The sequence below is a fragment of the Halomonas caseinilytica genome (assembly GCF_001662285.1).
GTDB classification, from domain to species: Bacteria; Pseudomonadota; Gammaproteobacteria; order Pseudomonadales; family Halomonadaceae; genus Halomonas; species Halomonas caseinilytica.
In genome coordinates this window covers 110,583-168,253 of record NZ_BDEO01000008.1, presented here as the reverse complement: position 1 = coordinate 168,253, position 57,671 = coordinate 110,583, and the positions used below count along the sequence as shown (strand labels likewise).

Sequence of the window (57,671 nt, the reverse complement as noted above, 5' to 3'; positions counted from 1 at the left end):
CGTGTTCACCAACATCAGCTTCATGGAATCAGTGCATGCACGTTCCTACAGCTCGATCTTCTCGACGCTGTGCGCGACCCGCGATGTCGACGACGCCTATCGCTGGAGCGAGGAAAACCCGCACCTGCAGAACAAGGCGGAACTGATCCTGGAACGTTATCGCACCGACGATCCGCTGATGCGCAAGGTCGCCAGCGTGTTCCTCGAGTCCTTCCTGTTCTACTCGGGGTTCTACCTGCCGATGTACTGGTCGAGCCGCGGCAAGCTGACCAATACCGCCGACCTGATTCGCCTGATCATCCGCGATGAAGCGGTGCATGGCTATTACATCGGCTACAAGTTCCAGCTCGCCCTGGAGAAGGAATCCGCCGAGCGCCAGCGCCAGATCAAGGACACCACCTACGATCTGCTGCTCGACCTCTACGACAACGAGGTTCAGTACACCGAGTCTCTCTACGACGACGTCGGCCTGACCGAGGACGTCAAGGCATTCTTGCACTACAACGCCAACAAGGCGTTGATGAACCTGGGATATGAAGCGCTGTTCCCGAACGCCACCGAGGCCGTCGACCCGGCCATCCTGGCCGCACTCTCGCCGGGTGCCGAAGAGAATCACGACTTCTTCTCGGGCTCCGGTTCCTCCTATGTGATCGGCCGTACCGAGCGGACAGAGGACGAAGACTGGGCCTTTTAACCCTCACGGTGACGGAAGGCTCTTCACCAAAATAGTAACGCCGGGGCTTCTACCCCGGCGTTCTTGCATGAGGAACCCCCAATGCCGCGTTGGCCATGCGACCAGGCTCGGCCTACTCCACCGTGACGGACTTGGCCAAGTTACGGGGCTGATCCACGTCAGTGCCCTTGAGCACCGCGACATGGTAGGACAACAGCTGCAGCGGCAGGGTGTAGAGAATCGGCGCCAGCGCATCTTCGATGGGTGGCAGGTGCAGCACCCGGATACCATCATCGTTGGCCAGGCCAACGCCTTCGTCGGCAAAGACGAAGAGTTCGCCACCACGTGCCCTGACCTCCTGGAGATTCGACTTCAGCTTATCGAGCAACTCGTCATTGGGCGCCACCGAGATTACCGGCATGTCGCTGTCGACCAGCGCCAGGGGGCCATGCTTGAGCTCTCCCGCCGGGTAGGCCTCGGCGTGGATATAGGAAATTTCCTTGAGCTTGAGCGCCCCTTCCAGCGCCACCGGGAAGTGGGCACCACGGCCGAGGAAGAGAGCATGGTGCTTCTCGGCGAAGGCCGTGGATAAGTCTTCGATCTCCGCATCCAGCGCCAGGACCCGCTCGACCCGCGCAGGAAGACCGCGCAAGGCCTCGACCAGGCTCGCCTGTTCCTCGGCATCCTGGCCATGAACGCGGCCGAGGGCCAGGGTCAGCAACATCAAGGCAGTCAACTGGGTAGTGAAAGCCTTGGTCGAGGCCACACCGATCTCCGGTCCGGCCCGGGTCATCAGTGTCAGGTCGGACTCCCGTGCCAGGGAGCTGCCCGGCACGTTGCAGATCGCCAGGCTGCCCAGGTAATTCCTTGCCTTGGCAAAACGCAGTGCCGCCAGGGTATCGGCAGTCTCGCCGGATTGGGAAAGCGTCACGAACAGCGTGTTCTCGGGCACCACCACGCGGCGATAGCGATACTCGGAGGCGACCTCCACCTGTACCGGTATGCCGGCATAACGCTCGAGCCAGTAGCGGGCCACGAGACCGGCATGATAGCTGGTTCCGCAGGCCACCAGATGGATCTGGGCAACCTGTGCCAACAACGCCTCGGCATCGGGTCCGAAACTTTCCACCAGCACCGAGCGATCGCCGAGCCGCCCCTCTAGAGTCTCGGCAATGACCGCCGGCTGCTCGTGGATTTCCTTGAGCATGAAATGGCGATACTCGCCCTTGCTGGCGCTGCCATCACCATGCTCGAAGGTCCGGACCTCGCGCTCGACGGCCTGTCCCGAGGCATCGAAGATCTCGATACCACCGCCAGCAGAGAGCCGTACCGCATCGCCCTCCTCAAGGTAGATGAAGCGATCGGTGACCTGCAGCAGAGCCAACGGATCCGAGGCCAGGAAGGCTTCCTCGATCCCGACCCCGACCACCAGGGGACTGCCCTGGCGCGCACCGATCACCACGTCCGGCTCGTCGGCATGGATCACCCCCAGGGCATAGGCGCCATCGAGTCGCGCGATCACGCGCTGTACCGCCGTCAGCAGATCCCTCGAACGGGCTTCGCGCTCGATCAGATGCGCAATGACCTCGGTATCGGTCTGGGAGGTGAAGTCGTAACCGGCACTCTCCAGCTCGGCACGCAGGGACTCATGGTTCTCGATGATGCCATTGTGCACCACCGCCAGACGCTCACCCGACTGGTGGGGATGGGCATTTTCTTCGCTGGGACGCCCATGGGTCGCCCAGCGGGTATGCGCGATGCCGCTGTAACCACTGAGCGGTGACGCCTCCAGCTTTTCCTCGAGCGCCGCGACCTTGCCCAGGGCACGGCGTCGCTGCAGGCGCCCGTCGGGGCCCCGCACGACCATGCCTGCCGAATCATAACCGCGATACTCCAGGCGCTTGAGCCCCTCTCGCAGGATGCCTTGCACATTGCGTTGCGCCACGGCGCCGACGATGCCGCACATAACTTCTCCTCAATCATCCCTGCGCTTGTCGGGACGTTTCCAGTCAGCCTTGCTGATCACCCTCGACCGCTCGACCGCCAGGGTATTGTCAGAAACATCGCGATCAATGGTGGAACCGGCCCCCACGGTGGCTCCCTTGCCCACGCTGACGGGAGCCACGAGGGCGGTGTTGGAACCGATGAAGGCATCATCATCGATCTCGGTGCGGTGCTTGTTGGCGCCGTCGTAATTGCAGGTGATGGTCCCCGCTCCCACGTTGACACCCCGCCCGAGGCGAGCGTCGCCGACATAGCTCAAGTGGTTGATCTTGGAGCCTTCGCCGACCTCGGCATTCTTGGTCTCGACGAAATTGCCGATCCTGGCGCCGACCGCCAGGCGAGTCCCCGGACGCAGGCGAGCAAAGGGCCCGAGCCGATTGTGGCCAGCCACCACGGCCCCCTCGACGACACTATGGGATTCGATGATCGTCTCGGCACCAATATGGCTGTCGCGAATCACGCAGTGTGGGCCGACGCGCACCCCTTCTCCCAGTTCGACGTCTCCCTCGAAGATACAGCCGACATCGATCTCGACATCATGGCCGCACTTGAGGCTACCCCGGACATCCAGACGCGACGGGTCGCGCAGGGCCACGCCCTGTGCCATCAACGACTCGGCAATGTCGCTCTGCAGGACGCGCTCCAGCCGGGCCATCTGGCTGCGGTCGTTGACCCCTTCCACCTCGACCGGTCGCGATGGCTGGGCAGTGGTCACCTTCACACCCTCGGCAGCAGCCATGGCGATGACATCGGTGAGATAGTATTCGCCCTGAGCGTTCTCGGCCGACAGACGAGGCAACCAGCGGTGCAGCTGGGCGGCGGTCATGGCCATGATGCCGGTATTGCACTCACGTACCGCACGTTGCTGTTCATCGGCATCCTTCTGTTCGACGATGGCCACTGCCTCGCCGGCCTCGTCACGCAGGATCCGCCCATAACCCGTAGGATCCTCCAGGGTCACCGTCAATAGCCCCATGTGCTGTTCATCGACAGGCGCCAGCAGAGCACGCAGCGTATCGCGCCGGATCAAGGGAACATCACCATAGAGCACCAGCACCTTGCCATCACCGAGTCCATCGAGTGCCTGGGCGACGGCATGGCCGGTACCCTTCTGCTCGGCCTGCATGACGAAATGTACCGGACACTCGGCCAACGCCTCGCGCAACCGTTCGGCGCCATGTCCGACCACCACGTGGGTCCGTTCGGCCTCGAGTCCCGAGGTGGTATCGAGTATATGGCGCACCATCGGCTTGCCGGCCAGCGGGTGCAGTACCTTGGGCAGTGAAGAGCGCATGCGCGTCCCCTTGCCCGCCGCGAGTATCACCACATCGAGGGTCATCGTGACTCCTTGTCCACTCATCAGATCCGGTTCATTCTAGGCGTCGGCCATGTCACTGGCCATCTGGTTCTTTCCTTTGCCTTCATCAGCGGCCATGCTTGCGTTGTCGGAGGCCTTCACCACCTCGATTCCCAGCCTGTCGACCAGGTCTTGGCCGAAGTATGCCGCAAAGGCGGGGCTTGCCAGACTCTGCCAGCCATCTCCCTGACGCACCAGCATCAACACCGCCAGGTCGTGTCGCTGGGCCAAGGTCATGCCCTCACGCTCGCCGAGCACCGTCATGGCCGTGGCCCAGGCATCGGCCCGGGCATTGGAAGGATCAATGATCGTCACCGAGGCAAGACGATGCTGGATCGGTCGGCCGGTACGCGGATCGATGGTATGCGAGTAGCGGCGTCCATCCGCCTCGAAGTAATTGCGATAGTCGCCCGAGGTGGCCACCGAGGTGTCCTCCAGGGGCAAAACGTGCTCCGCCTGGGGGCGGCCATTGCGCGGTACTTCGACACCGATGCGCCAAGGCTCGTCCGCTCCATCGCGATGGCCATCCACCTTGACCTCGCCTCCCAGATTGACCAGGTAGTTCTCCACCCCTTGATCGGCCAGATAGGCCGCGACACGGTCAGTGGCATACCCCTTGGCCACGCCGGAAAGATCGACGAAGACATCCTTCAAACGCCGTGCACGATTCGAGGCCACATCGAGCTCCAGCGTCTCCATGCCGACCTCGGCAAGACGCTGCTCGATGAGGGCATCGGAGGGCACTTCCTCGGGACGTGCCTCGGGACCGAAACTCCACAGGTTGACCAGCCCACCCACGGTGACATCGAAGGCACCGCCACTGGCTTCGCCCACTGACCGGGCGATATCCATCACGTGGATCAGCGGTGCAGAAAGCGTCTGCCACTCATCCACCGGCGACTTGTTGAAAGCCACCAGTTCGGCGTCATCGCGATAGGTCGACATCGAGGCGTCCACCGCCTCCAGTTCGTCGAGAATGCCCTGCTCCAGTGCATCACGACGCTCGGCAGTGATCGGATCGGCAATGGTCACCTGATAGAAGGTACCGAAGATATCGCCCTGCAAGGTGACGGGCGCTTCCAGCTTCCGTTCCGAGCAACCGGCCAGCAAGATGGCCAGCAGCATTATCAGGAAAGCCAGGTAACGTTTGGAAAGTGACATGACAAAACTCCAGAAGGAACCTAACCAGCGAACAGGATGAGCGCCGGGGACAAGGCAGAGCGAGGGTCATCCGCCAGGGAGTGGCGGATGTAGCGCCCAGGGATGGGTTTACAGCGCCCTCGCGAAGACTTGTCGCCGAACAGCTCATCCTATCTCCGGCTCGATGAAGTACTGACTCATCCAAACAGCCAGATCAGGGCAAACCCCAGAATGAGACGATAGATCACGAAGGGCTGCATCCCGATTCGCTTGATGAAGGCCAGGAAGAAGTGGATACACAGGTAGGCACTGATCCCCGACAGCACTGCCCCCACCAGCATGGCTATCCAGTCTACCGGCAACGGTGAACGGATCAGCTCCAGCGCTTCGAGCCCCCCGGCCAGCACGATCACCGGAATCGACAACAGGAAGGAAAAGCGTGCCGCGGCTTCCCGGGTCAACCCCAGCATCAGTGCGGCAGTCATGGTGATACCGGAACGCGAGGTGCCGGGAATCAACGCCAGGGCCTGCGCCAGTCCGATCCACAATGCATCGCGCCAGCCCATCCGATACTCGTTGCGCCGGCCACGATGACGCCAGTCGACGTAGCCGAGCACCACACCGAAGACGATCAGGCCGCCGGCCAACACCAACGGAGAACGCATCGCGTCCTCGATGACATCCTTGAATGCCAGGCCAACCACACAGACCGGAATCGTCGCCAGCACCACCCACCAGGCCAGGCGAGCGTCCTCATCGGTGCCGCGACCGGCCAGACTGCCGCACCAGCTTTTCGTCATGGCCGTGAGCTCGTCGCGAAAATACAGCACCACTGCCGTCAAGCTGCCGAGATGCAGTGCCACATCAAACGCCAATCCCTGGTCCGGCCAGTCGGTCAACACCGGAACCAGGATCAGGTGAGCGGAACTGGAAACCGGCAGGAACTCGGTCAGTCCCTGGACAATGGAAAGCAGAACGATCTGTAGCCAATCCATGAGGCACTCTATCTCAGGGTGGGAAGCGTCGCCCGCGGGCAATCGGGGCTTGAGGATACACATCCCACCTCCCACTGTCCGCCCTATCAGCCACCAGAAAGGATCAAGGTGGCAAAACTGAAGTAGATCAACACGCCGGACGCATCGATCAAGGTGGTTACCAAGGGCGCCGAGGCAGTTGCCGGATCCCAGCCGAACCGATCGAGCACGAAAGGCAGGCACATGCCGAGCAGACTGCCGAACAGCACGATCGAGATCATGCTCACCGCCACCACCAGCGCCACCGCTTCACCGCCGCGCATCACGCCGATCGGCGCCACCGCCAGGGCCATGGTCAGCCCCAGCGACCCCGCGACCAGCAGCTCGCGTCCCAGCAGCTTGCCCCAGTCACGAACCCCGACATCCCCGGTAGCCATGCCCCGCACCATCAGGGTCGCGGCCTGAGCGCCGGCGTTGCCGCCACTGCCGATCAACAGCGGCAGGAAGAACACCAGGGCGACCTGAGCGGCGATGGTCTCCTCAAAGTGCGCGATGCCGGCTCCCGACAGCAGATTGCCGAATACCAGCAGCACCAGCCATGTCACTCGCTTGCGATAGAGGCTGAGCAAAGGGACTCGACTGACACCGTCTTCAAGCTGGCCGATGGACATCCCCTTGTGGATATCTTCGGTGGCCTCGGACTCGACCACGTCCAGAGCATCATCGTGAGTGACAATACCGACCAGCCGATGTTCCTCGTCGACCACCGGCACCGCCAGCATGTCGTAACGCGCCACGAGCCGGGCCACCTCTTCCTGGGGCGTATCCACGGTGGCGTGAATGACATCACGGATCATCAACTCATCGACCCGAGCCCCGGGGCGGGCCACCATCAACTGGCGCAACGACATGGTGCCGGCCGGGCGACCCTCGGCATCCAGCACATAGAGCTGATAGACCGTCTCCGCGTCAGGTGCGGTCTGACGGACACGCATCATCGCCCGCGAGACGGTCATGCCCATGGGAATCGCCACATAGTCGGACGTCATCAAGGCCCCGGCAGTTCCCTCCTCGTAACTGGCCAGGCGCATGAGTTCTTCCCGTTCCCGGTGTGCCATGCGGCGCAGGAGAACCTCGCGGCGATCCTCGCCGAGTACCTTGAACAGGTCGGCTCGCTCGTCGGCCCCCATCTCCTCGAGCACTGCCTGCAACTTGTCATCGCGCATGGCAGCCGTGAAGGTGAGCTGTTCCTCGCCATGCAAATGGCCAAGCACGCTGGCCTGGCGTTCCAGAGGCAGGCTATCCAGCAAGGCTCGGCCGCGCAGCTCATCATCCTGATCGAGCAGTTCCTGCAGAATCTCGGCGATATCCGCCGAACGCAGTTCGGGCAACTGGGCGTTCAGCTGCCCCTGATCGTCCATTTCCAGAGCATGGAGCAGTTCTTCCTTGTGTTGCTCGAGGGACTCGCTGAGTGGCATGGATAGTGTCTCCGTCGGCACGACACGATACGAACACGAAAACGCCTCCCGAAATGAATCCGGGAGGCGCCCTCGTCAATCACGCTCGGCGTGGCGCTGGCGTCAGCCGCGACCCGCCTTGCGACGCAGCTGCTGGATGGTACGCAACTGGGCCATGGCTTCGGCCAACTCGGCCGCGGCGCGAGTATAGTCCAGCTCCGCGGTCTTGTCGTTCATGGCCTGAAGCGCCTCCTGGCGGGCCTTCTCGGCGGCGGCCTCGTCAAGATCATCGGCACGCACGGCGGTATCGGCCAGCACGGTGACCACATCGGGCTGCACCTCGAGGAAGCCCCCCGAGACGTAGAAGTGATCCTCCTCACCCCCGCCTCGGACGATACGTACCGGCCCGGGCGCCAACTCGGTCAGCAGCGGCGTGTGGCCACCGAGGATACCGAGATCCCCCATGCAGCCGGCCGCCACGACCTGCTCGGCTTCGCCGGAGTAGATCGACGCCTCGGCGCTGACGACCTCGCATCTGATGCTTTTCGTCATGATGACGTCTCCCAGGTGGAGGGATTACTTCATCTGGTTGGCTTTCTCGACGGCCTCGTCGATGGTGCCGACCATGTAGAAGGCCTGCTCCGGCAGCTCGTCGTACTCGCCGTCGAGGATACCCTGGAACCCGCGGATAGTCTCCTTGAGAGAGACATACTTGCCGGGAGAACCGGTGAACACCTCGGCAACGAAGAACGGCTGCGACAGGAAGCGCTGGATCTTGCGCGCCCGAGCCACGGAAAGCTTGTCCTCGTCGGACAGCTCGTCCATGCCCAGGATGGCAATGATGTCCTTGAGCTCCTTGTAGCGCTGCAGCACGCCCTGTACACCACGAGCGACCTTGTAGTGCTCCTCGCCGATGACCAGCGGATCCAGCTGACGAGAGGTGGAATCCAGCGGGTCGATGGCCGGGTAGATACCCAGCTCGGCGATGGAACGCGCCAGTACCACGGTGGCGTCAAGGTGCGAGAAGGTGGTCGCCGGCGACGGGTCGGTCAGGTCGTCCGCGGGAACGTAGACCGCCTGCACGGACGTGATGGAGCCCGTCTTGGTGGAGGTGATGCGCTCCTGCAGGACACCCATCTCCTCGGCCAGAGTCGGCTGATAGCCCACCGCGGACGGCATGCGGCCCAGCAGTGCGGACACCTCGGTACCGGCCAGGGTGTAACGGTAGATGTTGTCGACGAACAGCAGCACGTCGCGGCCTTCATCGCGGAACTTCTCGGCGATGGTCAGACCGGTCAGCGCCACGCGCAGGCGGTTGCCCGGCGGCTCGTTCATCTGGCCGTAGACCAGGGAGACCTTGTCGAGAACGTTGGACTCCTGCATCTCGTGATAGAAGTCGTTGCCCTCACGGGTCCGCTCACCGACACCGGCAAAGACGGAGTAACCGCTGTGCTCGGTGGCGATGTTGCGGATCAGCTCCATCATGTTGACGGTCTTGCCGACGCCGGCGCCGCCGAACAGGCCAACCTTGCCGCCCTTGGCGAAGGGACAGACCAGGTCGATGACCTTGATGCCGGTCTCCAGCAGCTCTTCGGTGGCCGCCTGATCCGCGTAGCCGGGCGCCTTGCGGTGGATCGGCATGCGCTCTTGCTCACCGATCTCGCCAGCCTCGTCGATCGGCTCGCCCAGCACGTTCATGATGCGGCCCAGTGTCTCCTTGCCTACCGGCACGGAAATGGCGGCACCGGTGTTGTCGATCTCGAGACCGCGTTTGAGCCCCTCGGTGGAGCCCATGGCGATGGTGCGCACCACGCCGTCGCCCAGCTGCTGCTGGACCTCAAGGATGGTCTCGCTGTTCGAGACCGTCAGCGCGTCGTAGACCTTGGGCACTTCGTCCCGCGGAAACTCTACGTCAATCACCGCGCCGATGATTTGTACGATACGTCCGCTCATCTTGGTTCCTCTCAAAGTACCTGCAAATGAAACCTGTATGCCTGGCGCTATACGGCGGCGGCGCCACCGACGATCTCGGAAATTTCCTGGGTAATGGCCGCTTGACGGGCCTTGTTGTACACCAGTTCCAGGTCGTCGATCAGGTTGCCGGCGTTGTCGGTGGCACTCTTCATCGCGATCATGCGTGCGGCCTGCTCGCAGGCCACGTTCTCGACCACCGCCTGATAGACCTGCGCCTCGACGAAGCGCACGAGCAGGCTATCCAGCAGCGCCTTGGCATCCGGCTCATACAGGTAGTCCCAGCTACTGGGACGCTCGAATTCCTCGTCGTCCTGCGCCTCGGTACCCATGTCGGTAGACAGCGGCAACAGCTGACGGACCACCGGTTTCTGGGTCATGGTGTTGACGAATTCGTTGAACACCACATAAAGGCGGTCCAGCTTGCCCTCGTCGTAGGCATCCAGCATCACCTTGACGCTGCCGATCAGATCCTCGGCCCGGGGCGCCTCGCCCAGCCCGCTCTTGGCCGCCACGAGGTTTCCGCCGTACTTGCGGAAGAACGTGCTCGCCTTGCTGCCAAGCGTGCAGAAATCAAGCTCTGCCCCCTGGTCATGCCAGGCCTTGGCTTCCTTGACGACGGACTTGAACAGGTTGACGTTCAAGCCACCGCACAGTCCGCGGTCGCTGGACACCACGATGAAACCGACACGCTTGACCTCGCGCTCTTCCATCCACGGATGCTTGTATTCCGGGTTGGCATCGGCGAGATGGCCCACGACCTTGCGGATCTGCTTGGCGTAGGGCTGGCTGGCCCGCATGCGGTCCTGCGCCTTGCGCATCTTCGACGCAGCGACCATTTCCATGGCGCTGGTGATCTTCTGCGTGTTCTTGATACTCCCGATCTGGGAGCGAATCTCTTTTGCGGCTGCCATAGCGATCTACCCTTGTTCGTGGACTCAGAAAGCTCCATGGCCCGCTCCGAAGAGCGGGCCGGCGGATTACCAGCTCTGAGTCGCCTTGAACTTGTCGAGACCTTCCTTCAAGCCGCTCTTGATCTCGTCGCTGTAGTCGCCACTCTGGTTGATCTTGTCGAGCAGTTCGGCGTACTCGGACTTCATGAAGTCCTGCAAGGCACGCTCGAAATCAAGTACCTTCTTGACCTCGACATCTTCCAGATAGCCTTCGTTGGCGGCATACAGGGAAACGGCCATTTCGGCCACGGACATCGGCGCGTACTGATGCTGCTTCATCAGCTCGGTGACCCGCTGGCCGTGCTCCAGCTGCTTGCGGGTGGCCTCATCCAGATCGGAAGCGAACTGGGCGAAGGCCGCCAGCTCACGATACTGGGCCAGGGCCAGACGCACGCTGCCGCCGAGCTTCTTGATGATCTTGGTCTGCGCCGAGCCACCCACGCGGGATACCGACAGGCCGGCGTTGATCGCCGGACGGACGCCCGAGTTGAACAGATCGGTTTCCAGGAATATCTGACCGTCGGTGATGGAGATCACGTTGGTCGGTACGAACGCGGAGACGTCGCCGCCCTGGGTCTCGATGATCGGCAGCGCGGTCAATGAACCGGTCTTGCCCTTCACCTCGCCGTTAGTGGCCTTCTCGACATAATCAGCATTCACGCGAGCGGCACGCTCGAGCAGACGCGAGTGGAGGTAGAAGACATCACCCGGGAAGGCCTCGCGGCCCGGCGGACGACGCAGCAACAGGGAAACCTGACGATAGGCCACGGCCTGCTTGGAGAGATCGTCATAGACGATCAGGGCGTCTTCACCGCGATCGCGGAAGTACTCGCCCATGGTGCAGCCTGAATAGGCCGCGAGGAACTGCATCGGAGCCGGATCGGCGGCGCCGGCGGCAACCACGATGGTGTGCTCCATGGCGCCATGCTCTTCGAGCTTGCGCACCACGTTGGCAATCGTCGACTGCTTCTGACCGATGGCCACGTAGACGCAGGTGACGTCTTTGCCCTTCTGGTTGATGATGGCATCGATGGCGATGGCGGACTTGCCGATCTGGCGGTCGCCGATGATCAGCTCACGCTGACCACGACCGATCGGCACCATGGAATCGATCGACTTGAAGCCGGTCTGGATCGGCTCGTCGACGGACTGACGGGTGATGACGCCCGGAGCCACCTTCTCGACCGCATCGGTCTTGTCGGTGCCCAGCTCACCCTTGCCATCGATCGGGTTGCCCAGGGCATCGACCACGCGACCACGCAGTTCCGGGCCTACCGGCACTTCAAGGATGCGCCCGGTGCACTGGGCGGTCATGCCCTCTTCGAGCTGCAGATAATCCCCCAGTACCACGGCGCCGACATTGTCGCGCTCGAGGTTCAGCGTCATGCCATAGATGCCGCCGGGGAACTCGATCATCTCGCCGAACATCGCGTCGGCAAGACCGTGGATCTGCACGATACCGTCAGACACGCTGACGATGGTGCCCTGATTGCGGGCTTCGGATGCGACATCCAGCTTCTCGATACGCTGCTTGATGATGTCGCTGATCTCGGAAGGATTCAGTTGCTGCATGCCATGTCCCTCAGACTCAGGCGGAAAGGGCCTCACGGAGGCGATTCAGTCGACCACGCACCGATCCGTCGATGACGGTATCGCCGGCACGCAGGACAACGCCGCCCAGAAGGCTGCTATCCACCTGAGTGGTAATGGAGATTTCGCGGTTCAAACGCTTGGCCAGCGCACTCGCGAGCGTTTGTTGCTGCGCGTCGTCCAGCGGGAAGGCGGAGACGATGTCCACGTCCATACGCTCCTCCTGCTGGGCCTTGAGCAGTGCGAACTGCTCGGCGATGGCCGGCAGAGCCGCCAGGCGGCCCTTCTGACCGACCTGGAAAAGGAAGTTGCGCAGCTCGTCGTTCACGGCATCACCGCAGATATCGACGAGCAGGTCCACCTTCTGCGCGCTGGTCAGCCGCGGGTTGCCGAGCACCTGCCGACGCAGGTCATCGTTGCCGACGGCCTGCGCCACGCTGTCGAGCATGCCGGCCCAGTCTTCGAGTGCCTGGTGTTCAGTGGCGTACTCGAAGACTGCCTTGGCATAGGGGCGAGCGACAGTTGACAGTTGCGCCATGGGTCACCTCCTCAAAGCTCTTCAGCGAGTTTGTCGACGAGCTTCGCGTGCTGCTTCTCGTCAATGGAGGATTCCAGAATGCGCTCTGCCCCCACGATAGCGAGCCGCGATACCTGTCCACGCAGCTCTTCCTTCGCGCGGTTGACTTCCTGATCTATCTCGGTCTTGGCATTGGCGATCATGCGCTCGCCTTCCTGGCGGGCCTGCTCACGTGCCTCGTCGATCATCTGGTTGGACCGCTTATGGGCGTTTTCCAGAATCTCAGCCGCCTGCTCCTTGCTCTCACGCAGCGTCTCCTCGGCCTGTTGCTCGGCCAATTCGAGGTCACGTGCAGCACGGCTCGCAGCGTCCAGGCCATCGGCGATCTTTTTCTGGCGCTCGTGAAGCGCATTGTTGATCGGTGGCCACACGTACTTTATGCAAAACCAGACAAAGATCGCGAAGGCGATCATTTGTCCGATAAGCGTCATGTTGATATTCACAAGGACGTACCTCTGACAGATTCGTGGCGACCGGAAACAAGCAAACCGAGCGCAGCGCGCTCGGTGTGCAATTCGTTAGCCGGCAACAACGAAGATCAGGTACATCGCGATACCCACACCGATCATCGGCACGGCGTCCAGCAGGCCAGCCATCAGGAAGGTCTTGGTCTGCAGCTGGTTGGCCAGCTCCGGCTGACGGGCAGTCGTCTCGAGCAACTTGCCCCCCAGCAGTGCGAAGCCGATACCAGTGCCCAGAGCGCCCAGACCGATCATGAGAGAGGCGGCGATGTAGACGAGTTCCATGGTGATACTCCTATCGAGTTGAGGTTAAGGTTCAAGGGTTTATCAGATGCTGCGTGATTCAGTGATGCTCATGGGCCGCATTCAGGTAGACCACCGTCAGGACGGTAAAGATGAATGCCTGCAGGGTGATGACCAGGATATGGAAGATGGCCCAGGGAACGTTGAGCGTCCAGGTAACCCAGAACGGCAACAGAGCAATCAGGATGAAGATCACCTCGCCTGCGAACATGTTGCCGAAGAGTCGCAGCCCCAGACTGAGCGGCTTGACGAGCAAGCTGATGATTTCCATCACCAGGTTGAAGGGGATCAATAACCAATGGTTGAAGGGCGTCAGTGAAAGCTCCTTGGCAAAGCCGCCGAGTCCCTTGACCTTGATGCTGTAGTAGATGATCAGGCAGAACACGCCCAGCGCCATGCCCAGGGTGGCATTAGGATCGGTAGTAGGCACCAGCTTCATGTATTCGACCCCGAGACGGGCGAACAACGCAGGGGCCAGATCGACTGGCACGAGCTTGAGCAGGTTCATCAGGAAGATCCAGACAAACAGCGTCAATGCCAGCGGGCCAATCAGGGAGTTCTTGCCATGGAAAGCGCCACGCACGGTGCCTTCGATGAACTCGAAGACCATTTCTATGGCGTTCTGCAGCTTGCCCGGCACCCCGGTGGTAGCGGCCTTGCCCACCTTTCTGAACAGCCAGATGAACAACACCCCCATGGCCAGCGACCAGCCCATGGTATCCAGGTGGATAGCCCAGAAGCCCATTTCCTGGGCCTCGGTGCTGGAGTGCGCGATGGACCAACCGTTCTCGGGGTGGTAGCCGTATGTCAGATTCTGCAGGTGATGCTGAATATACTCCGTGGGAGTCGGGTTGTTGCCTGCCATGAGCTGCCTCGATTTCAGTTGGGTGATGGTCGTGTGCCCAGCACGGCGGCCAGACAGTGAACGAACAGCATCACCACATAAGCGCCAAAGAAGAAAGCATGATTTGAGGGGGGCACTGCGACGAACACCACGGTCAAAAGAGCCACCGTCAAACCAAACTTGCCGGCTTCCGCTCGATAGAAGCCACTCACGATGTTCTTGGCGTGACGTCCTCCCCGATAGCGGAAGGCTCGCCAGGCAAAAAAGGCATTGGGCAAGAAGGCCACGACCCCGCCCACGAAAGCTGAGTAGGCGCTGGGACTTCCTCCCGACAAGGCGCCAACCCCCGTCATCATGACTATCACGACCAATTGTGCAAGTAACAGTCGCCGAATGCCGGGGCGCTTGATCCTGGCTGCCATGAGGTCTCCGTTTATCAACCTTGTCGTGGCACCCAGGCCTCCTCAATGACCACCGCGTCCGACAACGTCGGCGGTCCGGCGCGATTATAGGGAAGCGACCCGTCGGCTTCAACCGGATAAGGGGCGAATATGCGCGATATCGCGCTAGCTTACGACTAAAAGTCGATGAAAAAGCGCGAACTTCTTTAGCATGCTAAATGGCGTCCACGCCTCAACGTATGTGTTCGAGAATGCCATCCAGCTCTTCGAGACTGGCATAGCGGATGGTCACTCGCCCCTTGCCGCTCTGGCCATGCTGGATTTTCACCGGTGCGCCGAGCAGCTCGCCCAGGCGGGACTCCAGCCTGGCCACATCCGGGCTCGGCTCGGACTTCTCGGCCTTCTTGCGTCCTCCGGCGGCCAGTTGCTTCACCAAGGCCTCGGTGGCACGTACCGTCAGATCCTTGTTGACCACCTCATGCGCGGCCTTGCGCTGCTTGGCACCGGACAGCGCCAGGAGTGCGCGCGCATGTCCCATGTCGAGATCGCCCCGCTCGAGCAGGGTCTGCACCTCGGGATCCAGCGACAACAGTCGCAGCAGATTGGCCACCTGGGCCCGTGAACGGCCGACGGCGTCAGCGGCCTGTTGCTGCGTCAGCTCGAACTCGTCGAGCAGGCGCTTCATTGCCATGGCCTCTTCGACCGGGTTGAGGCTCTCGCGCTGGATGTTCTCGATCAACGCCAGGGCCAGGGCCACTTCGTCGGAGACCTCGCGGATCACCGCCGGGATGACATCGAGCTCCGCCAGCTGGGCCGCCCGCCAGCGACGTTCGCCGGCAACGATCTCGTAGCGCTCCTCGTCGATGGGACGCACCACGATCGGCTGCATGACCCCCTGGGCACGAATCGAGTCGGCGAGTTCTTCCAGTGCCTCGGGCTGAATGTCACGACGTGGCTGGTAGCGGCCTCGCGTCAGCTGACCAAGCGGCAGGCGTTCGAGTCGTTCCTCCGATCCCGGCAGTACCTGGGCGCCATCGTCCTGTTCGGCTCCCTCCAGTGACGTATCGACCTCGGGCAGATCAAGGCTGTCACGGCGTCGAGCGTTGGCGCCGATCAAGGCATCCAAGCCACGTCCCAGGGCGCGTTGTTTGCGCGTCATCGAGCTTCCCTCATTTCCAGGGCTATACGGTTACAACGACAGGCGACGAATCAATTCCTTGGCCAGCACCCGATGGGCCTGGCTGCCCCGCGAGAAGCGAGCGTACTTGGTCACCGGCAGGCCATGGCTCGGCGCCTCGGCGACCCGCACGTTACGCGGGATGGTGGCCTTGAGCAGCGCATCGCCGAAATAATCGCGCAGCTGCTTGCTGACATCACGGGTCAGGCTGTTGCGACTGTCGAACATGGTGCGCAGGATGCCAAAGATCTCGAGTGAGGGATTCACGCTATCCTTGATCTGCTCGATGGTATCGAGCAGAGCCGAGAGTCCCTCGAGGGCATAGAACTCGCACTGCAGCGGGATGAGCACGCCATCGGCGGCCGTCAGGGCGTTGACGGTGAGCATGTTCAGCGATGGCGGGCAGTCGATCAGCACCACGTCGTACTCGGCCGCCACATCCTCCAATGCCTTGACCAGGCAACGCTCGCGCCCCTCGTCGCGCTCCAGCAGCTCCACCTCGGCGGCGGTCAGGTCACCATTGCCGGGCAACAGGGCGAAACCGGCCTCGGGACAATCGAGGATCACCTCACTGGGCTTGCGTTCACCTAGCACGACATCGAGGACGCTGCCGTCGAGTTCGTGCTTGTCGACGCCACTGCCCATGGTGGCATGCCCCTGGGGATCAAGGTCGACCAGCAGCACGCGTCGATCCAGGGCGGCCAGGCTGGCAGCCAGGTTGACGGCGGTGGTGGTCTTGCCTACGCCGCCCTTCTGGTTGGTCAAGGCGATGATCTTGGTCACGGCGACTTCCTTGCGAGTGACGGACGCCTCAGGGGCGACCCTGGGTGGAATCGGTACGCTCGAGGATCACGAGCCGACGCTGGCCGGTCTCGAAGGGCACGGTCAGCTCATGGCTGGCGACCGGTGCCACGTTCTCGGGCAACCCGCTCAGTTCATCATCCACGGCGGGGCCCTTCATGGCCAGCCACCGTCCCTCATCGGCCACCAGGTCGGCACTCAGCGAGACGAAATCGCCGAGACTGGCAAAAGCGCGGGAGATGACCTCGCAGTAGCCGTTCTCCGGCCCTTCGAAGGCCTCGACCCGAGCCTGGACGGGCGTGACATTGGTCAGACCCAGCTCCATTACCGCCTGGCGTTGGAAGCGCACCTTCTTGCCATTGCTGTCGAGCAGGGTCACCCGACGCTCAGGCTCCAGGATCGCCAGTACCAGTCCTGGCAAGCCGGGGCCGGCGCCAACATCGAGCAATGTCGATCCCGTCACGAAAGGCGCCACGGCCGCGCTGTCGAGCACATGCCGGGAGACCATCTCTTCGGGTGCCCGTACCGCGGTGAGGTTATAGGCGCGGTTCCACTTGTGCAACAGCGTCAACAGGGACAACAGACCTTCCCGAGGTCTTGGCCCGGCATCGATACCGAGCTCGCTCAGGCCTCGTTCCAGGCGTTCGCGCAGCCCATGATTATCCTGGGTCATCCGTTGGCCACCCGGCTATCGTCGAGCAGACGTCGCTTTTTCAGGTGAATCAGCAGGATCGATACCGCCGCTGGCGTGACACCGGAGATGCGCGATGCCTGGGCCAGCGTCTCGGGCCTAGCCTCGACGAGTTTCTGGCGAATCTCGTTGGAGAGTCCTTCGACCTGATCATAGTCAAGGTCGTCAGGCAGCGGCGTGGCCTCATGGCGCTTGAGCTTGTCGATCTCTTCCTGCTGACGATCGATGTAACCCTGATACTTGGCCTGGATCTGGACCTGGTCGGCAACCCGCTCGTCGTCGACGGGTTCCCCGACCAGCCCGGCCACATCCCGATAGCCGAGTTCGGGGCGCCTGAGCAGCTCGAGCAGATTGTATTCGCGCTTCAGCGCCTGACCGGTGGTTTCGGTGACACGCTTGGCGGCCTCGCTGCCCGGTTGAATCCAGCAGGCCTTGAGGCGCGATGTCTCACGCTCCACAGCCTCTCGCTTGGCACTGAACGCTGCCCAGCGTCGATCATCGACCAGCCCCAGTTCTCGACCCGTCTCGGTGAGGCGCATGTCGGCGTTGTCCTCACGCAGCAGCAGACGGTATTCCGCGCGAGAGGTGAACATCCGGTAAGGCTCCCGGGTGCCGAGAGTGATCAAATCGTCGACCAGAACCCCGAGATAAGCCTCGTCGCGACGCGGCCACCAGGCATCGAGCCCCCGAGCCCGCCGTGCGGCATTGAGCCCGGCCAGAAGCCCCTGGGCTCCTGCTTCCTCGTAACCGGTGGTGCCGTTGATCTGCCCGGCGAAATACAGGTTGTGGATAAATTTCGTCTCGAGGGAATGCTTCAGGTCACGCGGATCGAAGAAATCATATTCGATGGCGTAACCGGGACGCGTGATGTGCGCGTTTTCCAGCCCTCGGATCGAGCGGACCACCTGCAGCTGGACGTCGAACGGCAAGGACGTGGAGATGCCATTGGGATACAACTCGTGCGTGTCCAGTCCCTCCGGCTCGACGAAGATCTGGTGGCTTGCCTTGTCAGCGAAGCGATGCACCTTGTCCTCGATGGAGGGGCAGTAGCGGGGACCGACACCCTCGATGGCCCCGGAGAACATCGGCGAACGCTCCAGATTGGCGTGGATGATCTCGTGGGTCCGCTCGTTGGTGTGCGCGATATGGCAGCTCACCTGGCGCGGATGCTGGCTGCGTTCGCCGAGATAGGACATGACCGGCGTTGGCTCATCACCAGGCTGCTCGTCGAGCTTCGAAAAGTCCACGCTCTTGGCATCGAGACGCGGTGGGGTGCCGGTCTTCAGGCGATCGACGCGAAACGGCAAGGCACGCAAGCGCTCGGCCAGGGCATTGGAGGGCGGATCGCCAGCACGGCCTCCACGACTGTTGTCCAGGCCGATGTGGATAACGCCGCCGAGGAAGGTGCCTGTGCACAACACCACGGTCTCGCTCATGAAGCGAATCCCCGTTTCGGTGCATACACCGCGAACCTGGTCGCCCTCGACGATGAGATCGCCGGCTGCCTGCTGGAAGAGCGTCAGGTTGGGCTGGTTTTCCAGCATGCCGCGAATGGCGGCCTTGTAGCGAACGCGATCCGCCTGGGCACGAGTTGCGCGCACGGCTGGTCCCTTTCGAGCGTTGAGCACACGAAACTGGATACCGCCCATGTCGGTGGCCAGCCCCATGGCGCCCCCCAGGGCATCGATTTCCTTGACCAGGTGGCTCTTGCCGATCCCGCCAATGGCAGGATTGCACGACATCTGACCGAGGGTCTCGATGTTGTGGGTCAGAAGCAGTGTCCGGCAGCCCGTGCGGGCCGAGGCCAATGCGGCTTCGGTGCCCGCGTGACCACCACCGATGACGATGACATCGAAACGGTCGGGGTACTCCAAGGTTCACCTCGTTCGGCGCCAGGCGCCGATATTGCGGATCGGGGATGAAATCAGCCAGCCAGTATAACCCTCCTGTGGGTAATCGTCAGGGTTTTCCACACCCAGATTTTCATCCTCGCCCTTCTGCTGAGTCATTACCTATTACATAAACAATATAAGAATAAGAAGTTCTGTTGCTGTAGTAACTACTGGTGTGGACGTTTTCCGTGGATAAACCGTTTTATTTCTTTCCTTTCAATAGATTGCAGTGTTGATCGAAAGTAGGAAAAGACGCTGGCGGCCTGCGGACGATGTGTTCGGGGCCTGTGGATGAAAGATCGTGTTGCCCACAGGCGAGCGCGAGCACGGCTTTTCCACCGATGTCTACCGTGATTGTCACCGTGACTGTGAACAACCCACCCTGTTTTTCCACATCCCGCCAATGGCGGGCGTCGTGGCGTGATAACAGCGCTTGTGCCGCTTGGGTTTTCCACAGGCAGAAAAAAGGCCCTGTCGGTAACGACAGGGCCTTTCAAGGTATGCTGAGAGAGGTGATATCAGTGCTTGAGCACGCGAGACAGGAAGCTTTGCGTGGGCGCTTCAGAGGGGGAATCGAAGATCGTCTCGGGCGGGCCTTCCTCGACGATCCGACCCTTGTCGATGAAGATGACCCGATCGGCCACCTCGCGGGCAAACCCCATCTCGTGGGTCACGATCATCATGGTCATGCCCTCGTTGGCCAGCTCGCGCATGGCATCGAGCACTTCACCGATCATTTCCGGGTCCAGCGCCGAGGTGGGCTCATCGAAGAGCATCAGCCGAGGTTCCATGGCCAGGGCGCGTGCTAGTGCCACCCGCTGCTGCTGGCCGCCGGACAGCTGTGTGGGGTACTTGTCTATCTGGTCGCTGATGCCGACCCGAGCCAGCAGGCGTTCCCCTGTCTCGACGGCGGCATCACGGCTCAGGCCACGGACCTTCATCGGCGCCAGGATCACGTTGTCGAGCACGCTCAGGTGCGGGAACAGGTTGAATTGCTGGAAGACCATGCCGACTTCGGTACGGATCTTCTGCAGCGCCTGAGTTGCCTTGCCGTCGGGCAGCAGGGGATTGCCATCGACGTCCAGTTCGCCTTGCTGGAACTCCTCGAGGCCATTGATGCAGCGGATCAGGGTCGATTTGCCGGAGCCGCTGGCACCGATGATCACCACCACCTCACCTGGCGTTACCGTCAGGTCGATGTCCTGAAGAACGTGAAAGTCGCCGAAGTGTTTGTTGAGCTTGTTCAGCCGCACGATGGCCTCGCCATCGGACGTGGACTTCTCGTGATTCATGTCGTGCATTCCTTTCATTGTCCGACCAGGCCCTTGCGCTCGAGCAAGCGCAACGCAAGCGAGAGCGTCAGGGTGATCGCCAGGTAGAGCATGGCGACCATCAGGTAGACCTCCAGGGCGGTGAAGGTGGTGGCGATGTAGATCTGTCCCTGGCGGACCAGTTCACCGACGCCGATGACCGAGAACAGCGAAGTGTCCTTGATACTGATGATGCCCTGATTACCCAGCGGCGGGATCATGCGTCGGAAGGCTTGGGGCCAGATGATGTAGCGGAAGGTCTGGACCCTCGACAGCCCCAGGGAAAGCCCGGCTTCGCGCTGGCCTCGTTCGATGGACTGGACGCCTCCGCGTACGATCTCCGAGATGTAGGCGCCGGAGTTGACGGCGATGGCTGCGATGCCGGCGACCAGGGCATTGATCGGGCCGCCGAGCAGTTGCGGCAGGCCGTAGAAGATGAACAGGACCTGTACCAGTACAGGGGTTCCGCGAAAGATTTCGATATAGGCCACGGCGGGCATTCGCAGCCAGGCCGTCGGACTGATGCGCAGCAAGCCGAAGATGATGCCGATGATGAAGCCGATGGCCAGGCCACCGAAGGAAATGAGCAGGGTGTAGGGGATACCCGGTGCAAGATGCGGAATGGAGGCGAAGGCCGCCTGCCAGTCGAATTGAAAGTCCACTTGGGGGTCTCCCGTCAGCGTTTCCTGGGTGAGGGAAACACTGCCTAAATGCCTGAGCATGCAACGCGCTTCGCCATGGCCGCCAGGGGTGGCGGCTAGCCTGCGGTCCCGTCGCAAGACGGTTCAAATTCGCTCCCGGCGAATCTGTGCGCGGTGCTGGTGCGCCAGCCCGGTCGAAAGCTCGCCAAACTTTCCGTTATGTCTCGCTTTCTGTGCTTCGCGTGCCCTGCGCTTTGCCATGCTCGGTGATTTATTCAGCGTTTCCTGAGTGCTTGGGTACAGGCACAACGCAACGGGGTCGGGCCCTGGGACCCAACCCCGTGTTTCAGCAAGGCAGACGGATCATTCCTCGTCCGATGAAGATCCGAACCACTTGGCGTGGATGTCATCGTAGGTGCCGTCTTCCTTCATGGCGGCCAGTGCCTCGTTGATGGGTTCGACCCATTCGCTGCCCTTGGCGATGGCAAGGCCGTATTGCTGGCCTTCGTAGAGCGGACCGACCGTCTTGACGCGCCCTTCCCCCTTGGTCTGGGAGAAGTAGCCGACATTGGGCGCATCGTAGAAGACTGCATCGACACTGCCGCCGAGCAGCGCCATGTACATGTCGCTGGAGCCCGGATAGGGAGTGATGTCGGCGCTGTCGCCGAGGTTTTCCTCGAGATAGTCGTAGCTGGTGGAACCGACCTTGGTACCGACCTTCTTGCCTTCCAGGTCCTCGACGGTCTGGATGCTGTCGTCATCGGCATTGACCAGCAGTTTCAGGCCGCTGTCGTAGTAGGGATCGGAGAAGTCGACGATTTCGGCGCGTTCGTCGGTAATGGTGATACCGGCGATGGCGATATCGATGTTACCGGTCTGAACGGCAGGAATGATGCCGTTGAAGTCCATGGTCCGGAGATCATAGTCGAACCCGGCCCGTTCGGAGATTTCCTTGATGATGTCCATGTCGAAACCGACCATCTCGCCGGTTTCCTGATCCATCATCTCGAAGGGCACGAAGCTCGGGTCGGTAGCCACGTCGAGGGTCTGTTCCTGAGCGACGGCCAGGCCGGAGACGCTCAGACCTAGGCCGATGCAGGATGCCAGCGAGACCGCCTTCAGTTGACGTTTCATACGTTTCCCCATGGAAGCAATTATTGTGGAATACTCATCCACCATGGCGAGTTGTCGTGAAAGCGTCAAGTCCGGGCCGGTGGCGCCATTTAGCGCCAGATCAACGGTCTCGTTCAGACCATGAAGGAGGCGCCACAGCCGCAGGTGGTGGTGGCGTTGGGGTTCTGGATCATGAAGCGTGCCCCGGCCAGGCCTTCCTCGAAATCCACGGTGGAACCGACCAGATACTGGTAGGAAAGGGGATCGACCACCAGAGCCACGTCATCGAACTCTACCAGCGTATCGTCCTCTGCGACCGAGTCGGCGAAATCGAAGCCGTACTGGAAACCCGAGCACCCGCCGCCGGTCACGTAGACCCGCAGCTTGAGATCGCGGTTGCCCTCTTCTTCGATCAGGCTCTTGAGGCGCGCCTTGGCGCTGTCGGACAGCAACAGCGGTGTAGGAACGAAGGATGCGACACCGCTCATCGGTGACCTCCTCGTAATCGGTGGATGTGGTTCATGCCACGATTATCCACACCACCCAGTAAAAGGGTCAACTATTGTGGCGAAATGGCCCATGAGAGTGCGGTGGTGTCAGGGCATCATCGCCGGGGCGTCGAGCCCGGCGGTTTCGTCGAAGCCGAACATCAGGTTGAGGTTATGCACCGCCTGGCCGGATGCGCCCTTGACCAGATTGTCGATCACCGAGAGCACGACCACGGTGTCGCCGTCGCCGGGACGATGCACGGCCAGGCGGCACATGTTGGCACCCTTGACGCTGCGAGTCTCGGGATGGCTGCCCGCCGGCATCACGTCGACGAAGGGTTCATTGGCGAAGCGGCGCTCGAACAACGCCTGGAGATCCTCGGTATCGGCATGGAGCTGGCCATACAGGGTGGCGTGGATACCGCGGATCATGGGCGTCAGGTGTGGCACGAAGGTCAAGCCCACCGTGCTGCCCGCCGCGTCGCCGAGTCCCTGGCGGATCTCCGGCAGATGACGATGCCCCGAGGCGCCGTAGGATTTCATCGATTCGCTGGCCTCGGCCAGCAGCGAGGGCACCTTGGCGCCTCGTCCGGCGCCGGTGACGCCGGACTTGCAGTCGGCAATGATCCTGCCCGGATCGATCGACCCGCTCTCCAGCAGTGGCAGCAGGCCGAGCTGCACGGCAGTGGGATAACAGCCGGGCACGGCAATCAGGCGAGCGTCGCGAATGCGCTCGCGGTTGGTCTCGGGCAGGCCGTAGACCGCTTCGTCGAGCAGTTCGGGGGCACCGTGCGGTTGCCCGTACCATTGCGTCCATTCCTCGGCGTCGCGCAGGCGGAAATCCGCCGACAGGTCGATGACCCGGGTCCCCCGGGCGAGAAGATCACCGGCCAGGGCATGCGCCACGCCATGAGGCGTGGCGAAGAACACGACGTCGCAGGCGGCCAGTCGCGCCGGGTCGGGTTCGCTGAAACGCAGCTCGTCGTAATGTCCGCGCAGGTTGGGGTACAGCTCGCTGACCGCCAGTCCGGCCTCGCTGCGCGAGGTGATGGCCTCGACACTGATGTGCGGATGGCGAGCCAACAACCTGAGCAGTTCGACTCCGGTATAGCCGGTGCCGCCGACGATTCCGACCTTGATCACGATGGACTCCTCATGGTGGACGCTGGGACCTCTGTCTCTGGATATGATACACAAGAGAAGCATGGCCTACCCAGTGGGGGGTCATCCAGTGTCAGAGCCTTGTCGAACATGTCTCTGCGTTCATCGATTGCTCGGATAATGCCAGGGTCCAGAGGAAGGTCACCTTGTCGCGACGCCCGTTACCCGATTTCACCCTCGACGGTTTCCGCCGTCGGCTGGCCAGTGTCGATGCCCTGCCTCAATTGTGCGTTCTGGGTGTCTTCTCGGGATTGATCACCGGAGGATTGATGGTCGGCTTCCGCTTGATGCTGGAAGTCGGTGCCATGGCGTTCATGCCCGATGCCGATCCCGAGGCGTTCGAGGGGCTGTCTCCCGCGCTCAGAGCCTCGTTGCCGTTGCTGTCAGTGACGCTGATCGGCCTGTGGTTATGGCGCCAGCCGCCTGCCGGGCGCCAGATCGGCGTGGCGCATGTCATTGAACGACTGACCTATCATCAGGGGCGCTTCCCGATGCGCAACTGGTTCACGCAGTGGTGGGTCGGTCTGGTGTCGGTGCTCGGCGGGCTGTCCGCCGGACGCGAGGGACCGGCCATCCATCTCGGTGCTGCAGCGTCCAGTGGACTTGGCCAGCGGTTGCGCCTGCCTCACAACAGTCTGCGCGTTCTGGTGGCCTGCGGCACCGCCGCCGGTATCTCGGCTTCATTCAATACCCCGATCGCCGGGGTCATCTTCGCCATGGAAGTGGTGATGATGGAATACACCATCACCGGTTTCATGCCGGTGATCCTGGCGTCGACGATCGGCGCTCTGGTGGCGAGGGTGGCTTATGGGGGCGAGCGCCCCTTCCAGATGAGCGGCGTGGAGCTGGAATCGCTCTTCGACTTGCCCTGGATTGTGCTCAGTGCCCTGGTGATCGGCGTGCTGGCGGGATTCTTCGTGAGAGTGGCGCGTTCCGGGAACGTCATGCAGCGCCTGCCCTTTCCGGCACGCCTGGTGGTGGTCGGTCTGCTGGTGGGAGCGGTGGCCTGGTGGTATCCCCAGGTACAGGGAATGGGGTACGACAGCCTGGGAGCCATCCTGAATGGCACGTCGTCGCTCGATGTGTTGCTGGCGCTGGCCATCGGCAAGCTATTGCTGACGGCGATCACCGTGGCGTGCGGCATTCCGGTGAGCATCATCGGGCCGGTCCTGGTGGCCGGTGGTGCTGTCGGTGCCTTGTGTGGCCTGTTCGGCGGGTGGCTGTTGCCCGAGATCGCTGCCGGTCCCGAGGTATACGCCATGCTGGGCATGGCAGCGATGATGGGTGCGGTGTTGCAGGCGCCCCTGGCGGCGCTGATGGCGTTGCTGGAGTTGACCCATAATCCCGGCCTGATCCTGCCGGGCATGCTGGCTGTGGTGGTGGCGGGATTGACGTCGCGGCAACTGTGCGGCTGCGACGGTTTCTTCATCAGCGTCACGCGCCATGGTCTGCACCCCTTGCAGCAGCCGTTGATGCAGGCCCTTTCCCGTGTCTCGGTGCCGGCAGTCATGGAGCGTGCCCTGGTGCGCACGCCGCGCCGCGTGACCCGGGCCGAGGCCAGTGCCCTGCTGGATAGCAAGCCGGAGTGGGTGGTCATCGAGCGTTCCCGGGACGACAAGCCGACGCTGGCGCTCAAGGCGGCGGCCCTGGCTCGCTGGATGCTGGAACACGATGAGAATGACAATATCGACAAGGACGGTCGACTGGACTTGCTGGAGATTCCCGGTCAGCGCCTGGATCTGGCGCCGATCCATCTGCAGGCGACCCTCTCCGAGGCCTTCGATCGGCTCAACACCAAGCACGTGGATGCCCTGTACGTGGAACACGGACATCGTCCCGGAAGGAGGCGAATTTCCGGTATCATCACCCGTGATGCCATCGAACGTTACTACCGCTTCAGCGACACTTGAGGAGTCGACATGTACCCCTGGATCAAGGCCCTTCACCTTGTGGCCGTGGTGACCTGGTTCGCCGCCATGTTCTATCTGCCGCGACTCTATGTCTATCACGCCACGGCGCGTGACCGGGACGAGCGACAGGCCATGGCGTACTTCGCCACCATGGAGCGCAAGCTGTATCGCGGCATCATGACCCCCTCGATGATCGCCGTGCTGGTGTTCGGCGGCATTCTGCTCTATCAGGCCCCGGCGTGGCTCGGGCAGGGATGGATGCACATCAAGCTCGTTCTGGTGGCCTTGTTGGTGGCTTATCACCATGTCTGCCTGATCTACCTCAAGCAGTTTGCTGCCGAGCGCTGCCAGCGTTCCCCACGTTATTTCCGCATCTTCAATGAGTTGCCCGTGATTGCCTTGCTGGCGATCGTCATTCTTGCCGTGCTGAAGCCGTTCTGATGCCGATTCCGCGTACGACCAACCCCCACCTGCCGGTAGTGCTGGTACTGGGGGGACATGACCCTACCGGTGGTGCCGGCCTGGTGGCCGATGCCGAGGCCATTGCGGCCTGCGGTGGATGGGCGCTGACCATTCCCACCGCCATGACGGTCCAGAATTGTCGAGACGTCAGTGCGGTCCATCCGGTGGGAGCCGAGCTCGTCAAGGCGATGGCGGCCGAGCTTGTGGATATCGAGATCGCCGCCATCAAGATCGGCCTGGTGGCCGATATGGCAACGCTGGACGCCGTGGTGGAGATCGTGCGGCAGCGTCCTGGCGTTCCGGTGGTGGCGGATCCGGTGCTCAAGGCCGGAGGAGGCCGCGAGTTATCCACCGAGGCGCTGGTCGCTGGCTATCGGTCGCGAGTGCTACCGCTTGTGGATATTTTGACGCCGAACCACCTGGAGTTGTCGCGACTGGCCGAGGGAGATGACCAGGACGAGACCCAGCAGGCGGTGAGCCTGATGCGCTTGGGCTGTCAGGCGGTACTGGTCACGGGCACCGAGGCACCAGAGGGTCGCGAGGCGACCGAGAGCGTCGTGCATACCCTGCATACGCCGGATGGCGATCGCCAATGGGAATGGTCGCGCCTGGATGGCGTCTTCCATGGGTCGGGATGCACGCTGGCATCGGCCCTGGCGGCCCGCTTGGCACTGGGGGAGTCCTTGGCCAGTGCCTGCGAGCAGGCCCAGAACTTCACCTGGAATGCCCTGGCGAATGGCTGGCAACCCGGGCAGGATCAGTGTCTGCCGAGGCGGCTCTGGCGGCTACCGGTCGGCATGACGTAAGGCGACGATGGTCATCGGGCTGGTCTTTGCCGGCGTCTGCGTCGAGAATGGAACCACGATGATCGGCCGATTGGGTAGGCGTATTTCGACGATATTCACCGCGAGATCACCGCTAGCCAAAAGCTTATCCAGAGATTTATCCACAGCCTGGATGCCGTGGGTATCGCATCTCCAGGCGATCGCAAGGTTATCCTTCAACAGGACAAGAGGTTGACATGACCACATCCGCGCAGCTCTTCGAACGTGCCTGCCGACACATTCCCGGCGGTGTCAATTCGCCGGTGCGTGCCTTCAAGGGGCTGGAGCGCCCGCCTGTCTTCATGGAGCGTGCCCAGGGCGCTTATCTGTTCGATGTGGAAGGCAAGCGTTATATCGATTACGTGGGATCCTGGGGACCCATGATCACCGGCCATGCCGATCCCGATGTCCTCGGAGCTGTGCGCGAGCGCATTGATGCCGGTCTCTCCTTCGGCACGCCTACCGCCATCGAGACCGAAATGGCCGATCTGATCTGCGAGATGATGCCCAGTATCGAGATGGTGCGCATGGTCAACTCCGGTACCGAGGCCACCATGTCCGCGGTTCGCCTGGCACGTGGCTATACCGGACGCGACAAGATCGTCAAGTTCGAAGGCAACTACCACGGTCATACCGATTCCCTGCTGGTCAAGGCCGGATCCGGCGCCCTCACCCATGGCGAGCCGAGTTCCCCGGGCGTGCCGGCTTCCCTGGCGGAACACACCATCACGCTGTCCTACAACGATGCCGATGCCGTGGAAGCCTGCTTCGAGGAGATGGGGGATCAGATTGCCTGCATCATCGTCGAGCCGGTGGCCGGCAACATGAACTGCATTCCGCCCCAGCCGGGGTTTCTCGAGACATTGCGCCAGGTCTGCGACCGTCACGAGAGTGTCCTGATCTTCGATGAAGTGATGACCGGCTTCCGGGTGGCCATGGGAGGCGCCCAGGCGCATTACGGTGTCACGCCCGACCTGACCTGCCTGGGCAAGATCGTCGGTGGCGGCATGCCGGTGGGGGCCTTCGGCGGGCGTCGCTCGATCATGGAAAATATCTCGCCACTCGGGCCGATCTATCAGGCCGGGACCCTGGCCGGGAATCCTCTGGCCATGGCGGCGGGCATAGCCCTGCTCAACAAGGTCCGCGAACCAGGTTTCCACGATGCCCTGGCCCAGCGTGTCGAGACACTGTGCAATGGGCTTCGGGCCAGGGCCGAGGAGGCCGGCATCGACATGATTGCCCAGCAGGCGGGCGGCATGTTCGGCATCTTCTTCACCGGCCAGCGCCGTGTGGATAACTTCGCTCAGGCCACGGCCTGCGATGGGGATGCCTTCCGGCAATTCTTCTCCGCCATGCTGGAACATGGTGTCTATATGGCGCCCTCAGCCTTCGAGGCCGGTTTCATGTCCAGCGCCCATGCCCCCGAGGATATTCAGGCGACCCTCGATGCCGCCGAATCGGCCTTCGCGTCGATGCGCCAGGCTTGAGACGACGTTCCAGCTAGGAGACAGGCGATGAGCCAGCGACAGCCCCACGAAACCCTGCCTCGAGAAAGCGATCTTGATCTTGCGTCGCTGCTCCCGTCCCTCTGTGCCTGGCATGGTGAGCATGGGCAGGACACGAAGGACGATGCATCGCTCGCGACTCGGGCGGTCCGTGAACGGATGGATATCGAGATACAGGCCCTGGAGTCTCTGATGAGCGGTGACGAGGATCGTCTCCGGTTGTCCGATCTGGCTCGCTGGCTCGATGAGAACATCACTCGTCTCGACCCGTTGCTGAACTCGCGCAATGGCTTGCTGTTGCCCGAAAGCTGGGCTCGTGCCCATCCCTGTAGCCGATTGCTCGATGAAGGACGCGTCCTGATGGCCAATGCCATTGATCGCGATCTCGACGGCGCCGGCGCCGAAGGGCCTCTCGATCCGGCCAGCGACGTGGCATCGCTGTTGGTGGGCCTCGAGGTTCGCGATGAGGGTCGGCTCTCACATCAGGCCCTGGATGGCTACTTGCGTCTTTCCGGGGACTATGAGCTGCCACGCCTGTTGCCGGTCTTCCGCGTCATCGAGTGTCTTTCCGGTGCGCGCCGGGCCTTGCGGCGTCGCGCGGAAGCCGGCGATGACGAGCAGCCGGCGCTGCTGGCGGAGACAATGAGTGCCTGTCGTCGGTATATCGAACTTGCCGAGCGATATACCGAGTTCCGCTTTCCGCCTCTGGTGATCGGCGTTGGCGTGGCCGGCAGTGGCAAGAGTCGTTTCACGCGCACTCTGGTGAGTCGGCTGGGGGCGATTCGCTTGTGCTCGGATGTGGAGAGACGTCGGGTACATGGAATTCATCCACAGGCGGAAAGAAGCGAAGGGGGTGTGGACATCTTTTCCAGGACGGCCACGGAGCGCACCTATCGCCGCCTGGCAAAGTGTGCCGGTGCCTTGCTGGATGCCGGATTACCGGTCTGCATCGATGGCACCTGCCTCAAGCGCGAGCAACGTGATCTGCTGCGTCATCAGGCCGAAGGCCGGGGTTTGCCTGTGCTGTTGATCAGTTTCGAGGCCGATGAAGCCACCCTGGAGCGACGCATTACCAAGCGGGCTGCCCGTCAGGACGTCCCCGCCGAAGAGAGCCTTGCTATCCTGGCCCGCCAATGCGAGGCCTTCGAAGATTTCACCGACGAGGAACGCCTGCTGCTGGTCAGGCTGGATACGACCGCCGACAATGCCGCCGAGACATTGGCCGGGCTGATTCAGGAGCACGTGCGCTGAGGTGGCCCGGTTTCAGCTTGGCGTTCGAGGTAAAGGGGCGGCGTACCAAGGTGCTGGCAGGCCCAGCGCACCGCTTGCCCCCTTGTGTTGACGCCGATCTTCTTGAAGGTGTTGTAGAGGTGTGACTTCACAGTGTGCTCGCTGATGGCCAGGCGTTCGGCGATCTCATGGTTGGAGGCACCGGAACCCAGCAGACCGATGATCTCCCGTTCCCGTTGAGTGAGGCCGTATGTCGGACGATAGACGTTCCGCTGCTGCTGGCGCAGGAATTCCAGCAGGCGTGCCATCAATGACCGGGACATCCAGGGATGCCCTTCCATTAGGGTTTTCACTCCCTTGCAGATCAGGGACAGGTCGTCCTGACGATAGAAGACACCTTGCAGGTGCATGGTGGTCAGTAGTTCGGCAGCCCGATCCTCATCCCTGAGGTTGAATACGGCCTGCGACACGCCAGGCTGGCCGGCATGATCGGTGTACCAGGCCTGTAGCGAGGCGTCATCCATGTGATCGACGTCCAGCAATATCAACGAGGAAGATGGCGCGGGTGTCACCGGCCTCGATCGAGGAAGGACGAGCGCAACGGGGCAATCGAGCTGTTGGCGCAGATAGTCGACGAACAGCTGGGACTGTGGGCTGGGTTCGGTGACCAGAAGCAGGGAACGGTGGTCCTTGTCCATGGGAGCGTCCTTGGCGTGACAGAACAATCGTTTCGACTCGTGGCCAGGATGCATGGTCCCAACACGGCGTCATCACCGCTGTCCTGCCTGGCGCTGGAAGCCAGCTCGTCGATTCATGCCCTGTTTTCTATCCTGAATGCAACGGGGTGCCCAGCAAAGTTAAATAATATGTCGGTATCTCGGGATAAGTGATCATTTTCTAATGTTTTCTTCCCTGGCGCGTCAGCTTCCGCGACCTGTCGCGAGCGTTTCCTCTCCTTTCCATGGCTCGTAGAATGCAACATCGCTTTTTTTCGTCTTTCATTCGCAAGAGCGCACGACATGTCCAAGCATCTGGTACTGGCCAGCGGTAATGCTGGCAAGCTACGCGAGTTCCACCAGCTTCTCTCCCCCTTGGGCTTCGACGTCAGGCCACAGTCGGAGTTTGCCGTCGACGAGGTCGAGGAGACAGGATTGACCTTCGTCGAGAACGCCTTGCTCAAGGCTCGCGAGGCCAGCCGTGTCAGTGGTGCGCCGGCCCTGGCCGACGATTCCGGGCTTGCCGTCGATGCCTTGCAGGGGCGTCCCGGTATCTATTCCGCGCGCTTCGCCGGGGAGCCCAAGGACGACGAGCGCAACAATCAGTCCCTTCTGGAGGCATTGAGTGACGTCCCCGAGGGGTATCGCCATGCCCGTTACTGGTGCGTGCTGGTGCTGCTGCGCCATGCCGAGGACCCGGTACCGCTGATCGTCCAGCGATACTGGGACGGTGAGATTCTGGCCCATCCCCGCGGCGAGGGAGGTTTCGGTTACGATCCCCTGTTCTGGGTGCCGGATCAGAAGATGTCGGCAGCCGAACTGTCGGCTTCGGAGAAGAATCGCCTGAGTCATCGTGGCCGCGCCCTTCATGCCCTAGTGGATGCCTTGTCCGATACGGCGTGGTCACCATGATCGACCGTCTTCCGCCCCTGGCGCTCTATGTGCACGTGCCCTGGTGCGTGCGCAAATGCCCCTACTGCGACTTCAATTCCCACGGTGTGGGGCGGGGCGCCGACTTGCCGGAAGAGGAATACCTGGCGGCGTTGATCGATGACCTGGATGCCGACCTGTCGCTGGCCGCCGGGCGCGAGATCGTCAGCGTATTCATCGGCGGGGGGACTCCGAGTCTGATGGCGCCGGCCTTCTATCGGCGGTTGCTCGAGGCGTTGGCCGCTCGACTGCCATTGGCCTCGGATATCGAGATCACCCTCGAGGCCAATCCCGGTACGCTGGAGCGCGGCCGCTTCGCGGGATATCGAGAGGCGGGAATCAATCGGCTCTCGCTTGGGGTCCAGAGCTTTCAGGACGACCAGCTTGCCGCCCTGGGACGCATCCATGGCGGCGCCGATGCCGAAGCCGCCATCGAGGAAGCCCGTGATGCCGGCTTCGATAACCTCAATATCGATCTCATGCATGGGCTGCCCGGCCAGACGGTCGAACTGGCGCTATCTGACCTGGACCGGGCCCTGACGTTTTCGCCCGAGCATCTTTCCTGGTATCAACTCACCCTCGAGCCCAATACCGAATTCCACTCCCGGCCGCCGACACTGCCGGAGGAAGAGGTGCTCTGGGATATCCAGGATATCGGGCACGAACGGCTGGAAGCCGCCGGACTCGGGCGTTACGAGATATCCGCCTATGCGCGTCCGGGCCGGCGTGCTCGGCACAACCTCAACTACTGGCGGTTCGGTGACTATCTGGGTATCGGTGCCGGTGCTCACGGCAAGCTGAGCACCTGGACCGACAATGGGCTGGCAATCGAGCGACGCTGGAAGGCGCGTCAGCCGGAGGCGTATCTGAGGCGTCGCCGGGATCCTCGCGGCTTCGTCGCTGGTCGTGCCACGGTGGAACCCGATGAGCTTCCCCTGGAATTCGCCATGAACGCGCTGCGGCTCGTCGATGGCGTTTCCCTGGCGACCTGGCGTGCCCATACTGGGTATACGCCGGAGGTCATGGCGTCGCGTCTGGCACAAGCTCGGGAAAAAGGACTTTTGGTGGAAGATCCCGGAAGGCTTCAAGCCTCGCCTCGAGGTCTATTATTCTTGAACGAGTTGTTGGCTCTCATCAGTGAAGCCGATACATGAAGGACGCCATCCCTTTCACAAGGAGTTATCCCATGATGAAACCTCTTCGTCCGCTCGTGGCTCTGTCGGCCGCCGCACTGCTGGTGGGTTGCACCACCACGGATCCGTACAGCGGCCAGACGCAGCGCAACCAGACGGGAACCGGTGCTGCCATCGGTGCGGCGATCGGGGCCGCTGCCGGTGCCTTGACCGGTGATGGCAGTACCAGTCGACGCGACCGTGCCCTGATCGGTGCTGCCGCGGGGGCTGCCGCCGGTGGCGGGATCGGCGCCTACATGGATCGCCAGGAAGAGCAACTGCGTCGCAGCATGGAAGGCACCGGCATCGGAGTGGAACGTCAGGGCAACGACATCGTTCTCAACATGCCGAGCAGCGTCACCTTCGGTTTCGATTCCAGCGATCTGACGCCGGCAGCCACCAGTGCCTTGAACGATGTCTCCAACGTGCTGAACCAATACACGGATACCCGGATCAACATCGCTGGCCATACCGACAGCACCGGGGATGCCAGCTACAACCAGCGTCTTTCCGAGCGTCGTGCACAATCAGTGGGGCAATATCTGAGCCAGTCCGGGGTATCGGCCAGTCGACTCAACATGCAGGGGTATGGCGAGAACCAGCCGGTGGCCAGCAACGACACCGAAGCCGGCCGCGCACAGAATCGCCGTGTCGAGATGACTCTGACGCCCATCACGCAGAACTGATCGCGAACTTGAACCTTGCGTTGGCCCGCCTGCCCCCTGGGGAGGCGGGCCTTTACTTGTCCATCACTTCTTGCCCACTTTGGGATTCAGGACCATGCTTTCCTATCAGCACGCCTACCATGCGGGCAATTTCGCCGACGTTCACAAGCATTTAGTGCTTTTTGCCGTCGTCGACCATTTGTTACGTAAAGAGTCTTCTGTTACGTACATAGATACTCATGCCGGTCGTGGTCGTTATCCCCTCGACGCCGAGGAGACCGCTCGGCTAGGGGAGTATCATGATGGGGCGGAAAGGCTCTGGAAGACGCGAGAACGCCTTGCCGAAGATCCACTGCTGAGAGATTGGCTCGAGGGGTTGGCTGCCGCCCAGAGTCAGCGGAACCCGAAGGCGCTCGACCACTATCCTGGTTCGCCCTGGTGGCTGGCGCAGCGATTGCGAGAGCAGGATGCGCTTCGGTTGTTCGAACTGCACCCCGGAGAACACGATCACCTGAGCAGGCAGCAGCTGCCCGACAGGGTGCGCCATGTACACGGCGATGGCCTGTCGGGGTTGATCGACGCCTTGCCGGTGGCAACGCCACGCCTGTGCGTTCTGGTCGATCCGAGCTACGAGCGCAAGGCGGAATATGGCGATGTCGCCGATACGTTGCTCAAAGCCATGCGCAAGGCACGACATGGGGTGATGCTGGTGTGGTATCCGTTGCTGCCCGCGGGACGGCACGAGACGCTTCTCGAGGGGCTCAAGGCCGGTGGGCTGCGCAAGATCTGGCGCAGCGAGCTGAGGGTGGCTTCGCCCCAGCGGGAACGAGGGATGTACGGCAGCGGCATGCTGGTGATCAACCCGCCCTGGGGGCTGGACCGGCGTCTGGAGGATGCCATGGCGCGCTTGATGCCCTTGCTGGGCGATGACAGCCACTACCGGGGCGACTGGTGGGTTCCGGAGTGAAACCGGTCATCCGGCAATCGCGCGATACATCAATGAGCGATTGCCTGGACTCCCGCGAACCGGTTGTCGGCGTCATCATGGTCGAGCGCGCCCAGCCGATCATTGGCTCGCCGGTTACTTCCCGATGCAGAAGCTGCCGAATATCTCGCCCAACAGGTCATCGGCGCTGAATTCGCCGGTGATTTCCCCCAAGGCTTGCTGTGCGTCTCTCAGGTCTTCGGCGAGCAGTTCGCCGGCACCATGGCCGGAGAGCTGAGCGTCGCCGTTCTGCAGGGCCGTGGCAGCGCGATCCAAGGCATCCAGATGGCGGCGTCGCGCCGAAAAGCGCCCCTCGGTGGTCGCCGAGAACCCCATTATGTGCTTCAAGTGTTCCTTCAGGTTATCCACACCCTGACCGGTCTTCGCCGAGAGGCGCACGATGGGGGTGGCTGTGGATAAGTCGATTCCCGGCGCTTCCTGGCTAGTATCGACCTTGTTGCGCACCAGCGTGAGGCGATTCGGATCGGCGAGCCGCTGGACGAACTCGGGCCAGATGCGCATGGGGTCCACGGCATCGGTGGTCGTGGCATCCACCATCAGCAGCACGCGGTCGGCCTTCTCGATTTCCGACCAGGCCCTGGCCACGCCGATCTGCTCCACCGCGTCCGGCGTGTCGCGCAATCCGGCGGTATCGATCACGTGCAGCGGCATGCCGTCCAGGTGGATATGCTCGCGCAATACGTCACGGGTCGTGCCTTCGATCTCGGTGACGATGGCGGTGTCCTGCTCGGTGAGGGCATTGAGCAGGCTTGACTTTCCGGCATTGGGCCGCCCGGCGATCACCACGCTCATGCCTTCGCGCATCAGTGCGCCCTGGCCGGCGCTTTCCCGGACGTCCGCCAGTCTCGTGCGAATCGCTGCGAGCTTGCCGGCCACATGCCCATCGGCGAGGAAGTCGATTTCTTCCTCGGGAAAGTCGATGGCTGCCTCGACGTACATGCGCAGCTCGATGAGCTCTTGCACCAGCGCCTCGACACGTTTCGAGAATTCCCCCTGCAACGAGCGCAAGGCGTTCTCTGCCGCCCCTCGGGAACTTGCCTCGATCAGGTCGGCGATGGCTTCGGCCTGGGCCAGATCCAGCTTGTCGTTGAGAAAGGCTCGCTCGGAAAACTCGCCGGGCCTGGCGAGTCTTGCTCCCAGGCGCACGCAGCGCTCCAGCAGCAGGTCCATGATGACTGGACCGCCATGTCCTTGCAGCTCGAGGATGTCCTCACCGGTGAAGGAATGAGGGCCTTCGAAGAACAGCGCGATACCCTCGTCGAGCATGCCGTTCTCGCCCCGGAATGGACCATGGAAGGCCTTTCGGGGGGGAGGGCAGTGCCCCAGTACGCTTTCGGCAATCGAACGGCTGGCAGGGCCCGATACGCGGATGATGCCGACGCCGCCTTGTCCGGGCGGTGTCGCCAGAGCGGTGATGGTGTCCTGAGCATAAAGGCGTTCGGCCATCGGTGATTCCTCGAATGGGTCGACATCATTGTCGGTGGCGGAGGGCTCAAACGCCAGACCCCCGCAAGGGCGGGGGTCTGGCGAAACGAAAGGGCGGAGGAGCCTACTTGGTCTTCATGCCCTTGCCGACATTGGGGTCGGCCTCGATCTTGCGGGTGATGAAGTACTGCTGGGCGATGGAGGTGATGTTGTTCACCACCCAGTAGATCACCAGCCCGGCCGGGAACCACAGGAAGAAGAACGTGAAGACCACCGGCAACAGCTTCATGATCTTCGCCTGGGTCGGGTCCGGCGGTGTCGGATTGAGTAGTTGCTGCACGAACATCGAGGCGCCCATCAGGATAGGCAGCACGAAGTAGGGATCCTTCACCGACAGGTCAGTGATCCAGAACATGAAGGGCGCGTGGCGCAACTCCACCGACTCGAGCAACATCCAGTACAGGGCGATGAAGACCGGCATCTGTACCAGAATGGGCAGGCAGCCGCCCAGAGGATTGATCTTTTCCTTCTGGTAGAACTTCATCATCTCCTGGGACATCTTCTGGCGATCGTCGCCGTACTGTTCCTTGAGACGCTGCATCTCAGGGCCCAGCTTGCGCATGCGCGCCATGGACTTGTAGGCCTTGGCGGAAAGCGGCAGGAGCGCGGTCTTGACCAGCAGCGTCAGGATGACGATGGACCAGCCCCAGTTGCCGATCAGGTCGTGGATGTGATCGAGCAGCCAGAACAGCGGGTTGGCAATGAACCATAGCCACCCGAAGTCGACGGTCAGCTCAAGGTTCGGGGCGACCGCCTCCAGTCGATCCTGGATCTTGGGGCCGATGTAGAGCGTGGCTGCCAGAGTGGCTTCGCTTTGGGCGCCCAGGGTCTGGGTCGGGCCGGCAAACGCCGCCACATTGCGATTCTGCGAGTCGGTCGCGGTGTAGTAGAGGTTCTGCTGGTTCTGCGGGGGTGCCCAGGCAGAAGTGAAGTAGTGTTGGATCATGGCGACCCAGCCGCCTTCGACATCGCGATTGTTGAACTTGCCATCGCGGATGTCTTCGAAGTCGACCTTCAAGTAACGGTCTTCTGGCGTGGAAAAGGCGGCCCCCAGGAAGGAGCTCATGCCCATCTTCGGACCGCTCGAGGGATCGCTGCTGTTGTCGCGCACCAGCTGGCCGACGAAACGCGCGGTTACCGGTGTCTCGCTGGGATTGTCCAGCAGGTAGGCGACATTCACGGCGTAACTGTCGCGATCGAAGGTGAAGCGCTTGATGACATCCACGCCATTGACGGTGGCGCGGAGATCCACCTGTACCTGATCGTCCCCTTCGGCCAGCCGGTATTCGGTCTGCTCGGGGGAGAAGGCGATGCGCCCCTGATGGCCTTCCAGCTGAAGGCCGGAGCGAGCCACATAGCTGCGCGTACTGTTATCGGAAAGCAGCACGAACGGCTGGTCGGAGTTCTCGGCGTATTTATGCTGCGGAAGCGCCGCATACACGATGTCGCCGCCTTGCGGATCGATGCGAACATCGAGCACGTCAGTGGTGACGGCCACCAGGTCACGGCTGCTGGCGGTGGCTTTGCTGCCGGGCATTTCGCTGCCCATCTCGGCGTTGCCGGTGCCGCCGGACGGCACCGACAGGTTGCCACTGTCAGCCTCCCCAGTCTCCCGGGACGAAGCTGGCGAGTCGTCGGTGATGGCCGGGGCCTCCGGCGCTTGGGTCGCCTGGCCGTAGTCCTGATTCCACTGCACGACGATCAGGTAGGCGAGTATCGCCAGGGGAATCAGCAGGAGTAGTCGTTTTACGTCCATGAGGGGTCTGCCCGATGGGTGGTGAACATTCCGATGGCGCGGCGTGAGGTGCTCTCCCGACATACGCGAAAGCCTGCCAAGGGCAGGCTGGCATTCGTCAGCGGAGCGTCCGCTTTCGAGGGGGCGGCGTCAAGCTCCGCGACAAGAGGCGAAATCAGGCGCATGCAAGCTCCGGGCGATGACGGCGGCGAGGCGCCGCATCGGTCATCGGCGGTCTGTCGAGGGGCTGGTGGAGCCGCCCGTCGATTTTTGCGCTTCGCGCTCCAGGCGTCGCCACATGCCATGCAATTGGCGATGGACAACCTCATTGTCCAGCTCCTGTACGCCACGCCGGGCGAGCAAAACGATATCCACGGCGGGGAGTCGATGCTGGCGAAGCCGAACGGATTCGCGCGTGATTCGCTTGAGGCGATTGCGATCAACGGCCCGACGAACGTTCTTCTTGCTGAAGATGAGGCCGAGTCGAGGGTGACCCAATGCGTTGGGCGAGGCCAGGGCCATCAACCCCTTGCCGTGAAGCTTGAAAGCTGCCGTATCGAAGACACGTCGATAGTCCTCGGCGGTCAGCAGGCGCAGCCGCCGAGGAAAGCCCTGATAGGACACGCGCTCGCGATCAGGCGCTCAAGCGCTTGCGGCCCTTGGCGCGACGGCGCGCCAGGACGGCACGACCATTCTTGGTGGCCATGCGAGCGCGGAAGCCGTGTGCGCGCTTGCGCTTGAGAACGCTGGGCTGGAAAGTGCGTTTCATAACTGTTTATTCCCACGTGGTTTTTGGAACGGATCGATAATTTCAGAGGCACCCGGTTTCCATCGGAAACCCGGGGAGATTCGGCTCAAGACCGGGAATTGTAGTGATTTCGCGGCCTCGGCGCAATTCCCTCTTGACTCACGGGCAACGCACGACGCGAGGGGCTCATGCCTCAATCATTATTATTTAGAACGATAGATTGATGAGGTTGTTATTATAGCTGGGGAGAAATTTTGTGGATAAGTATATTTATCTTTTTTATATCAAATGGATACTGTATTGATCGTGGTGTGGACATCCTTGGGGGTGATGGTGTATCCACTGTGGCTTTCCGTTGCATGGAAGCTGCAATTGTCCACAGTGCTGATGCATCCCCATATCGCTCCCCGTCATTTCCTGACGTGGGGGAAGAGGTTTTCCACAAAGTTCATCGAAACGCGGCTTCATGTGGATAACCCGAGGGCTGGACGATACAATGTGCGGTCGTTCTTGAAACTATGATTGGTGAGGTTGCGTGTCGCTCGCTCTCTGGCAACAGTGTCTGGCTACCCTGCAGGATGAATTGAGCTCCCAGCAGTTCAACACCTGGATCCGCCCATTGCAGGCGGAGGAGGAGGGAGAGTCCAACCAGTTGCGCCTGTTGGCGCCTAACCGGTTCGTGCGCGATTGGGTCAGTGACAAGTATGCCAAGCGCATCAGTGAGCTGATGCGCGAGTTGGCGCCTGCCAAGCCCCCAAAGGTGGTGCTGACCGTGGGCAGTCGCCGAGCGGCTCCTGCTCCCCAGCCGCGGGAACTCGGCGATCCGGTCTCGGCGGCGCCTCGAGCGCCTGCCGTGCACACGCCACCACGGGGCGATGTGGCGGATGAATCCGAGATCGACCAGTTGAGGGAAGAAGGGGAGGCATCGCGTCGTTCCTCGGGCGAACGCCAGGTACAGGTCGAGGGCAGCCTCAAGCACAACAGTGGCCTGAATCATAATTTCACCTTCGAAACCTTCGTCGAGGGCAAGTCCAACCAATTGGCACGGGCTGCTTCGCGGCAGGTCTCCGAGAACCCCGGAGGCGCTTATAATCCGTTGTTTCTCTATGGTGGGGTCGGCCTGGGCAAGACTCACCTGATGCATGCCGTCGGCAACGCCCTGGATGTGCGTCGCGAGAACGCTCGGGTGGTGTATCTGCATTCCGAGCGTTTCGTCGCCGATATGGTGAAGGCGCTGCAACTCAACGCCATCAACGATTTCAAGCGCTTCTACCGCAGTGTCGATGCCTTGCTGATCGACGATATCCAGTTCTTCGCCGGCAAGGAGCGTTCCCAGGAAGAATTCTTCCATACCTTCAATGCCTTGCTTGAAGGTGGTCAGCAAATGATCCTGACCTCGGATCGTTATCCCAAGGAAATCAGCGGGGTAGAGGAGCGTCTCAAGTCGCGCTTCGGTTGGGGGCTGACCGTGGCGATCGAGCCTCCGGAGCTCGAGACCCGGGTAGCGATCCTGATGAAGAAGGCCGACCAGGCCAAGGTCAATCTGCCGCATGATGCAGCCTTCTTCATTGCCCAGAAGATTCGTTCCAACGTCCGCGAGCTCGAGGGGGCGTTGAAGAAGGTCATCGCCGACTCCCACTTCATGGGCAAGGCAATCACCCAGGACTTTATCCGCGAGTCGCTCAAGGATCTGCTGGCCTTGCAGGACAAGCAGGTTGGCGTGGATAACATCCAGCGAACGGTGGCCGAGTACTACAAGATCAAGCTGTCGGATCTATTGTCGAAGCGCCGTTCGCGCTCCGTGGCTCGGCCTCGCCAGGTGGCGATGGCGCTGGCCAAGGAACTGACCAATCACAGCCTTCCCGAAATCGGCGATGCCTTCGGAGGCCGGGACCACACCACGGTGTTGCATGCATGTCGCAAGGTACAGGCGTTACAGGATGAAAACGCGGATATTCGCGAGGATTACAAGAACCTGCTACGTCTATTGACGAGCTGAGTTCACCCAATGACTCGATCGACCGGTCGGCTCGCCGGCCTCACAACCCCTCCAGGACAAGAAGTGGAGTCGACATGAAATTTTCCATTTCCCGAGAAGCGCTGTTGCGCCCGCTGACACTGGTCGCCGGCGTGGTGGAGCGGCGTCAGACCTTGCCGGTGCTGTCGAACGTCTTGATCCAGGTCGAGCAGGATCAAGTGTCGCTGACTGGCACCGATCTGGAAGTCGAGCTGATCGGTCGCACCGTGGCCAGTCAGGTGGACGAGGCAGGCTCGGCCACCGTGCCGGCGCGAAAGCTGATGGATATCTGCAAGTCACTGCCGGACCAGGCCGAGATCCAGCTTGCCCTCGAGGATAATCGAGCGGTGCTGCGCAGTGGGCGTTCCCGTTTCACGCTTTCGACCCTGCCGGTGGCGGAGTTCCCCAATATCGAGGATGGCCAGAGTAGTGTCGAGCTGAGCCTGCCGAGGGGGACGTTGAAGCGCCTCATCGACGCGACGTCCTTCGCCATGGCTCAGCAGGATGTGCGCTATTACCTCAATGGCATGCTGCTGGAATTCGGCACCAATCTGGTCAGGGCCGTGGCCACCGATGGGCACCGGCTGGCGGTTGCATCGCGTTCTGCCGAGATCCAGGTGGATCCCGCTCAGAAATTGATCGTGCCGCGCAAGGGGATCATGGAGCTCGTTCGTCTGCTCGATGACGGCGATGATCCCGTGAGCCTGACGCTGGGCTCGACGCATATCCGTGCCCACACCGGGGATTTCACTTTCACCTCCAAGCTGGTCGACGGGAAGTTCCCCGATTACGAGCGCGTAGTGCCCAAGGGCGGGGACAAGGTACTCATCGCTGAGCGGACCGAACTGCGCCAAGTGCTGTCGCGCACTGCGATCCTCTCCAACGAAAAGTATCGTGGCGTACGACTCAATCTCGAAGAAGGCAATCTGCGCGTCATGGCCAACAATCCCGAGCAGGAAGAAGCCGAGGAGAACGTTGGCGTCGAATACGCTGGGCCGGCCATGGAGATCGGCTTCAATGTCGGTTACCTGGTCGATGTTCTCAGCGTGCTGGACGAGGATCGCGTGCAGTTGACCCTGGCCGACCCCAACAGCAGTGCTCTGCTCGAGGAACCGGGTGGTGGCGATGCGCTTTATGTCGTCATGCCCATGCGCCTTTAAGACGACCTTCGACTTTCCCGTGCCGATGTTCGGCTTCCCATGAGCATCGGCAATAGGATCCTGTCCTCGATGCCTCTCGATCGTCTCGCTTTCCAGGGCCTGCGCAACCTCCAGGCCCTGGAGCTGTCTCCTGGTCCCCGAATCAATCTGTTCATCGGTGATAACGGTACCGGCAAGACCAGCTTGCTGGAAGGGATTCACGTGCTAGGCATGGGGCGCTCCTTCCGTACGCGACAGTTGCGTCACGCCATCGCCCATGAAGGGGACGGCGTGATCCTGCATGGGCGTTTGTCAGGAGAGCCTCCCTTGCCGATAGGCGTGCGCCGACGCCGGGATAGCGATGAACTGGAAATGCGCCTGGCAGGAGAAAAGGTGAGCCGTGTGTCGCAGCTGGTGGAGACCCTGCCCCTGCAACTCATCAATCCCGATGCCTTCCGCCTCCTGGAAGGCTCCCCGGCGGGGCGCCGCGAGTTTCTCGACTGGGGAGTGTTTCACGTGAAACATGACTTCCTCGATGCCTGGAAGCGTTTTCGAAGAGCGTTGAAGCATCGGAATGCTCTCCTCAGACATGGTAGAATGACCGATGCGTCAATGGGTGCCTGGGAGCGGGAATTGGCTCATTGGGGCGCTCGGCTGGATGAGCTGCGGCGCGCCTGGATCGATGCATTTCTCCCCGTGTTCCAGGAAACACTGGATGGGTTGATTGCCTTGCCCGAACTCCAGCTGCGCTATGCCCGAGGATGGGACCGCAAGCGAGATCTTGCCGACGTTCTTGAGCAGGGCAGGGAGACCGATCAGCAGATGGGCTTCACGCAACAGGGCCCTCAGCGTGCGGATCTCGGCATCCGCCTGGGGCGGCGTCCGGCGATCGAGATCCTGTCGAGAGGACAGCAGAAGCTGGTGGTCAGTGCACTCAAGTTGGCGCAAGGGCGCTTGCTGGAGCGCCTTACAGGACGCTCCTGCATATATCTGATCGACGACCTGCCAGCGGAGCTGGATGGCGATCACCGGCGTGTCTTCTGCGAATGGTTGACGCACATGCGTTGCCAAGCGTTTATCACCAGTGTCGATCCGAATGCCTTGAATGACGTGTGGGATATGGATACACCGGTTTCGATGTTTCACGTGAAACATACAGAGGTGGGGCAGGGGCAGCTGCTGCCAATGGATAGACAGACTTCATGATGGAGTAGTCAATGAGCGAGCAAGCTTACGACTCATCAAGCATCAAGGTTCTCAAGGGCCTGGATGCGGTACGCAAGCGGCCCGGCATGTACATCGGCGACACCGATGACGGTACAGGCCTGCACCACATGGTGTTCGAGCTGGTGGACAACTCCATCGATGAAGCCCTGGCCGGACACTGCAGCGAGATTGGCGTGGTGATCCACCCGGATGAATCGATCACGGTTCGTGACAACGGGCGTGGCATTCCCACCGAGATCCACGAAGAGGAAGGGGTGTCGGCGGCCGAGGTCATCATGACGGTGCTTCACGCCGGTGGCAAGTTCGATGACAATTCCTACAAGGTTTCCGGCGGCCTGCATGGTGTCGGTGTCTCGGTGGTCAACGCGCTTTCCGAAGAGCTGAAGTTGACGATCTGGCGGCAAGGGAAGGTGCACGAGCAGATCTATCGGCATGGTGAGGCCGTGGCACCTCTGGCGGTGGTCGGTACCACCGAGCAGACCGGGAGTCGCGTACACTTTCGCCCGTCGCCCGAGACCTTCCAGAACATCGAGTTCCATTATGATGTCCTTGCCAAGCGCCTACGCGAGTTGTCGTTCCTGAACTCCGGTGTGGCGATCCGCTTGACCGATGAGCGTACCGGCAAGGAGGAGCTCTTCCACTACGAGGGAGGGCTGAAAGCCTTCGTTGACCACTTGAACACCAACAAGACGGTGCTCAACCCGGTCTTTCACTTCAACGTCGAGCGCGAGGATGGCGTCGGTGTCGAAGTAGCAATGCAGTGGAACGACACCTTCGCCGAGAATATCTTTTGTTACACCAACAATATTCCACAGGGCGATGGAGGGACTCACCTGGCCGGATTCCGTGCCTCGCTGACCCGGACGCTCAACCACTATATCGAGGCCGAAGGCTTGTTGAAGAAGGCCAAGGTCAATACGTCGGGCGATGATGCCAGAGAGGGCCTTACGGCCATCATCTCGGTCAAGGTCCCGGATCCCAAGTTCTCTTCGCAGACCAAGGACAAGCTGGTGTCCTCCGAGGTGAAGACCGCGGTGGAACAAGAGATGGGGCGCCAGTTCTCTGAATACCTGGTTGAACGTCCGAACGAAGCCAAGGCCATCGTCAACAAGATGCTGGATGCGGCACGGGCGCGCGAGGCAGCGCGCAAGGCGCGTGACATGACACGCCGCAAGGGCGCTCTGGATATCGCCGGATTGCCCGGCAAGCTGGCTGACTGCCAGGAGAAGGACCCCAGTCTGTCGGAACTTTATCTGGTCGAGGGCGATTCGGCAGGTGGTAGCGCCAAGCAGGGCCGTGATCGCCGTACCCAGGCGATCCTGCCTCTCAAGGGCAAGATTCTCAATGTGGAGAAAGCGCGCTTCGACAAGATGCTGTCATCTGCTGAGGTCGGGACTCTGATCACCGCCCTGGGTTGTGGAATCGGTCGGGAAGAGTTCGACCCCGACAAGCTGCGTTACCACTCGATCATCATCATGACCGACGCTGATGTCGATGGCTCGCACATCCGTACATTGTTGCTGACTTTTTTCTTCCGTCAGATGTCGCAGTTGATCGAGCGCGGGCATGTCTTCATCGCGCAACCACCGCTTTACAAGATCAAGCGTGGCAAGCAGGAAAGCTATCTAAAGGATGAACAGGCCCTGACCGACTATTTGACTGCGACGGCGCTCGATGGGGCTCGCTTGCATGTCAACAGCGACGCGCCCGGCATCGAGGGCGCGGGCTTGGAAAGCCTGGTCAATCAGTATCGCGACGTCATGAACCGGATCGATCGTCTGTCGCGTGTCTATCCCGACGTCGTGCTGCGCAAGATCGTCCATGCAGCCAAGCTGGAAGGCGAGGAGAGCCTGCGTGATCGTGTGACCATGCAGAACTGGATCGAATACCTGCAAGCGGAGATGGATGCCATCGTCTCTTACGAGGGCGGTCCTCGCTATACATTCCGCCTGGAAGAAGACAGTGAGAGAGGCCTTTATCTGCCCGCTGTGTCCCTGGTCGCACACGGCGTCACTTCGGATTATGTCTGGGGGGTCGACTTCTTTACCAGTGCGGATTATCGAGCCATTGCCGGGCTTGGTGAAACTTTGGATGGTCTACTCGAAGAGGGGGCCTACGTCGCTCGCGGTGAGCGCAAGAAGTCGGTTGGCAGTTTCTACGATGCGCTGGAATGGTTGATGAATGAAGCGCAGCGTGGCCTGTCGATCCAGCGCTACAAGGGGCTTGGTGAGATGAATCCCGAGCAGTTGTGGGAAACCACCATGGACCCGAATACTCGTCGTATGCTGCGAGTATCCATCGAGGACGCAGTGGCGGCTGACATGATGTTCAATACCCTGATGGGTGACGAGGTCGAGCCGCGTCGCGACTTTATCGAGCGGAATGCGCTGGTGGCCAACCTGGATATCTAGCCAATAGGCTCGCCTCGGGATGTTTCACGTGAAACATTGCTTGGGGCCGGCTGAAAAAAGGGCTGCATCGATTTTCTCGATGCAGCCCTTTTCATATGTGCTCATCATCTCTGTACCCCGCGGTGTTGTGCTCCAGGTGGCAGTTGCCTGTTCAGATGCGTTTCACGTGAAACATCAATGATGAGAGCACAAGGGTGGCTCGGTTCTACCCGTCAGGCACGGGAGAGGGATGAACTCAGCTTGTTGCCGGGGGAGTGTCGAGCAACCAGTCAGCAAAGGTGGCCAGGTTCTCGAAGACTTTCACATTCGAAGCCGAGATTTCTGGGTGCTTGTCCAGAGTGCGTTTCCCCTTGCCGGTCAGCACTAGGGCCGATTGGCAACCGGCCGCATCGCCCGCCTGGATATCTCTCAGGCTGTCGCCGACCATCCAGCTCCCTTCCAAAGAGGCAAGGTCCAGCATCTGGCGAATCTCGTGGAGCATTCCTGGCAGTGGCTTGCGGCAGTGGCAGCCATCTTTCGGGCCATGCGGGCAGTAGGTGATGCAGGCAATCTTGCCTCCTGCCTCCTCGATCATGGCCACCATGGCTTCATGCATCCTCGCGAGTTCGCCTTCGTCGTAGTAGCCACGCGCGATGCCGGACTGGTTGGTGGCTACGGCGACCGTCCAGCCGGCTTGGGACAAGCGAGCAATTGCCTTGATGGAGGAGGGGTAGGGGATCCACTCATCCAAGGATTTCACATAGTTATCGGAATCCTGGTTGATGACACCGTCTCGATCCAGGATGACGAGTTTGGCAGACATGGGCTGGTAGTACCTCTGGTGGAGGGAGGCATCAGGTAGCGCCATGTTTCACGTGAAACATGGACGCGCCATGACATTGAAGGATGGACCAAGGCCGGCCTTATACGCCGTAAAACTCCCGATACCATTCGACGAAACGAGAGACCCCTTCGTCCACTTTGACCCGTGGACGATAGCCGGTGGCCGTGAAAAACGCTTCGGTATCCGCCCAGGTGCGAGGGACATCGCCTGGCTGCATGGGCTGGAAGTCGCATACGGCCTCACGACCGGTCGCTGTCTCCACGGCACGCACGAAGTCCATCAAAGCGACTGGGCTGCCATGGCCTATGTTGTAGAGCCTGTAGGGCGCGTCACTCGCCTCCGGCGAGGAAGGCAGGGTTTGCCCATCACGCTGGGGCACGATCTCCAGAATACGAACGATGCCCTCGACAATGTCGTCGATATAGGTGAAGTCCCGGTACATCTCGCCATGGTTATAGACCTGTATCGGCCTGCCCTCGAGCACGGCTTGCGTGAACTTGAACATGGCCATGTCGGGACGTCCCCAAGGCCCATACACCGTAAAGAAGCGCAATCCGGTGGTGGGGAGGTCGTAGAGATGAGAATAGGTATGGGCCATCAGCTCGTTGGCTTTCTTGGTGGCTGCATACAGGCTGATGGGATGATCGACGTTATCCGACGTGGCGAAAGGCGTCTTGTCGTTGGCGCCGTATACGGAACTGGAAGACGCATAGACTAGATGCTCGACTCGGCCATGGCGACAGCCTTCCAGTACATTGAGATGTCCCACGAGGTTGGCATCGGCGTAGGCATGAGGGTTCTCGAGCGAATAGCGCACCCCGGGCTGTGCTGCCAGGTGGATGACGCTATCGAAGCCTTCCGTCTCGAACAGGGCGGCCACCGCCTCACGATCGGCCAGATCGAGTCGTTCGAAGCGGATGTTTCCCGACGCGGCGAGATCGTCCAGGCGCGCCTTCTTGAGGGATACGTCGTAGTAGTCGCTGAGGTTGTCGACACCAACGATATCGTATGATGACTGCGTCGAAAGACGCTTGGCGACGGCATGGCCGATGAAGCCGGCCATGCCCGTGATCAGTAGCTTCATGTTGTGACGCATGCTCCTATGCTGGCGCTTCCTGGATGTGACACTGGCATCCGTTTTCGGGGTGAGAAGGGTAGCATTGTACCCTAGCGCTAGCCGCTGACCGAGCATGCTAGAATTTGCTGCTCCATGTCCGACAGGCTCGCCATCGGGGATGTTCCCAATATTCGTCCACTTTCGGAATCACATTCATGAGCCAATCGACAGCCATGCCCAAAAAGCGTTTTGCCTTCGTCATCGGGGATCTCTACGGTGGCGGTGCCGAGAAGTCGCTGCTCTATACCGCCGACCAATTGCGCCAGCGCGGCCACGAGGTCAAGGTGTTCACGCTGCGCGAGCGAATCGAGCATCGCTTGCCGGAGGGCTTGGTGATCGAGAACCTGGCCGTGGTGACACGCTTTACCAAGGCCACCACCACAGTGTTGACCGAGAAGTGGCAGGCGTCTCGAATAAAGCGTGCTTTGAAATCCTGGCAGCCGGATGTCGTGATCTCCTGTTCCTGTGACAGGATCACGCGTCACCTCGACATTTCCAATCTCTATTTCTGGATCAAGTCGGACGTGTCGGCCAAGTTCAGCGACCCGAAGCGGCTCAAGAGAGCCTACGACAAGGTTCGCCGCTTTTATCATGACCGCCAGGTCATCGCCGTCTCTCAGGGTGTGAAGGACAATCTCGAAAAGGTCGTCGGGCTGAAGGCCGAGAAGATCGTGCCCATCTACAATCCTTACGAGCGGGAACCTTTCGTTGCCATGGCCGAGGAGCCGGCGTCCGTTCCCGAGAGCGACTATCTGCTGTGTGTTGCGGCCATCGAGCCTCGCAAGCGCCATGATCGCTTGCTGCGTGCCTATGCGAAAAGCGGTATAACGACACCACTGGCTATCATGGGCAAGGGCAAGCCAGAGCACGAGGAAGTGGTTCGTCGCCAGATCGCATCGCTTGGCCTGGAGGACCGTGTCATCTGGCTGGGCTATCATCGCAATCCCTATCCCTTCATCCGTGAGGCGAAGGCCATGGTCTTGACCTCCGATGCCGAAGGCTTGCCGCGGGTGCTGATCGAGTCGCTGTTGCTGCATACGCCGGTGATCAGCACGGACTGCCCCAGTGGGCCGCGGGAAATCCTAACCCATGAGCTGGCTGACTTTCTCGTCGCCCCGGACGACGAAGACGGCCTCGCCGAAGCCCTCAGGCGCATGGACGAGGTGCCCGTAACCATCGAGCCACGCCACTATCAGCAATTCCTCAAGGAGACGGTGCTGCCTAAGTTCGAAGCCCTCTGACAGGCTCCTGACCTCCTTGTGCGAGTTGCAGGGCAGGGGCGCCAAGGGGAGGGAGCGTTTCATGGTGATGTCGCTCAAAGTGCAACGAGCGATCTTCTCATTCACGGGAACAGTACGGGCGAATCTTCTCGAGTCAGGATTGAGCGCTAGTTTCGGGCAAGGTTTGCAAACACAGCATCTAACGAAAGGCGCGGTAAACGATCCACATGCGTAACCACCAGCCCACTGTTGCTATCGTCATCCCCTGTTTTAATCGATGGCCCCGCGTCTGCGAGGCCATCGATTCCGTGCTTTCGCAAACCTGGCTCAACACGCACTGCATTGTCGTCGATGATGTCTCCACCGATGGTAGTTATGCGCAGCTGGAAGAGCACTATAGGGCAGAGCCCCGGGTATCGCTTCACCAGTTGGCGAGCAACCAGGGACAGTCGGCTGCGAGGAATCATGGCGTAGCGCTCAGCGATGCAGCCTATGTCGGCTTCCTGGATTCCGATGATCTTCTCGTCGAGTCTGCCGTGGCCAATCGAATGCAGGTGGCCCAGGATGACCCCGACTTCGAGGGACTCATCTTCAGCGATCCGATTGATACCGTTACCCACCGCTCCCTTCTTCCCGGAAAGAAGGAATATTCAGCCCCGCTTACCCTCAGCGAATACATTGACGACATGGGATGGCTGCATACGAACAGCTTTCTCATGAAGCGCAGTGCCTTCACGGTGTCAGGCGGGTTCAACGAGGAGCTGCGCAAGAAGGAAGACGTTGAGTTTTTCCTGAGGGCGCTGGCAAGAGAAGACGGACGCTATGCCACGGGGCCGTGCTGTATGGTTCGAGACGTGGAGGAACAGCGCGCTCGGCACGATCATGAACGAATCATTCGTCAGGGGGAACGCTTCATCGAAGCCGTCAAGATGAATCCGATTCTGATGAATAGGCTGACACAGGAGCAGGCCAAGAAGCTGTTGGAGGCGGATACAAGGTCGGTGCTCCAGTCGCTTTACCGCATGAAGCAGGGCAAAAGGTTTCGTAGCACATTGCGAGATGCCATCGTCAATGGAAAGCTGAAACTGGATGCACGGCTGTTGAAGCGCTACTTGCTCTCTTTTCTCAGGTAACCGCGGCGGGGCAGCGCACTCTCGATCCGGTTGGTGACCCAGAGAGAGATGTTTCACGTGAAACAATACGGGCACGTGTCGTGAAGGGGGAGGCGCGTGGCCGAGTAACGTCCAGAACGAGAAGGGGCCTGTTTCACGTGAAACAGGCCCCTTTGCCGTTTACCGGACTTTCACGGTGAATCGCCCGGTCAGTGCTGTAGTTCCGCGATATCCGCAACCTCGAGGAACAAGGCCTGAAGATTGGCCAGCAGGGCCAGGCGGTTACGTTTTACCGCTTCATCATCGGCCATGACCATCACTTGATCGAAAAAGCAATCCACGGGCTCACGCAGACCGGCGAGGACATCCAGAGCATCGCTGTAGCGGGCTTCAGCGAAAAGCGGGGCCACCTTCTCCCGGCAGTGGGACAGTGCCTCGGCGAGTTCACGCTCGGCTTCCTCGGCAAGCAGAGAGGCATCGATCTCGAGGGACGTCTCGACATCCTGCTTGGCGAGGATGTTGGAAACCCGCTTGTTGGCGGCGGCCAGGGCGGCGGCTTCCTCGCGACTGGCGAACGTGTGCACGGCTTGCAGGCGACGAGCAAAATCCAGAGGCTTGGTTACCGGGCGGGCGCGTACGGCGAGGTAGACCTCAGCCTCGATGCCTTCATCGCGGCCCCAGGCCCGGAAACGATCCAGCATATAGGCCAGGACCTCGTCGACCAGACCCTCGGAATAGGGCAGCTCCTGATGCTGGGCAGCGGCCAGTTCGAGGAGCTCGCGAAGGTCCAGATCCAGCTCGCCCTTGATCAGGATGTTGAGTACCCCGATGGAGGCACGACGCAGGGCAAAGGGGTCCTTGGTGCCGCTGGGCCGTTGGCCGATGCCGAAGATGCCGGTCAGGGTGTCCAGACGGTCCGCGAGGGCCAGGGCCAGACCGGTACGCGTGCTGGGTACCTCGTCACCGGCAAAGCGCGGCAGATACTGCTCCTCCAGAGCATGGGCCACCTCGGCAGCCTCGCCATCGTGGGTAGCGTAGTAGCGTCCCATGGTGCCCTGGAGTTCGGGGAATTCCTGCACCATCTCGGTCACGAGATCACACTTGGCCAGTTCGCTGGCGCGCCGGGCATAGGCCACGTCGCCATCGATGCGACCGGCGATGAAGGCCGCCACGGCCGCGCTGCGGTGGGCCTTGTCGGCCAGGGTGCCGAGCTGCTGCTGGAAGACGACGCTGGCTAGCTCCGCCGTGCGCTCGGCCAGCGGACGCTGCCGGTCGGTATCGTAGAAGAAGGCCGCGTCGGCCAGGCGCGGCCGAATGACTTTTTCGTTGCCCTGAATGACCAGGTCGGGCGCCTGGCTGTCGATATTGGCGATGGTGATGAACTGGGGCCTGAGCTGGCCGTCGTCATCCAGCAGGTGGAAGTATTTCTGGTTGGCCTTCATCGAGGAGATGAGACACTCGGCGGGGACTTCCAGGAAGCGTTCGTCGAAGCTGCCGGTCAGCGCGACAGGCCACTCGACCAGGCCACTGACTTCGGTCAACAGTTCCTCGTCGATCACCGCGGTGGCGGCCTGGACTTCGGCTTCGGCGAGGACCTGTTCACGAATGCGTTCGCGACGTTGCTCGCGATCTGCCAGCACCCAGGCGTTCTCCATGGCGCTCAGATAGTCGTCGGCGTGACCGAGCTCGATGGGATCCGGCGCGTGAAAACGATGCCCACGGGTGGTGCGGCCAGCCTGGAGTCCCAGGGCGGAGGCATCGACGACGTGTTCACCGAAGAGCATGACGAGCCAGTGAGCGGGGCGAGAGAACTCGACTCTCGAGGCGCCCCAGCGCATGTTCTTGGGCACCGGCAGGGAGGCGATGGATTTCTCGACGATGGCAGGCAGCAGGGTCGTGGTTGCCTCTCCCGGCTGCCGTTCGCGATAGCCCAGCCAGGTTCCCTTGTCCGTTTCGAGATGGATCAGCGACTCGACGCTGACGCCACAGGAGCGGGCGAAGCCCTCGGCGGCCTTGGTCGGCTCGCCGTCCTTGAAGGCGGCAGCCAAGGAGGGGCCGCGGCGTTCGACTTCGCGATCCGGTTGCTTGTCGGCCAGCGAGGCGACCTGAACGGCCAGGCGCCGCGGACTGGCATAGGCCCGAATGTCGCCATGTTCGATATCGGCATCGTCCAGGCCTTGTCGAATCCCGTCGGCCAGGGCGTCGGACAGGGTGTCGATCGCGCCTGGCGGGAGTTCCTCGACGCCCAGTTCGAGCAGAAAGGTATCGGCAGCCATCTCAAGCGTCTCCCTGTTCGGCAGGCGACTCGTTCGCCAGCAGTTCTTGGCGCAGGGCCTCGGAAGCCAGCGGGAAGCCGGCGGCCTTGCGAGATTCATAGTAGGCATGGGCCACGTTGCGGGCCATGGTGCGTACGCGGAGGATGTAGCGCTGCCGCTCGGTCACGGAAATGGCATGCCGGGCATCGAGCAGGTTGAAGGTATGCGATGCCTTCAGGGTCTGCTCATAGGCGGGCAGGGGCAGGCTGGCGTCGAGCAGCTTGGCGCACTCGCGCTCCTGATGATCGAACGCCTCGAAGAGGGCCGGAACGTCGGCATGCTCGAAATTGTAGGCGGACTGCTCGCGCTCGTTCTGCAGGAAGACATCCCCGTAGGTGACCTTGGTGCCGTCCGGCGCGACCGTCCACACCAGGTCGTAGACACTGTCGACGTCCTGTACGTACATGGCGATACGTTCGAGGCCATAGGTCAGCTCGCCGGTAACGGGGTAGCACTCCAGCCCGCCGGCCTGCTGGAAGTAGGTGAACTGCGTCACCTCCATGCCGTTGAGCCAGACCTCCCAGCCAAGCCCCCAGGCGCCCAGGGTAGGGGACTCCCAGTTGTCTTCGACGAAGCGGATGTCATGGACCAGGGGATCGATGCCGAGACATTTCAGGGAGCCAAGATAGAGGTCCTGCAGGTCCGCCGGAGAAGGCTTCATGACCACCTGGAACTGATAGTAATGCTGCAGGCGGTTGGGATTCTCTCCATAGCGACCATCGGTAGGCCGACGGGACGGCTGCACGTAGGCGGCGTTCCAGGTCTCGGGGCCGATGGAGCGCAGGAAGGTGGCCGTATGGAAGGTCCCGGCCCCGACCTCCATGTCCAGGGGCTGGAGAACCACGCAGCCCTGTTCGGCCCAGTACTGCTGCAGGGCCAGTATCAGGCCCTGAAAGGTTGTCACGTCTGGCGTCGACTGTGTCATTGCGAAAGCACCGTTGGCCATGAATTCACGAGCCGTCAAGTATACAATCACAGGCAGATCGGTTATAGGCGCAGGCCCGGAGTAAGAGGAATCCCATGATCGTAGTGACAGGCGGAGCCGGCTTCATCGGCTCGAATCTGGTCAAGGCTCTCAATGAACGAGGCCATGACGATATCTTGGTGGTCGACGATCTTCGCGACGGCACCAAGTTCATCAATCTCGCCGACTGCACCCTCGGCGACTATCTCGACAAGGACGACTTCCTGTCTCGGGTCAGGGCTGCCCTGCGCGGCGAACAGGCGCATCTGCCGCCCATCGAGGCAATCTTCCACGAAGGGGCATGTTCCGATACCACGGAGTGGGATGGCCGCTTCATGCTCGAGAACAACTTCGAGTATTCCAAGGAGCTGCTGAATTTCTGCCAGCTCAAGGGGATTCCCTTCCTGTATGCGTCCTCCGCCGCGACCTATGGTGGTAGCGAGGTGTTTCGGGAAGACCCCGAGCACGAGAAGCCGCTGAACGTCTATGGCTACTCCAAGCTGCTCTTCGACCAGTACGTCCGTGCTCGGCATCACGAGTTCGAGAGCCAGGTAGTGGGCTTTCGCTACTTCAATGTCTATGGTCCCCGGGAGCAGCACAAGGGCAAGATGGCCAGCGTGGCCTATCACCATCACACCCAGATCAGCAGCGGCGAGAACCTGAAACTGTTCGGTGCCTGGGATGGCTACGAAGCGGGCATGCAGAGTCGAGACTTCATCTACGTGGGCGACGTGGTGGACGTCAACCTGTGGTTCCTCGACAACCCCAAGGCCTCGGGCATCTTCAACCTGGGAACCGGGCGAGCTGAACCCTTCAAGGCCATCGGCGATGCCGTGATCGACTATTATGGCCGCGGTCGCATCGAATACATCGATTTTCCCGAGAACCTCAAGGGGCGTTACCAGAGCTATACGCGGGCTGACATCGAACGGCTGCGCGAGGCCGGCTACGACCGTGAGTTCCGCACCGTTGCCGAGGGGGTGCGAGCCTATCTGGAGTGGCTGAATGCCTGAGGCCGCTTCCGGGGAGCGCATCCTGGTCGTGGGCCCGTCCTGGGTCGGCGACATGGTCATGGCGCAGAGCCTGTTCAAGACCCTCAAGACAAGGCAGCCAGGCGCCTACATTGGCGTTGTGGCACCGGCCTGGTCGCGCCCGATACTCGAACGCATGGAGGAGGTCGATGAAGTGGCTCCGCTGGAGGTCGGGCATGGCGAGTTCGGCTGGGCGACACGACGTCGACTGGCTGGAGAGCTGCGTGGCCGCTTCGACCGGGCCCTTGTCCTGCCGCGCTCGTGGAAATCGGCACTGGTCCCGTTTCTGGCGCGTATTCCTCATCGCACCGGCTTTACCGGCGAACAACGCTATGGCCTGCTCAATGATCGACGCCGACTCGACAAGTCGGTGCTCGACCAGACCGTCAAGCGCTTCGTGGCACTCGGCCTGTCGGCCGACGAGGCAGAACGGGGCGATTTCATGTTGCCCAGGCCGGAGCTGCGTCGTGATACAGCGAACCTGGAACGACTGCGCGAAACGCTTGGCCTGAGTACGCGCCCGGCCATCGCCATGATGCCGGGAGCCGAGTACGGGCCGGCCAAGCAGTGGCCCTTGCCTTACTTCCGTGAACTGGCCGAAGCGCTGGTGGCCAGGGGCCATGAGGTTCGCGTTTTGGGGGGCCCCAAGGATGCTGCGGCTGGCGACAGGATCGCCGAGGGGCTCGAGGGGGTGCATAATCTCTGCGGTCGGACTCGCCTGGGTGATGCCGTGGACCTGCTCGCGGATTGTCGGCAGGCGGTTACCAATGATTCCGGGCTGATGCATGTGGCAGCGGCCTCGGGCACTCGGGTCCAGGCGATCTATGGTTCTTCTTCACCCGCCTACACGCCACCGCTGACCGATGATGCCGAGATCCATTACCTGGCACTGGAATGCTCGCCCTGCTTCGAGCGTACCTGCCCACTGGGACACACCAACTGCCTGAATCACTTGCCCCCGGAGCGTTTGCTGCGCGCCATTTGCGACTAGTCCTGCTCTCGGCGGCCTTGATGCGGGGTTGCGGGTTTCACTCCGCCGCTTCCGCCGCCGGCCCCTCGGGGAGTCGCCAGGGCGACGTCCGCGATGCGTCATCCGGGGCCATGCCCTCGATGTCGAGCCCTTGCCAGAGGCGCTCGTGAAGCGCGGTTTCTCGCCTGAGCTGGTCGTTGAGAACCTTCAAGCCATGCTGTTCGATCAGGGTCGGTTCGTCCGAGAGCAGCGACACGCCCAGCCCGGCGCGATGCCAGTCGATGACGAATCCCATGGCCTCGAGCACCGTGGGCAGGATATCCATGGTCGAGGCTTCGACCTTCATGCGTCGCGGCACGAGATCGTTGCCGAGCAGCATGAAGGTGTTGCTGCGCGGGCCGGCAGTCAACTGCTCCCAGGCCGAGACGCGCATCGATAGGTGATCGCTGGCGATGACCACCAGCGTATCCTTCAGGAGTCCCTCGCCGGCGAGGCGTGTCACCAGCTCGTGCACCATGCGGGCGGAGCACTCGACACTGTAGAGAATATCCGTGCCATCGAATTCGCCCTGGTGCTTGCGACATGCAGCAGGCGGGTAGCCGTATGGCGGGTGCGTGGCCAGGCTCAGGTTGACCAGTCCCCAGGGGCCATCCGTCTCTTCCAGGCGTCGAATCTCCTCGACGGTCAGAGAGTATAGGTCGTCGTCGTAGAGGCCCCAGCTGTTCAAGTCGTCTGGATCGTCCAGCCTGGGTGCGAGATCGTCGCGCCCCAGGACTCGCGAGAAACCATGCCCCTCGTAGAACTTGCCCTTGCCAGCGAAGCGCTTGCTGGCGCCTCCCATGTAGGTCAGAGAATAGCCTTGCTCGGCGAGCAGGTCGCCCAGGCAGGAAACCCCGGGTACGACCTGCTCGAGTGGCTCCAGTTGGCTGTCGTGGAGCAGCCCCGCTGGCATCAACGGAACCCCGCACTGGCTGGCGATCATGCCGGCCATGGTCCAGCCGGTATTGTCGATCTGGCGAACGCCCTCGAACACCACACCCTGATCGCCCAGGGCACCGAGCGGTGCATAGACATCGCCGAAGCGCTCGTGATCGGCGTAGGTACGCTCCAGGCTCTCTAGATAGATGACCAGCAGGTTGGGTGGAGAGGATGGTTTCTCGAGAATCACCGGCGAGACGTAACGCTGTTCGAGCCAGGCGCCTTCCTCGGCGACGATGGCCGCGCTGCGTTGGCCGATGTTGTAGAGCAGCGGGTTGGTGACCAGCAAGGCCAGGGCCAGCCAGCGTTCCAGCCTTCGCCAACGGTGGTCGTGACGGATCAACCAGGTGAAGGCCGCCAGGATCGGGAACATGGCCAGCGTGTAGAGCACGGCGACGATGGTACGTTCACCGCCGCCGTGCTCGCTGATGCCGGCCTGCAGATGGAAGAACACCGCACCGAGGTCGACGATACCGAAGCTGTCGGCGAGATAGACATAGATGCCCCAGAAAATGAGCGGTACGAGCGACCATGGCCAGCCACGTGCCGGCGCCTGGCGTGATGGGGCACCCCAGCGCAGGGCATGTGCCAGTAGCAGCCAGCCGGCAGCGATGGGCGGCAGCATCCAGTACGGCAGCCGGGTGACCGTCACGGCGGCATGGCCCAGGGCCAGGCCGAGGGTCAGCAGTGCCCACCAGCGGGGTTCCCGCAATCCCTCAGGCAGGGGGCGTTCAAGCATCATCGGGGGTCGCGCGTTCGTTCTCGTAGAGTTCGTTCAGCTTGGCATACTTCATGTAAGCGTGAAACGCCGTGGTCATGGCGACCGTGAAACCGTCCGGGCCCTGGAATATCCCCCCCTTGAGGATCAGCTTGCGCAGGGTGGCGCTGGCCGCGTGGAGCACGGGGCGATACCGCGAGGGGGGCTTGCCGCGCTCCTTCATGGCCCAGGCATCGCGGCTGGAGAGCTGGTCGATACGGGTGATCCAGTGGGACAGGTCGCGATAGGTGAAGTGGCGGATGTGCACGTCGAGATCGACCACCGAGGGTGCCTGGACCGAGGAATGCGCCTTCTTGGGCAAATAACCCGAGGTGGTGCGGTTGTACAGTCGTGTGACCGGATCGGGATAGAAGCCTGCCGCACGGATCCAGTGGTTACCGGCGAAGTTGCGCCGCCTGAAGCGATAAGCCTGCTGGGGATCGTCGAGCGCCAGCGCCTGGATTGCCTGGACCGCATCGTCGTCAAGGCGCTCGTCGGCGTCCAGGGCGAGGATCCAGTCGTGCTGTGCCTGGGGGACGGCGAAGGCCTTCTGGGGGCCGTCACCCAGGTAGGGCTGGTGAATGACCCGGGCGCCGGCATCTTCGGCCAGACACACGGTCTCGTCCGCGCTGCCGGAGTCGACGACGATGACCTCCTCGCAGACGCGTTGCAGTGAGGTGATGCAGTCGACAACGTTGTCCGCCTCGTTGAGCGTGATGATGATACCGGTAATGGAAGTCATGTTGTGCTGGGCTCGCTTGTCGGAGACGACGCCAGGCGTCGGGCGATTTGTTCGGCGGCGGCTTCCAGGTCGATGGCGTGCATGTCGGTTTCACCGGCCTCAGCGGGAGGACGGAAGGCGAGGCGCCGCGTCGCGTCGTTGCAGGTCTGCCAGCGCAGGGGCGTTGCCGAGCGCCGGGCAGGATAAAAGCCGGCAGTGGCACGGTTCAGGCAGCCAGCGATGTGCAATGGGCCGGTGGAGCCGGCGATGAACAGGTCTGCAGCCGCGAGACTCAGGGCGAAGTCGCCGAGGCCGTCGCGTGCCGGCAGCCGATGGGCATCGAGTGCCATGCCTTTCAGGGTCCGGTGCAGAGCGTCGGCATTGTCTTCCTCGCCGGGGCCGGCGGTCAGTATCCATGATGGCGCGCTGTTTTCGTCCAGGCGAGAGGTGACATCTTGCGCCAGTCGCGCATAGGCTTCCGCTGTCAGGTTGACTGCCGAAC

General features: G+C 61.7%; 53 protein-coding genes (2 of these 53 cut by a window edge). 18 read left to right on the top strand and 35 right to left on the bottom strand.

The genetic code is table 11. The annotated features are described in order from the left end of the window. Positions 1-694, top strand: the 3' portion of a protein-coding gene (gene nrdF, locus HSDC_RS10740) for a class 1b ribonucleoside-diphosphate reductase subunit beta (RefSeq protein ID WP_064699941.1). The gene continues 281 nt to the left of window position 1, outside the view; only the last 694 of its 975 coding nucleotides appear in the window; its start codon lies beyond the left edge, outside the window; its stop codon occupies positions 692-694. A 112-nt stretch (positions 695-806) separates the two neighbouring features. Here nrdF and glmS read toward each other — a convergent pair whose 3' ends face one another. The 23 genes from glmS to argC form a co-directional block, all read right to left on the bottom strand. Further along, positions 807-2,639 carry a glutamine--fructose-6-phosphate transaminase (isomerizing) gene (gene glmS, locus HSDC_RS10735; RefSeq protein WP_064699940.1) on the bottom strand — a complete coding sequence of 611 codons (1,833 nt, stop codon included), beginning with the start codon at positions 2,637-2,639 and terminating at the stop codon, positions 807-809. Positions 2,640-2,648: 9 nt separating this feature from the next. Continuing rightward, complete coding sequence (gene glmU / locus HSDC_RS10730) at positions 2,649-4,016, bottom strand: bifunctional UDP-N-acetylglucosamine diphosphorylase/glucosamine-1-phosphate N-acetyltransferase GlmU (protein ID WP_064699939.1); 1,368 nt, start codon at positions 4,014-4,016, stop codon at positions 2,649-2,651. A 36-nt stretch (positions 4,017-4,052) separates the two neighbouring features. Next, positions 4,053-5,195 carry an FAD:protein FMN transferase gene (locus HSDC_RS10725; protein ID WP_064699938.1) on the bottom strand — a complete coding sequence of 381 codons (1,143 nt, stop codon included), beginning with the start codon at positions 5,193-5,195 and terminating at the stop codon, positions 4,053-4,055. Between the two features lie 176 nt (positions 5,196-5,371). Continuing rightward, positions 5,372-6,169, bottom strand: a complete 798-nt coding sequence (locus HSDC_RS10720) for an undecaprenyl-diphosphate phosphatase (RefSeq protein WP_064699937.1) — start codon at positions 6,167-6,169, stop codon at positions 5,372-5,374. Between the two features lie 86 nt (positions 6,170-6,255). Continuing rightward, complete coding sequence (mgtE, locus tag HSDC_RS10715) at positions 6,256-7,626, bottom strand: magnesium transporter (protein ID WP_064699936.1); 1,371 nt, start codon at positions 7,624-7,626, stop codon at positions 6,256-6,258. Positions 7,627-7,728: 102 nt separating this feature from the next. Further along, complete coding sequence (locus HSDC_RS10710; RefSeq protein ID WP_064699935.1) at positions 7,729-8,157, bottom strand: F0F1 ATP synthase subunit epsilon; 429 nt, start codon at positions 8,155-8,157, stop codon at positions 7,729-7,731. Between the two features lie 24 nt (positions 8,158-8,181). Beyond that, positions 8,182-9,558 (bottom strand): F0F1 ATP synthase subunit beta, encoded by a 1,377-nt coding sequence (gene atpD, locus HSDC_RS10705; RefSeq protein WP_064699934.1) that lies wholly within the window; start codon positions 9,556-9,558, stop codon positions 8,182-8,184. 47 nt (positions 9,559-9,605) lie between these two features. Beyond that, positions 9,606-10,490, bottom strand: coding sequence for a F0F1 ATP synthase subunit gamma (atpG, locus tag HSDC_RS10700; protein ID WP_064699933.1), 885 nt, complete (start codon positions 10,488-10,490; stop codon positions 9,606-9,608). Positions 10,491-10,556: 66 nt separating this feature from the next. After that, positions 10,557-12,101, bottom strand: coding sequence for a F0F1 ATP synthase subunit alpha (atpA, locus tag HSDC_RS10695; RefSeq protein ID WP_064699932.1), 1,545 nt, complete (start codon positions 12,099-12,101; stop codon positions 10,557-10,559). Between the two features lie 16 nt (positions 12,102-12,117). Further along, a complete protein-coding gene (locus HSDC_RS10690; protein ID WP_064699931.1) occupies positions 12,118-12,657 on the bottom strand; it encodes a F0F1 ATP synthase subunit delta in 540 nt (179 codons plus the stop codon). Between the two features lie 11 nt (positions 12,658-12,668). Beyond that, complete coding sequence (locus HSDC_RS10685; protein WP_064699930.1) at positions 12,669-13,139, bottom strand: F0F1 ATP synthase subunit B; 471 nt, start codon at positions 13,137-13,139, stop codon at positions 12,669-12,671. A 75-nt stretch (positions 13,140-13,214) separates the two neighbouring features. Then, on the bottom strand, positions 13,215-13,442 hold the full coding sequence (gene atpE, locus HSDC_RS10680) for a F0F1 ATP synthase subunit C (protein WP_064699929.1): 228 nt from the start codon (positions 13,440-13,442) through the stop codon (positions 13,215-13,217). A gap of 58 nt (positions 13,443-13,500) precedes the next feature. Then, positions 13,501-14,325: a F0F1 ATP synthase subunit A gene (atpB, locus tag HSDC_RS10675; RefSeq protein WP_064699928.1), complete on the bottom strand. Its 825-nt coding sequence runs from the start codon at positions 14,323-14,325 to the stop codon at positions 13,501-13,503. A 14-nt stretch (positions 14,326-14,339) separates the two neighbouring features. Continuing rightward, on the bottom strand, positions 14,340-14,726 hold the full coding sequence (locus HSDC_RS10670; protein ID WP_064699927.1) for an ATP synthase subunit I: 387 nt from the start codon (positions 14,724-14,726) through the stop codon (positions 14,340-14,342). 211 nt (positions 14,727-14,937) lie between these two features. After that, on the bottom strand, positions 14,938-15,864 hold the full coding sequence (locus HSDC_RS10665) for a ParB/RepB/Spo0J family partition protein (protein WP_064699926.1): 927 nt from the start codon (positions 15,862-15,864) through the stop codon (positions 14,938-14,940). A 30-nt stretch (positions 15,865-15,894) separates the two neighbouring features. Continuing rightward, positions 15,895-16,665 (bottom strand): ParA family protein, encoded by a 771-nt coding sequence (locus tag HSDC_RS10660; protein WP_064699925.1) that lies wholly within the window; start codon positions 16,663-16,665, stop codon positions 15,895-15,897. Between the two features lie 28 nt (positions 16,666-16,693). After that, the gene (gene rsmG / locus HSDC_RS10655; RefSeq protein WP_064699924.1) at positions 16,694-17,356 is read right to left on the bottom strand and encodes a 16S rRNA (guanine(527)-N(7))-methyltransferase RsmG; all 663 of its coding nucleotides are present in this window, start codon (positions 17,354-17,356) and stop codon (positions 16,694-16,696) included. Continuing rightward, complete coding sequence (mnmG, locus tag HSDC_RS10650; protein WP_064699923.1) at positions 17,353-19,248, bottom strand: tRNA uridine-5-carboxymethylaminomethyl(34) synthesis enzyme MnmG; 1,896 nt, start codon at positions 19,246-19,248, stop codon at positions 17,353-17,355. The genes rsmG and mnmG overlap by 4 nt, the downstream gene beginning before the upstream one ends. Before the next feature lie 536 nt (positions 19,249-19,784). Next, positions 19,785-20,558, bottom strand: a complete 774-nt coding sequence (locus HSDC_RS10645) for an amino acid ABC transporter ATP-binding protein (RefSeq protein ID WP_064699922.1) — start codon at positions 20,556-20,558, stop codon at positions 19,785-19,787. Between the two features lie 14 nt (positions 20,559-20,572). Further along, positions 20,573-21,298 (bottom strand): amino acid ABC transporter permease, encoded by a 726-nt coding sequence (locus HSDC_RS10640; RefSeq protein WP_064699921.1) that lies wholly within the window; start codon positions 21,296-21,298, stop codon positions 20,573-20,575. Between the two features lie 282 nt (positions 21,299-21,580). Then, positions 21,581-22,351: a transporter substrate-binding domain-containing protein gene (locus HSDC_RS10635; protein ID WP_064699920.1), complete on the bottom strand. Its 771-nt coding sequence runs from the start codon at positions 22,349-22,351 to the stop codon at positions 21,581-21,583. Between the two features lie 113 nt (positions 22,352-22,464). Continuing rightward, the gene (erpA, locus tag HSDC_RS10630) at positions 22,465-22,818 is read right to left on the bottom strand and encodes an iron-sulfur cluster insertion protein ErpA (RefSeq protein WP_064699919.1); all 354 of its coding nucleotides are present in this window, start codon (positions 22,816-22,818) and stop codon (positions 22,465-22,467) included. A gap of 108 nt (positions 22,819-22,926) precedes the next feature. Further along, complete coding sequence (gene argC / locus HSDC_RS10625) at positions 22,927-23,961, bottom strand: N-acetyl-gamma-glutamyl-phosphate reductase (RefSeq protein ID WP_064699918.1); 1,035 nt, start codon at positions 23,959-23,961, stop codon at positions 22,927-22,929. Positions 23,962-24,125: 164 nt separating this feature from the next. On the opposite strand from argC, the gene HSDC_RS10620 reads away from it, so the two are divergent. From HSDC_RS10620 to HSDC_RS10600, 5 genes are all read left to right on the top strand, one after another. Next, a complete protein-coding gene (locus HSDC_RS10620) occupies positions 24,126-25,889 on the top strand; it encodes a chloride channel protein (RefSeq protein ID WP_064699917.1) in 1,764 nt (587 codons plus the stop codon). Positions 25,890-25,898: 9 nt separating this feature from the next. Further along, on the top strand, positions 25,899-26,330 hold the full coding sequence (hemJ, locus tag HSDC_RS10615; RefSeq protein WP_064699916.1) for a protoporphyrinogen oxidase HemJ: 432 nt from the start codon (positions 25,899-25,901) through the stop codon (positions 26,328-26,330). Next, entirely contained in the window at positions 26,330-27,157 is an 828-nt protein-coding gene (gene thiD, locus HSDC_RS10610) for a bifunctional hydroxymethylpyrimidine kinase/phosphomethylpyrimidine kinase (protein WP_064699915.1), read from the top strand. Before hemJ ends, thiD begins: the two co-directional genes overlap by 1 nt. A gap of 215 nt (positions 27,158-27,372) precedes the next feature. Then, positions 27,373-28,662, top strand: coding sequence for a glutamate-1-semialdehyde 2,1-aminomutase (gene hemL / locus HSDC_RS10605; protein ID WP_064699914.1), 1,290 nt, complete (start codon positions 27,373-27,375; stop codon positions 28,660-28,662). A 27-nt stretch (positions 28,663-28,689) separates the two neighbouring features. After that, positions 28,690-29,931 (top strand): P-loop nucleotide/nucleoside kinase family protein, encoded by a 1,242-nt coding sequence (locus tag HSDC_RS10600; protein WP_064699913.1) that lies wholly within the window; start codon positions 28,690-28,692, stop codon positions 29,929-29,931. Here the strand turns inward: HSDC_RS10600 and HSDC_RS10595 are convergent. After that, complete coding sequence (locus HSDC_RS10595) at positions 29,913-30,608, bottom strand: LuxR C-terminal-related transcriptional regulator (protein ID WP_064699912.1); 696 nt, start codon at positions 30,606-30,608, stop codon at positions 29,913-29,915. The two genes, HSDC_RS10600 and HSDC_RS10595, sit on opposite strands and share 19 nt — an antisense overlap. Positions 30,609-30,929: 321 nt before the next feature. Here HSDC_RS10595 and rdgB point away from each other — a divergent pair, with 321 nt between their 5' ends. The 4 genes from rdgB (at position 30,930) to HSDC_RS10575 (ending at position 34,360) form a co-directional block, all read left to right on the top strand. Continuing rightward, the gene (gene rdgB, locus HSDC_RS10590; RefSeq protein WP_064699911.1) at positions 30,930-31,538 is read left to right on the top strand and encodes an RdgB/HAM1 family non-canonical purine NTP pyrophosphatase; all 609 of its coding nucleotides are present in this window, start codon (positions 30,930-30,932) and stop codon (positions 31,536-31,538) included. After that, a complete protein-coding gene (gene hemW / locus HSDC_RS10585; RefSeq protein ID WP_064699910.1) occupies positions 31,535-32,710 on the top strand; it encodes a radical SAM family heme chaperone HemW in 1,176 nt (391 codons plus the stop codon). The genes rdgB and hemW overlap by 4 nt, the downstream gene beginning before the upstream one ends. A gap of 32 nt (positions 32,711-32,742) precedes the next feature. Continuing rightward, positions 32,743-33,414: a YiaD family glycine zipper/OmpA-like lipoprotein gene (locus HSDC_RS10580; protein ID WP_425292857.1), complete on the top strand. Its 672-nt coding sequence runs from the start codon at positions 32,743-32,745 to the stop codon at positions 33,412-33,414. Between the two features lie 94 nt (positions 33,415-33,508). Further along, on the top strand, positions 33,509-34,360 hold the full coding sequence (locus HSDC_RS10575) for a 23S rRNA (adenine(2030)-N(6))-methyltransferase RlmJ (RefSeq protein ID WP_064699909.1): 852 nt from the start codon (positions 33,509-33,511) through the stop codon (positions 34,358-34,360). Between the two features lie 114 nt (positions 34,361-34,474). On the opposite strand, the gene mnmE is transcribed toward HSDC_RS10575, so the two are convergent. The 4 genes from mnmE to rpmH form a co-directional block, all read right to left on the bottom strand. Then, on the bottom strand, positions 34,475-35,845 hold the full coding sequence (gene mnmE, locus HSDC_RS10570) for a tRNA uridine-5-carboxymethylaminomethyl(34) synthesis GTPase MnmE (protein ID WP_064699908.1): 1,371 nt from the start codon (positions 35,843-35,845) through the stop codon (positions 34,475-34,477). A gap of 103 nt (positions 35,846-35,948) precedes the next feature. Further along, positions 35,949-37,640 (bottom strand): membrane protein insertase YidC, encoded by a 1,692-nt coding sequence (gene yidC / locus HSDC_RS10565; RefSeq protein ID WP_064699907.1) that lies wholly within the window; start codon positions 37,638-37,640, stop codon positions 35,949-35,951. Between the two features lie 204 nt (positions 37,641-37,844). Further along, a complete protein-coding gene (gene rnpA, locus HSDC_RS10560; protein ID WP_073292198.1) occupies positions 37,845-38,243 on the bottom strand; it encodes a ribonuclease P protein component in 399 nt (132 codons plus the stop codon). Positions 38,244-38,253: 10 nt separating this feature from the next. Then, a complete protein-coding gene (gene rpmH / locus HSDC_RS10555) occupies positions 38,254-38,388 on the bottom strand; it encodes a 50S ribosomal protein L34 (protein ID WP_008959105.1) in 135 nt (44 codons plus the stop codon). Between the two features lie 514 nt (positions 38,389-38,902). On the opposite strand from rpmH, the gene dnaA reads away from it, so the two are divergent. The 4 genes from dnaA (at position 38,903) to gyrB (ending at position 45,161) form a co-directional block, all read left to right on the top strand. Continuing rightward, on the top strand, positions 38,903-40,366 hold the full coding sequence (dnaA, locus tag HSDC_RS10550) for a chromosomal replication initiator protein DnaA (protein ID WP_064699906.1): 1,464 nt from the start codon (positions 38,903-38,905) through the stop codon (positions 40,364-40,366). Positions 40,367-40,440: 74 nt separating this feature from the next. After that, positions 40,441-41,544: a DNA polymerase III subunit beta gene (dnaN, locus tag HSDC_RS10545; RefSeq protein WP_064699905.1), complete on the top strand. Its 1,104-nt coding sequence runs from the start codon at positions 40,441-40,443 to the stop codon at positions 41,542-41,544. Positions 41,545-41,613: 69 nt separating this feature from the next. Next, complete coding sequence (gene recF, locus HSDC_RS10540) at positions 41,614-42,729, top strand: DNA replication/repair protein RecF (RefSeq protein WP_064699904.1); 1,116 nt, start codon at positions 41,614-41,616, stop codon at positions 42,727-42,729. 11 nt (positions 42,730-42,740) lie between these two features. Further along, entirely contained in the window at positions 42,741-45,161 is a 2,421-nt protein-coding gene (gene gyrB, locus HSDC_RS10535; protein ID WP_064699903.1) for a DNA topoisomerase (ATP-hydrolyzing) subunit B, read from the top strand. A gap of 235 nt (positions 45,162-45,396) precedes the next feature. On the opposite strand, the gene gmhB is transcribed toward gyrB, so the two are convergent. After that, positions 45,397-45,963: a D-glycero-beta-D-manno-heptose 1,7-bisphosphate 7-phosphatase gene (gmhB, locus tag HSDC_RS10530; protein WP_064699902.1), complete on the bottom strand. Its 567-nt coding sequence runs from the start codon at positions 45,961-45,963 to the stop codon at positions 45,397-45,399. 100 nt (positions 45,964-46,063) lie between these two features. After that, positions 46,064-47,068: an NAD-dependent epimerase gene (locus HSDC_RS10525; RefSeq protein ID WP_064700011.1), complete on the bottom strand. Its 1,005-nt coding sequence runs from the start codon at positions 47,066-47,068 to the stop codon at positions 46,064-46,066. A gap of 188 nt (positions 47,069-47,256) precedes the next feature. Between HSDC_RS10525 and HSDC_RS10520 the strand changes: the two genes are divergently transcribed. Together HSDC_RS10520 and HSDC_RS10515 are read left to right on the top strand one after the other, a co-directional pair. Then, positions 47,257-48,342 (top strand): glycosyltransferase, encoded by a 1,086-nt coding sequence (locus HSDC_RS10520; RefSeq protein WP_082920017.1) that lies wholly within the window; start codon positions 47,257-47,259, stop codon positions 48,340-48,342. A 206-nt stretch (positions 48,343-48,548) separates the two neighbouring features. Then, entirely contained in the window at positions 48,549-49,454 is a 906-nt protein-coding gene (locus tag HSDC_RS10515; protein ID WP_064699900.1) for a glycosyltransferase family 2 protein, read from the top strand. Positions 49,455-49,642: 188 nt separating this feature from the next. Here HSDC_RS10515 and glyS read toward each other — a convergent pair whose 3' ends face one another. Together glyS and glyQ are read right to left on the bottom strand one after the other, a co-directional pair. Beyond that, complete coding sequence (glyS, locus tag HSDC_RS10510; protein WP_064699899.1) at positions 49,643-51,709, bottom strand: glycine--tRNA ligase subunit beta; 2,067 nt, start codon at positions 51,707-51,709, stop codon at positions 49,643-49,645. 1 nt (position 51,710) lies between these two features. Beyond that, entirely contained in the window at positions 51,711-52,673 is a 963-nt protein-coding gene (gene glyQ, locus HSDC_RS10505; RefSeq protein WP_064700010.1) for a glycine--tRNA ligase subunit alpha, read from the bottom strand. 95 nt (positions 52,674-52,768) lie between these two features. Here glyQ and rfaD point away from each other — a divergent pair, with 95 nt between their 5' ends. Beyond that, positions 52,769-53,725 carry an ADP-glyceromanno-heptose 6-epimerase gene (gene rfaD / locus HSDC_RS10500; RefSeq protein ID WP_064699898.1) on the top strand — a complete coding sequence of 319 codons (957 nt, stop codon included), beginning with the start codon at positions 52,769-52,771 and terminating at the stop codon, positions 53,723-53,725. Beyond that, positions 53,718-54,734: a lipopolysaccharide heptosyltransferase II gene (gene waaF / locus HSDC_RS10495; RefSeq protein WP_064699897.1), complete on the top strand. Its 1,017-nt coding sequence runs from the start codon at positions 53,718-53,720 to the stop codon at positions 54,732-54,734. Before rfaD ends, waaF begins: the two co-directional genes overlap by 8 nt. Before the next feature lie 37 nt (positions 54,735-54,771). Here waaF and HSDC_RS10490 read toward each other — a convergent pair whose 3' ends face one another. The 3 genes in view from HSDC_RS10490 to HSDC_RS10480 are tightly spaced (each overlapping or abutting the next) and all read right to left on the bottom strand, a layout consistent with a single transcriptional unit that may run on beyond the window. Continuing rightward, entirely contained in the window at positions 54,772-56,433 is a 1,662-nt protein-coding gene (locus HSDC_RS10490) for a sulfatase-like hydrolase/transferase (RefSeq protein ID WP_064699896.1), read from the bottom strand. Next, on the bottom strand, positions 56,423-57,190 hold the full coding sequence (locus HSDC_RS10485) for a glycosyltransferase family 2 protein (protein WP_064699895.1): 768 nt from the start codon (positions 57,188-57,190) through the stop codon (positions 56,423-56,425). Before HSDC_RS10485 ends, HSDC_RS10490 begins: the two co-directional genes overlap by 11 nt. Continuing rightward, positions 57,187-57,671: the final stretch of a glycosyltransferase family 9 protein gene (locus HSDC_RS10480; protein ID WP_064699894.1), read on the bottom strand. The gene runs 604 nt beyond the window's last position; the window shows 485 of its 1,089 coding nt (coding positions 605-1,089); the start codon falls outside the window, past its right edge — the gene reads right to left on this strand; the stop codon is at positions 57,187-57,189. Before HSDC_RS10480 ends, HSDC_RS10485 begins: the two co-directional genes overlap by 4 nt.

Bases quoted from the DNA above. Each gene is read 5' to 3' on its own strand.
- thiD (WP_064699915.1), top strand. From the start codon at position 26,330: ATGCCGATTCCGCGTACGACCAACCCCCACCTGCCGGTAGTGCTGGTA.
- glyQ (WP_064700010.1), bottom strand. From the start codon at position 52,673: ATGACACAGTCGACGCCAGACGTGACAACCTTTCAGGGCCTGATACTG.
- glmU (WP_064699939.1), bottom strand. From the start codon at position 4,016: ATGACCCTCGATGTGGTGATACTCGCGGCGGGCAAGGGGACGCGCATG.
- atpE (WP_064699929.1), bottom strand. From the start codon at position 13,442: ATGGAACTCGTCTACATCGCCGCCTCTCTCATGATCGGTCTGGGCGCT.
- hemL (WP_064699914.1), top strand. From the start codon at position 27,373: ATGACCACATCCGCGCAGCTCTTCGAACGTGCCTGCCGACACATTCCC.
- glmS (WP_064699940.1), bottom strand. From the start codon at position 2,639: ATGTGCGGCATCGTCGGCGCCGTGGCGCAACGCAATGTGCAAGGCATC.
- HSDC_RS10485 (WP_064699895.1), bottom strand. From the start codon at position 57,190: ATGACTTCCATTACCGGTATCATCATCACGCTCAACGAGGCGGACAAC.
- HSDC_RS10520 (WP_082920017.1), top strand. From the start codon at position 47,257: ATGAGCCAATCGACAGCCATGCCCAAAAAGCGTTTTGCCTTCGTCATC.
- HSDC_RS10490 (WP_064699896.1), bottom strand. From the start codon at position 56,433: ATGATGCTTGAACGCCCCCTGCCTGAGGGATTGCGGGAACCCCGCTGG.
- HSDC_RS10640 (WP_064699921.1), bottom strand. From the start codon at position 21,298: ATGCTCAGGCATTTAGGCAGTGTTTCCCTCACCCAGGAAACGCTGACG.
- dnaN (WP_064699905.1), top strand. From the start codon at position 40,441: ATGAAATTTTCCATTTCCCGAGAAGCGCTGTTGCGCCCGCTGACACTG.
- glyS (WP_064699899.1), bottom strand. From the start codon at position 51,709: ATGGCTGCCGATACCTTTCTGCTCGAACTGGGCGTCGAGGAACTCCCG.
- mnmE (WP_064699908.1), bottom strand. From the start codon at position 35,845: ATGGCCGAACGCCTTTATGCTCAGGACACCATCACCGCTCTGGCGACA.
- HSDC_RS10580 (WP_425292857.1), top strand. From the start codon at position 32,743: ATGATGAAACCTCTTCGTCCGCTCGTGGCTCTGTCGGCCGCCGCACTG.
- HSDC_RS10670 (WP_064699927.1), bottom strand. From the start codon at position 14,726: ATGGCAGCCAGGATCAAGCGCCCCGGCATTCGGCGACTGTTACTTGCA.
- HSDC_RS10600 (WP_064699913.1), top strand. From the start codon at position 28,690: ATGAGCCAGCGACAGCCCCACGAAACCCTGCCTCGAGAAAGCGATCTT.
- rsmG (WP_064699924.1), bottom strand. From the start codon at position 17,356: ATGACCCAGGATAATCATGGGCTGCGCGAACGCCTGGAACGAGGCCTG.
- atpD (WP_064699934.1), bottom strand. From the start codon at position 9,558: ATGAGCGGACGTATCGTACAAATCATCGGCGCGGTGATTGACGTAGAG.
- HSDC_RS10710 (WP_064699935.1), bottom strand. From the start codon at position 8,157: ATGACGAAAAGCATCAGATGCGAGGTCGTCAGCGCCGAGGCGTCGATC.
- HSDC_RS10575 (WP_064699909.1), top strand. From the start codon at position 33,509: ATGCTTTCCTATCAGCACGCCTACCATGCGGGCAATTTCGCCGACGTT.
- HSDC_RS10645 (WP_064699922.1), bottom strand. From the start codon at position 20,558: ATGAATCACGAGAAGTCCACGTCCGATGGCGAGGCCATCGTGCGGCTG.
- recF (WP_064699904.1), top strand. From the start codon at position 41,614: ATGCCTCTCGATCGTCTCGCTTTCCAGGGCCTGCGCAACCTCCAGGCC.
- HSDC_RS10635 (WP_064699920.1), bottom strand. From the start codon at position 22,351: ATGAAACGTCAACTGAAGGCGGTCTCGCTGGCATCCTGCATCGGCCTA.
- gmhB (WP_064699902.1), bottom strand. From the start codon at position 45,963: ATGTCTGCCAAACTCGTCATCCTGGATCGAGACGGTGTCATCAACCAG.
- HSDC_RS10525 (WP_064700011.1), bottom strand. From the start codon at position 47,068: ATGAAGCTACTGATCACGGGCATGGCCGGCTTCATCGGCCATGCCGTC.
- HSDC_RS10690 (WP_064699931.1), bottom strand. From the start codon at position 12,657: ATGGCGCAACTGTCAACTGTCGCTCGCCCCTATGCCAAGGCAGTCTTC.
- mgtE (WP_064699936.1), bottom strand. From the start codon at position 7,626: ATGCCACTCAGCGAGTCCCTCGAGCAACACAAGGAAGAACTGCTCCAT.
- rfaD (WP_064699898.1), top strand. From the start codon at position 52,769: ATGATCGTAGTGACAGGCGGAGCCGGCTTCATCGGCTCGAATCTGGTC.
- hemJ (WP_064699916.1), top strand. From the start codon at position 25,899: ATGTACCCCTGGATCAAGGCCCTTCACCTTGTGGCCGTGGTGACCTGG.
- HSDC_RS10515 (WP_064699900.1), top strand. From the start codon at position 48,549: ATGCGTAACCACCAGCCCACTGTTGCTATCGTCATCCCCTGTTTTAAT.
- rpmH (WP_008959105.1), bottom strand. From the start codon at position 38,388: ATGAAACGCACTTTCCAGCCCAGCGTTCTCAAGCGCAAGCGCGCACAC.
- atpA (WP_064699932.1), bottom strand. From the start codon at position 12,101: ATGCAGCAACTGAATCCTTCCGAGATCAGCGACATCATCAAGCAGCGT.
- HSDC_RS10725 (WP_064699938.1), bottom strand. From the start codon at position 5,195: ATGTCACTTTCCAAACGTTACCTGGCTTTCCTGATAATGCTGCTGGCC.
- HSDC_RS10665 (WP_064699926.1), bottom strand. From the start codon at position 15,864: ATGACGCGCAAACAACGCGCCCTGGGACGTGGCTTGGATGCCTTGATC.
- hemW (WP_064699910.1), top strand. From the start codon at position 31,535: ATGATCGACCGTCTTCCGCCCCTGGCGCTCTATGTGCACGTGCCCTGG.
- HSDC_RS10595 (WP_064699912.1), bottom strand. From the start codon at position 30,608: ATGGACAAGGACCACCGTTCCCTGCTTCTGGTCACCGAACCCAGCCCA.
- HSDC_RS10720 (WP_064699937.1), bottom strand. From the start codon at position 6,169: ATGGATTGGCTACAGATCGTTCTGCTTTCCATTGTCCAGGGACTGACC.
- atpB (WP_064699928.1), bottom strand. From the start codon at position 14,325: ATGGCAGGCAACAACCCGACTCCCACGGAGTATATTCAGCATCACCTG.
- gyrB (WP_064699903.1), top strand. From the start codon at position 42,741: ATGAGCGAGCAAGCTTACGACTCATCAAGCATCAAGGTTCTCAAGGGC.
- atpG (WP_064699933.1), bottom strand. From the start codon at position 10,490: ATGGCAGCCGCAAAAGAGATTCGCTCCCAGATCGGGAGTATCAAGAAC.
- rdgB (WP_064699911.1), top strand. From the start codon at position 30,930: ATGTCCAAGCATCTGGTACTGGCCAGCGGTAATGCTGGCAAGCTACGC.
- erpA (WP_064699919.1), bottom strand. From the start codon at position 22,818: ATGAGCGGTGTCGCATCCTTCGTTCCTACACCGCTGTTGCTGTCCGAC.
- waaF (WP_064699897.1), top strand. From the start codon at position 53,718: ATGCCTGAGGCCGCTTCCGGGGAGCGCATCCTGGTCGTGGGCCCGTCC.
- yidC (WP_064699907.1), bottom strand. From the start codon at position 37,640: ATGGACGTAAAACGACTACTCCTGCTGATTCCCCTGGCGATACTCGCC.